This is a genomic window from Nonomuraea sp. NPDC005692 (assembly GCF_040631115.1).
In the GTDB taxonomy this organism is placed as follows: Bacteria; Actinomycetota; Actinomycetes; order Streptosporangiales; family Streptosporangiaceae; genus Nonomuraea.
Map to the genome: position 1 here is coordinate 54,541 of NZ_JBEXYU010000026.1, position 54,396 is coordinate 108,936.

Below are 54,396 nucleotides of genomic sequence, written 5' to 3' on the forward strand. Positions count from 1 at the left end.
GGCGCTGCTCGTCGCGGGCGTCGTGCTCGTCCCCGTGGCCGGGGTGGGGCTCGTGCTGGTGCCGCGGATGATGGCGGTGCTCCACCGGTGGACCGAGTGGCAGCGCGTCCAGGCCGGCGCGGTGCTGGAGGTCGACGTGCCGGCGCGCCCGGCGCCGCCCGCCCGGGCCGGGGTGCGCGACCAGTGGCGGCAGCTCCTCATGGGCACGCGGGCCAGGCGTGACCTGCGCTGGACGGCGCTGCACGTCGTCGTGGGCCTGCCCGCCGCGCTGGCCGCGCTCGGGGTGGCCGGGCTGCTGGTGAACCCCGTGCTGGAGGCCCCGCTGTGGTGGCTGTTCCCGGCGGACGACCCGCTGCGGCTGCTGGTGGCCATCCCGGTCACCGGGTGGGAGCAGGCGATCGGCATGGGCGTGGCGCAGATCGTCCTGGCCGCGCCGCTGGCCTGGTGGGCGCTGCCGAGGCTGGCCCGGCTGCACGCCCGCGCCTGCCTGGCCGCGCTCGCCCCCTCGGAGGCCGACCGGCTGGCCGAGCGGGTCGGCGAGCTGACCGAGAGCAGGTCGAACGTCCTCGACGCGCACGCCGCCGAGCTGCGCCGCATCGAGCGCGACCTGCACGACGGCACCCAGGCGCGGCTGGTCGCCATCGCGATGCGGCTGGCCATGGCCCGCGAGGCGCTCGACGACGACGGCGGGCCCGTCGGCCGGCTGCTGAAGGACGCGCACGAGGGCACCGAGGAGGCGATGACCGAGTTGCGGCAGGTGATCCGGACGATGTACCCGCCCGTCCTGGCCGACCGGGGGCTGGCCGGCGCGGTGGCCGCCGTGACGGCGAAGGCCGGCCTGCCCGTCGAGACGGACGTGAGCGGCCTCGGCGCCGTGCCCGCCGCGGTCGAGACGGCGGCCTACTTCATCGTGGCCGAGGCGGTCACGAACGCCACCAAGCACAGCGGCGCCGGCCACGTCACCGTACGGCTGGCGTCCGGACGCGTGCTGCGCATCGAGGTCTGCGACGACGGCAAGGGCGGCGTGGACGAGAGCCGCGGCACCGGCGTCACCGGCATCCGCAGGAGGGCCGCCGCGCTCGACGGTACCTTGTCCATCGACAGCCCTCCCGGAGGGCCCACCCGTCTCGTCGTGGAGCTGCCGTGCGCGTCGTGATCGCCGAGGACAACGTTCTGCTGTCCACGGGGCTGGAACTGCTCCTGACCAGCAAGGACATCGAGGTGGCCGCGGTCGTGCCGGACGCCGGCGGCCTGCTGGACGCCGTCACCGAGCACCGGCCCGACCTGGTGATCGCCGACGTGCGGCTGCCGCCGTCGTTCCGCGACGAGGGCATCAGGGCCGCCGTCGCCCTCCGGCGCGCCGACCCCGCCCTGCCCATCCTGGTCCTGTCCCAGTACGTCGAGCGCATCTACGCCCGCGAGCTGCTGGCGCACGGCTCCGGCGGCGTCGGTTACCTGCTGAAGGACCGGGTCAGCCGGGTGAGCCAGTTCGTCGAGGACGTCCGCCGGGTCGCCGCGGGCGGCACGGTCATGGACCCCGAGGTCATCGCCCAGCTCATGGTCGGGCGGGGCCACGGCCTGGACAGCCTCACCGGCCGGGAGCGGGAGGTGTTGTCCTGGATGGCCCAGGGCCTGAGCAACACCGAGATCGGCGAGCGGCTGACGATCACCGACAACGCGGTGCACAAGCACATCGGCAGCATCTTCGCCAAGCTCGGCCTGGCCGTCTCGGACGGCGGCCACCGCCGGGTGATGGCCGTGCTCACCTTCCTCGACGACCAGTGACCCGCGTCCCCTACGCCGGGCCCAGGCGGGCGCGGACGGCCGCCTCCACGTCCGGCGGCAGGGGGCCCTTGCGGGCGGCGGCGACGTTGGCCCGCAGGTGCTCCGGCCGGGCCGAGCCGACGATCACCGAGTGCAGCTCCGGATGGCCCAGGATGAACCGGAGCAGCAGTTCGGTCACCGGCGCGCCGTCCGCCAGCTCCTCCAGGCGGGCGGCGGCGAGCCGGGCGTGGCGCTCGGCCAGCGGCCGGCGCACCGGCTCGGGCACGGCCTCGGGCGGCGGCGCGAGGGAGCGGGCCACCGCCCCGCGGGCGACCGTGCCCGCCCCGCTCGCCGCGGCGGCCCCGACGAGCCGTTCGTGGGAGCGGTCGAGCGCCGAGTAGGGCAGCAGGAACACGTCGAACGCGCCCGTCGCGATGTGCTCCGGCAGGTGCGGCAGCTCCCCCGACATGCCGGTGAAGCGGATCAGGCCCTCGTCCCGCAGGGCCCGCATCCCGGCGATGGTGTCCTCGGCCTCCATCACCGAGACGCTCGGGCTGAGGTGCACCATCAGGACGTCGAGATGGCCGGTGCGCATCCGGCGCAGGCTCCGCTCGACGCCCGCGCGCACGTTCGCCCTCGTGTAGTCGTGCGCGGGGTCGCCGTCGGCGAGGGGGCAGCCGCACTTGCCGGCCAGGACGAACTCGTCGCGGCGGTGTGCGATCCAGCGGCCGATGTGCTCCTCGGCGTCGCCGTAGTCGGGTGCGGTGTCGATGAGGTTCACCCCGGCGTCGAGGGCCTCGTTCAGCACGGCGCGGGCCGCGTCGTCGGACACCGGCGGGCCCCAGGCGCGCGGGCCGCGCAGCTCCATGGCTCCGTAGCCGAGGCGGCTCACGCGCAGGCCGGTGCGGCCGAGGGTGGTGGTGGGGAGGGTCATGTCAGTGCTTCGCGTAGTGGCCGGCGACGGCGGCGAAGGCGGCCTTGGGGTCCCAGGGCAGGCCGGGGTAGGCGGTGCCGGAGCGGTCCTCGTGGACCTTGACGATGCCGTAGCTGGCCAGGTCCAGGTCGTCGCGGGGGTCTCCGTCGGGGCGGTACGGGTGGTCGCGCAGCGCGAAGGTGAACACGAAGGCGCCGTCCACGCCGGCCGAGTCGAAGATCTCCAGCAGCTCGCGCACGTACGCGGCCTGGCCGTCCTCGTCGCGGACGTGCTCGCCGGTCAGCCGGACGGGCTCGCGGGTGCCCGGGGCGTACTCGACGATCTCCAGGCCGAGCGCGCCCCGGTCGCCCGCGCCGCGGTAGGTCGCCGAGCCGAACTCGGTGATCGCGACCGGCCTGCCCTCCGCGACGAGGGCGCGCACGCCCTGCTCGAACACGCCCGCGATCTCGGCCGACCGGTAGAGGTCCACGGAGACCAGGTCGAACGGCGTCCAGTCGACGCCCTCGAGCGGCACGGAGGCGTAGGTCACCCGGCCGCCGAACCGCTCGCGCACGACGGCCACCGCCCGCCCGAGGAAGTCGTTGACCCGCGCGCGGACGCCGCCGACCAGCTCGCGCACCCGTTCCGGACGGCTCAGCAGGGCGACCCGCTCGTCGATGTCGTCCCCGGGCAGGAAGCCCTTGCTCATCAGGCACAGCTCGGCGCCGGTGACGAAGACCACCTCGGCGCCGCGCCGCCTGAGCCGTTCGGCGCGCTCGGCGCAGTCGGCGAACAGCGCCAGCATCTTCTCCTCGGTGAGCTCCAGCGGATAGGGCGAGAACCAGACCTCCAGCCCGAGGTCGGCGGCGAGACCGGCGGCGACCTCCAGGCGGTCGGGGTCGCCGCCCATGACGCGGACGGCCGTGCAGTGCAGGTCGTCCCGGATGACGCGCATCTCGCGCGCCACCACGTCGGGGTCGAACCCCGGGTGGCCGATCGTCCCGTTGACGACGAAACCGGTGTCGTAGCTGATGCCCTTGGCTCGCATGGGTGTTCCCTTCATCCTTACGGTACTGCCCGTACCTTAACCTATGTGAGGTACGGTCGGTACCCTCAGACCGAGGAGGGTGGCGATGGCCGAGGCAGGCGGGCGGACACGGCGGCGCGGGGCCGCGCTGGAGGAGGCGATCCTGAGCGCGGCGGCCGACGAGCTCACCGCGTCCGGGTACGCCGGGCTGACCATGGACAAGGTCGCCGCCCGCGCCGGCACCAACAAGAACGCCATCTACCGTCGCTGGCCGGGCCGCCTGGCCCTCGGCGTCGCCGCCTACAAGCGGCTGGCCACGACGGTCTCGCCGCCCGACACCGGCGAGCTGCGCGGCGACGCCCTGGAGCTGCTGCGCCGGGCCAACCGCTACTGGAGCTCGCCGCTCGGCGCGATCCTGCGCGACCTGATGGCCGCCGCCGGCGGCGCAGCCGAGCTCATGGACCAGCTCCAGGAGCAGTCGGACGACGCGGTGGCCGCCCCCTGGCTGGCCGTGCTCGAACGGGCGGTGGCCCGCGGCGAGGCCGCCCCCGAGTCGCTGCGCCCGAGGGTCGCCACGGTGGCCATCGTGCTGCTGCGCAACGAGTTCGTGGTGCGGGGGGCGCCCAGCGCGCCGGACGACGTCCTGGTGGAGATCGTGGACGAGGTCTTCCTGCCGCTGGTCCGGCGGGGTCAGGACGCCTGAGGAGGGCTCACCAGAGCCGGTCGATCTCCCCGGGGTGGAGCTCGACGCGCGCGTGGTGGAACGACAGCCGGTGCGCCCGGCCGTGAGCCGAGGGGAAGTCGCCCATCGTGACCTTGTCGAACCCGGGCCGGTCGCTGGGGAAGGGCGCCTGCGGGGTGCCGCCGACCAGCACCGCGCCGGGGATCGCCGACCAGCCGGCGCTCTCGTAGAAGCCCTGGAGCGGCCGGTCGCAGGTGAACAGGGCGACGTCGAAGCCCGCGTCGGCGATGGCCGCGCGCGCGGCGCCCACCAGGCGGCGGCCGTGCCCCCGGCCGCGGGCCGCCTTCCTGGTCACCACGGTGCTCAGGCCCGCGGCGCGGAACCGGTGGCCGGCGTGGGTGAGGGTCTTGGACAGGACGTCCAGGGCGGCCACGACCGTGCCCTCGTCGAGGAGGAGCATGGAGCGGGGGGCGAGGGCGGGGTCGTGCGCGGGGCCGCCGCCGTCGGGCGCGGGGAAGTCGTGGCCGGGCCAGGCTTCGCGTTGCAGGTCGCGCACCTGGGCCAGCAGGTCCGTGGGCACGTCCGGCTCGGGGAACGACCTGATGAGCATGGCTCCCGAGTGTGCCGCGCGCCGGCTCCTCAGGCAAACAGAAGAGCCGGCCGGACGGGTCAGGGCCGGGTGGCCGGCGAGGAGGGGCGGTTGTCGTCGTCCTGGCCGCCGGGCGTGGCCGCCAGGATGTCCGTCAGGACCGTCAGGATGCGTTCGGCGTCGGTGAGCAGGCTGCCGCTCAGGGCCCAGCCGGCCGGGTGGGCGACCTCGCCCTTCTGGATCTCCGTCGTCATCTGGTCGTGGATGCGGCTCGCCTGCGCCTCCGCCCGGCCGAGCAGGGTGCGGGCCCTTCCGTGGTCCGGGTCGCGCCGTACGGTGGCGGTCAGGGCGTCGCCCAGCAGGTCCAGGAGGTCGGCGTAGTCGCGGGCGTAGTCGGGGCTGACGTCGGTCGAGGGCCCGTCGTGGTGTTCCAGGTGGGCCAGGGCGTGCACGATGGTGTGCACGTGCGCGGCCAGCGTGGTCAGCCGGCGCAGGACCTGCTCGTGGTCCTGCGCGGCCGTGACCGGGTGGAGGCTCTGCCGCAGGTTATAGCGGCGGCTCTCGGCGCCGTCGGCCACGGCGGCGGCCGCGTCGGCCAGGTGCTCGTCCAGCCGGACGGCCTGGCGTTCCCAGTCGGGCAGCGCCGAGAGGTTCCACTCGTCCCGTAAGCCCTCGGCGACGGAGGTCAGCAGCGCGGCCGTCTCGCGGGCCAGGCGGCGGACGGCCGCGTCGGGCCGGTCGCGGTACAGCGGCGGCCACAGCACGCTGTTGACCACCGCCCCGCTCAGCGCGCCGATGGCCGTGGCCAGCACGTAAGCCAGCAGGTAACGCTCCTGGGAGCCGGCGGCGAAGGAGAGCAGCAGCACGGCGGTGGTGGCGACGTCGGAGCCGTGGTTGCCCATGCGGTGCCAGCGGGCGGCGACCAGCGCGGGCGGCACGACCAGCACCAGGCTGAGCACGCCCAGGCCGAGCAGGTGCCCGATGCTGCCGGCCAGGATGACCCCGGCGCCGACCGCGGCGACCCGGCGCAGGCCGTTGGTGAGCGTGCGGTACACGGTGGCGTGGACCATGATCACCGCGGTGGCGGGGGCGATCCAGGTGGCGCCGAGCGCCAGCAGCCGGCTGGCCGTCAGCCAGGCCAGCACCGCCGCCAGCGTCGCCTTGGCGATCTGCAGCGCCTGCAGCCGCTGGTACGACCCCGGCTTGGCCAGCCCGGCGGCCTGCCCGCGCACGTACGACAGCTCACGCTTGACGGCCGCGGTCAACCGGCCACTCCAGCCACGCCACATGACGTGACATTTACTCACATTTAGGGCAAGCCGCAAGCATCTCCCCGCCGAAGGCCCGGCCCGTGGCGGCGTGAGAGGATCACGGGCCATGGAGATCATCGACAGCGGCCGGTTCGAGCCCGCCCCGGACGGTTCCGCCAACTTCGCCGAGCACCTGAGCGTGCCCGCGCTCAGCTTCGGCACGTACTCCATCCCGGCCGGCGCCGTCGACGGCCAGTCGCCGCACGCCGAGGACGAGATCTACGTCGTGACCAGCGGGCGCGCCTCCTTCACCTCGGGCGGCGTCACCATCGAGGTCGGCCCCGGCACCACCCTGTTCGTCCCGGCCCGCGAGGAGCACCGCTTCCACGACGTCACCGAGGACCTGGTGACGCTGGTGTTCTTCGGGCCCGCCTACAGCGGCGTCCCCACGTCCTGACGCACCGCGGCCGACCTGCGCCAGGAGCGGGGGCGCGAACTCGTGGGCCGCGACCGCGCCACGAGCGCGCCGGGCTGACGAGACTGGAGGGCGGGAGCGGCCGGCCGGCCGTTCCCGCCGCGTGACCGTCGCACACCGTTGCCGCCCGGCCCTGACGAGATGAGAGCCCTCATGACTGTCACCCCCGCCCAGCTGCGCGACCTCGCGCGCCGTGCCCAGGACCTCGCCGCCGAGGTCCGCTCGCTGTGCGACACCGAGCCCGCCGGATCCCCCGAGGGCGACCAGCTCCGCGCCGCGCGGCACGCCGCCGACTGGCTGGACCGGGGCGGCGAGGACCTGCAACGGGCGGCCGGCGACCTGGCCAGGCTGCGGGCGCAGCGCGAGCAGGTCTGCGGCATGCCGTGGGGCGTCTGCCCCGAGCACGGCAACACCCTGTCCTACCGGGCGAACATCACCGAGTGCCGGGTCTGCCACCGCACCTGGCCGCAGGACCGGGCCGGCCGGCCCTGCGCGGAGCTGGTCCGGTGGAAGGTGACCGACCAGGCCGGGACGGTGACCAGGATGTGCGACGGGCACGTGCTCGGCGCCCGCGCCGTGCTGCGCGGAGCCACCTTCACCCGTCTTGATGCCGAGGGCGCCCAGGCCTGAACCTGCCCGACAGGACGGTCGCGCTGTTGATCACCGAGACGTGGCTGTAGGCCTGCGGGAAGTTGCCGACCTGCCGGTGGTGCACGGTGTCGTACTCCTCCGACAGCAGGCCGACGTCGTTGCGCAGGCCGAGCAGCCGTTCGAACAGCTCGGTGGCCCGGCGCCGGCGGCCGGTCGCGGCCAGGGCGTCGGCCAGCCAGAAGGAGCAGGCCAGGAAGGTGCCCTCGCCGCCGGGCAGGCCGTCGATGTTCTCGGCCTCGGACCGGTAGCGCAGGACCAGACCGTCGTGGACGAGGTCGCGGGCGACCGCGTCCACGGTGCCGACGACGCGCGGGTCGCCGGGCGGCAGGAAGCCGAGGCGCGGGATGAGCAGCAGGGCCGCGTCCAGGCCGGTCGAGCCGTAGTACTGGGTGAAGGTGTTGCGTTCGGCGTCGTAGCCGTGGGCGCAGACGTCCTGGTGGACGCGTTCGCGCAGGGCGCGCCAGCGGTCGACGGGGCCGTCGCGGCCGAACGCCTCGACGGCCTGGATCATGCGGTCGGCCGCGACCCAGGCCAGCACCTTGGAGTGCACGAACTGGCGGCGCGGCCCCCTGGTCTCCCACAGCCCGTTGTCGGGCTGGTCCCAGATGCCTTCGAGGTAGTTCATCAGGGCGTTCTGGAGGTCCCAGGCCTCGTCGTCGATGGCCAGGCCGGACCGGCGGGCCAGGTGCAGGCAGTCGAGGGTCTCGCCGTAGACGTCGAGCTGGAGCTGGCCGGAGGCGGCGTTGCCGACGCGCACCGGCTCGGACGCCTCGTAGCCCGACAACCAGTCGGCGGTCCACTCGGGGATGCGCCGGCTCCCCTCGACGGTGTACATGATCTGCAGGTCGGCGGGGTGCCCGGCGACGGCCCGCAGCAGCCATTCGCGCCAGGCGCGCGCCTCGGCCTCGTAGCCCGCGGTCATCATGGCCTGGAGGGTGAAGCTGGCGTCGCGCAGCCAGCAGTAGCGGTAGTCCCAGTTGCGCGCGCCGCCCAGCCGCTCGGGCAGCGAGGTGGTGGCGGCGGCGACGAGCCCGCCGGTGGGGGCGTAGGTGAGGGCCTTGAGGGTGAGCAGGCTCGTGCGGACGGCTTCGTCGTAGTCCCCCTGGTAGCCGCACCGGCGGGCCCACTCGCGCCACAGCCGTTCCGTGTCGGCCAGGGCCTCGGGCGGGTCGACCGGTTCTGGGCGCGGCAGCCACGACTGCTGCCAGGTCAGCGCGAACGGCACCCGCTGCCCCTCCCCCACCGTGAACGAGGCGGTGGTGCGGTGCCGGTCGGCGTCCGGGCACAGCTCGACGGGGGTGCGCAGCCAGGTGGCGTCGCCGCCGGCGACCGCGGCCAGCACGCCGGGCTCGTAGCGCAGCCAGGGGACGTCGCGGCCGTAGTCGAAGCGCAGCACCAGTTCCATGGTCATCTCGACCCGGCCGCGCACCCCTTCGACGATCCGCACGACGTCGGGGGCCTCGCCCCGGGGCGGCATGAAGTCCACCACCCGGACGCTGCCGCCGGGGCCGTCCCAGGTGGTCTCCAGGATGAGGGTGCCCTGGCGGTAGCCGCGGGAGGTGGCCCGGCCGCCGCCGGCGGGGGCCAGCAGCCAGCGTCCGGCGGACGGGCCGTCGAGCAGCGCGGCGAAGCAGGCGGGCGAGTCGAAGCGGGGCAGGCACAGCCAGTCGATCGAGCCGTCGCGGCCGACGAGCGCGGCGGTGTGCATGTCGCCGATCAGGGCGTAGTCCTCGATCCGCATCGGCGCCCGCTCCTTCCGTCAGGACACGCGGTGGGGTTCGGCGGCGGCGGCGCGCAGCTCCAGCCCGTGGCCGGGGGCGTCGGGGCGGGGGCGGGCCAGGCCGCCGGAGGGGTCGGCGGCGCCGTCGAACAGCTCGGCCTCGATGCGCTGGTGGTCGTGGAACCATTCGACGTGGCGCAGGTTGGCGGTGCTCGCGGCGGCCGGGAGGTGCAGGTTGGGCGCGCAGTGGGCGGACACCTGGAGGTTGTGGCCCGCGGCGATCGTGGCGGCGGCGAACCAGCCGGTGTAGCCGCCGCAGCGGGTGGCGTCGACCTGGAGGCAGTCGACGGCCTGGGCCTGGCACATGCGGGTGAAGTAGGCGGGGTCGCAGCCGTACTCGCCGGCGGTGACGTCGGGGGCGGCCCGCTCGCGTACGAGTCGCAGGCCCGGCAGATCGTCGGAGGAGACGGGCTCCTCGAACCAGGTCACGTCGTGCTCGCGCAGGCGTGCGGCCAGGCGGACGGCCTGTTTGGCGGTGTAGCCGCCGTTGGCGTCGACGTACAGCTCGGCCCGGTCGCCGATGACGCGGCGGGCCAGGGCCACGCGGTGCAGGTCGCGGTCGGGGCGGGTGCCGAACGACTCGCCGATCTTGATCTTGACGCGGCCGATGCCCTGCTCGTGGACCCAGCGGGCGAGCTGGGCCGTGGTGGCCTCGTCGTCGTAGGTGGTGAAGCCGCCCGAGCCGTACAGGGGGACCTCGGGCCGGGCGGCGCCGAACAGGCGGGTCAGCGGCAGGCCGAGCAGGCGCGCCTTGAGGTCCCACAGCGCCACGTCGGCGGCCGAGACGGCGTAGCCGGCGACGCCGGGACGGCCCGCGTTGCGCACCTGCCGGACCATCGCGGCGTGCGCGGCGGGGATGTCGGCGGCGTCCGCGCCGGTCAGGACGCCGGCCAGCAGCTCGGTGACGACCGAGGCGGCGGCGGCCGGGGCGTAGGTCCAGCCGGTGCCGGTGACGCCCGCGGCGGTCAGGGTGACCACGACCATGGTGGTGGACCGCCAGGCCAGCGTGCCGTCGCCTTCCGGCTGGTCGGTGGGAATGCGGTAGGCGGCGGCCCCGGCGTTCTCGATCGTGCTCATGACATCCCTGGCCCTACCCGGTGGCTCCCGGTATGACGCATCGGCCCCCGTTTAAGCAACCTGAATTGCCTGTTCCGGGGGCGGACGCCTAGGGTGGCTGGAATGTCAGTCAAGGAGCCCGCGGACGCGCTCGCGTCCGTGGTCGCGCTGCGCCGCCTGGCCGACCAGCTGGAGGACGCCGCCGTGGAGCAGGCGATGCGGGCGGGCTGGAGCTGGCCGCAGGTGGCCGAGGCGCTCGGCGTCACCCGCCAGGCGGTCCACAAGAAGCACGCCAGGCGGCTCATCGCGGCCGGGGTCGAGCTGAGGAGGCGGGCATGAGCGGCGCGTTCGACCTCTACCTGCACGACGTGCTGCTCCGGAGCCAGGCCGAGGCGCGCGCGGAGAGCTCCCCCACGATCGAGGCCCACCACGTGCTGCTGGCCATGGCGGCGCCGGAGGACACCGCGGCGCGGGCGGTCCTGGCCGAGGCCGGGCTCGACCAGGCGGGGGTGCGGGCGGCGTTGCGGCGGGAGTTCGAGCACAGCCTCGCCGCGGCCGGGGTGTCGGCGGCCGCCTTCGACCTGCGTTCGACGCCCGACCCCGAGCGGCGCCCGCAGCTCGGGGCGTCGGTCAAGCTGGCGATCGAGCGGCTGGCCGCCACCCATCGCAAGAAGGACCTGCGGCCGGTCCACGTGCTGCTCGGCGTCCTCCAGGCCGAGGTGGGCACGGTCCCGCGGGCGCTGGCCCTGGCCGGGGTCGACCGCGCCGCGCTGGCCGAGCGCGCCCGCGCCGCCCTGTAGATCCGGCGCGGTTCTCTTCCCGGCGGTGTCGATGTGGGTCTCCGCCCTTCGTGTAGAGGGCAGAAGGAGGCATGACGACATGACCGAGACGAAGACATTGGTGACCGGACTGTGCGTGGGCGAGTCGCCGCGCTGGCACGAGGGCAGGCTGTGGTTCTCCCACTGGGGGGCGCAGGAGATCGTCGCCGTCACCCCGGACGGCGGGTGCGAGGTGGTCGCCCGCGGCCCGAAACCCGCCGGGTTCTGCCTCGGCTGGCTGCCCGACGGCCGCCTGCTGGTGACCGGCGAGCGCGAGCTGCTGCGCGTGGAGCCGGACGGGACGACGTCCGTCCGCGCCGACCTGGGCAAGCTGCCGGCCGGGCCGAACGAGGTCGTCGTGGACGGCCGCGGCCGGGTCTACGTGAACTGCGTCGGCTTCGACTTCGGCCGGGCCGACTTCGCGCCCGGCATGATCGCCCTGGTCGGCCCTGGCGGCGAGGCCCGGGTGGTCGCCGAGGACCTGCACTTCCCCAACGGGATGGCGGTGACCCCGGACGGCTCCACGCTGGTCGTCGCCGAGTCCTGGACACGGCGGCTGACGGCGTTCGACATCGGCGCGGACGGCGGGCTGTCCGGCCGGCGGGTGTGGGCGCCCATCGGCGGCGACGGCATCTGTATGGACGCCGAGGGCGCGATCTGGACCCAGGTGGACGACGAACAGGGCGCCGCCTGCGTACGGGTGCGCGAGGGCGGCGAGGTGACCGACCGGATCGAGCTCGACCGGGCCTGTTTCGCCGCCGCGCTCGGCGGCCCGGACGGCCGGACGTTGTTCATGACGGTCGCGGTGTTCCCGGGCGTCGAGCGGATGGCGGAGATGTTCGCCGGCCGGACGGGCGAGGTCAGGACGGCCGCGGTGGCCGTCCCTGGGCTCGGCTGAGCCGGTGGGGCCGGCGCCGTCAGCCGAAGTCGGCCCGGAACAGGTCGGCGCAGGTCGCCAGGAAGTCGCCCCAGTCGCCGTTCACGTTGGCGACCAGGGTGTGGCTGCCCTGCCGGTCGCCCATCGCGTACGTCATCGACCCCTGGATGTAGCCGCCCCCGCCCCAGAGTGTGACCCCGGACGGGAAACGCTGGGAGTAGACGCCGAGCCCGTACCGGGCGCCGGGCACCCAGCCGGCGCCTTCGGTGGACACGGTGGTGAACATCTCCTCCTGCTGCGCGGGCGGGAGCAGGCGCCCGCCCAGCAGGGCGGCCAGGAAACGGTGGAGATCGGCCGTGGTCGAGACCATGCCGCCGGCGGCCCAGGCCCATGACAGGTCGGCGTCGGTCACGTCGTGGCGGCCGGTGTCCTGGCCGGTCTCGTCCTGGCCTGAGTAGTGGCGGGCGTGCGGGTCACGCGGCCCTTCGCCGGCCGCGGGCAGGTACGTCCCGGTCAGCCCCAGCGGGCCCGCGACGCGGCGGTCGATCTGCTCGGCGAGCGTCGAGCCGGACACCGCCTCGACGATCATCCCGGCGAGGTTGTAGTTGACCTTGGAATAGACGAACCGCCTCCCCGGCTCCCCGGCGGGCGGGGTCTCCTGGCCGGGGATCGCGTCCGGCAGGCCGCTGGTGTGGTTGAGCAGCAGCCGCGGGGTGATGCGGGCGGCGTCGGCGCCGGGGAAGTACTCCTCGACGACGCCGGGCAGCCAGGTGGTCACCGGGGCGTCCAGGGCCAGGTCGCCGTCGGCCGCCAGGCCCAGCACGACGGTCCCGACGAACGCCTTGGTGAAGCTGCCGATGCGGAAGTGCTCCCCGGGCCCGCGGGGGCGGCCGGTCTCCAGGTCGGCCACGCCCGCGGCGCCGAACCACGGCGGGTCGTCGCCGTCCCGGACCTCGGCCACGATGCCGGGCCCGCGGTCGTCGGCCACCAGCCGGTCGAGCATCTGCCGCAATCTCGGACGACCGGCCTGAACCATGGACATGCTGCCTCCAGCGACACGAAAAGGACTCGCGAACGCAAGCAACCGTAGTTGACTATTTGCGACATAGTCAACCACGGTTGCTTATCGGCGCCCGGTGCCGAGCGGGATCAGGCGTCGCGGCGGGCCGAGGCGATCAGCCGCATCAGCGCGGCGTGCAGGTCCTGGAGCTCGTCGAGGTCCATGCCGAGCCGGGCGACGATGGCCGGCGGGATCTTCTCCGCCTCGGCCCTGAGCTGCCGGCCGGCCGGCGTCAGGGTGACGGCCAGAGCCCGCTCGTCCTTGCTGTTGCGCTCTCGGTGGACGTAGCCCAGCGCCTCCAGCCGCTTCAGCAGCGGGGACAACGTGCCGGGGTCGAGCTGGAGGAGCTCACCCAGCTCCTTGACCGACAGCGGCTCGTGCTGCCAGAGGGCCAGCATCACCAGATATTGGGGGTGGGTCAGCCCGAAGGGTTGCAGGAGCGGCCGGTAGAGGCCGATCACGCTGCGCGAGGCGATGCTGAGGGCGAAGCACACCTGCCGGTCGAGCGCCAGCAGGTCTGTCGCCTCTGTCACAGGCTCCATGCGTGTACGCCTCCGATGCCGTCTGGTAACTTACTTTGTGTACAAACTAATAGCCTGCAAATCGATGCCACACAAATCGTACCCGTGGCCGGGCCGCCGAAAGAGGGACACCTCATGTTTCACCGCAAGCCGCTGGAGGAGCGCATCGCCGAGCGCCAGGCCAAGCTGCCTCCGCTGAAGGAGGGCAAGCACTTCGAGCACGGCCCGGCCAAGTTCGTGTTCGTCACGCTGCTGGTCGTGGTGGTGGTCACGCACATCGTCGGCCTGGCCATCGTCATGCACTTCGCCTGATCTGCCGGGAACATCCCGGAGGCGGCCGCCGTTACATCCCTCGTGGCCGGTGTGCCCAGTGTCCCCGGGCCTCACCTATCGCCTTCGCGGACTACCGTTCGGCTGGAGCCGCGTTGTGCACCTCGCCGAGAGGCGACACGCACACCGGTACGCACGCGTTGAGGGCCCCCCGCCCGTCCCGGCGGGGGCCCTCGCGCGCGTCCAGGGCTGTTCGGCCCGGCTCAGGTACGCGGCCAGGGGCGGCCGGCCAGGCGTTCGATGTCGGTGTTGAAGCGCCTGAGGTAGGCGGCGAAGGCGGCGACGTCCTCCGGCGACCAGTTGGCCATCACCTTCTCCAGGCCGCGCACGTTCCTCTCGCGCTCCTCGGCGAGGTTGCGCTCGCCCTCCGGGGTGAGGCGGAACTTGCGGGCGATGCCGCCCTCGGGGTCGGGGATGCGTTCGACCAGGCCGGCGCGCAGCAGTGCCGAGGTGTGCCGGTTGAGGGTGGAGACGTCCAGGCCGAAGGCGTCGCTGAGCTGCCCGATGGACATCGGGCCCGAGCCGTGCAGCCGCCGCAGCAGGAGGTGGGCACTGCGGTCGTAGTGCCGGTGCCGGCCGAGCAGCATCGTCTCGAACTCGATGAGATGTGTGGGCTTTTCCATCCCAATCCCCCCTTTCGCGAGATATGTGCACCTTACATGAATTGTGTACGTAACACATGATGTGTAGCGTGCACATCCTTCGACGACGGGAGAACAACGTGGGGGGCTCCGCATCCACCGCCCGCCCCGGCGGCATCGTCAGCGTGATGGCGGTGGCCGGCATCGTCGCCTCGCTCATGCAGACCCTGGTCGTGCCGCTGATCGGCGAGCTGCCGCGACTGCTGCGCAGCACCGCCTCCGACGCCTCCTGGGTGATCACCGCCACCCTGCTGGCCGGCGCGGTCGCCACGCCGGTCACCGGACGCCTCGGCGACCTGTACGGCAAGCGCCGCATGATGCTCGTCTGCACCGTGCCGCTGATCGCGGGGTCGGTGATCTGCTCGCTGGCCGGGTCGCTCGCGCCCATGATCGTCGGGCGCGGGTTACAGGGCATGGGCATGGGCCTGATCCCGCTGGGCATCAGCGCCCTGCGCGACCTGCTGCCGCCCGACCGGCTCGGCCCCTCGATCGCGCTGATGAGCTCGTCCATGGGCATCGGCGGGGCCCTCGGCCTGCCGGTCTCGGCCGCGGTCGCCGAGTACGCGAGCTGGCGGGTGCTGTTCTGGGGCTCGGCCGTGCTGAGCGTGCTGATCGCGGTGCTGATCCGGGTGCTGGTGCCGCCCACTCCCCCGCTGCCCCGCGAGGGCGCGGCCGGGCGGCTGGACGTGCCGGGCGCGCTCGGCCTCGGCGCGGGGCTGGTGTGCCTGCTGCTGGGGGTCTCCAAGGGCGCCGACTGGGGCTGGGCGAGCGGCACCACGCTCGGGCTGCTCGGCGCGGCCGCGCTGATCCTGCCGGCATGGGCCTTGTGGGAGCTGCGGGCCGCGGAGCCGCTGGTGGACCTGCGGGTGACCGCCCGGCGGCAGGTGCTGCTGACCAACCTCGCCTCCATCATGGTCGGCTTCTCGATGTACGCCCAGGCGCTGATCGTCATGCAGGTCCTCCAGCTGCCCGCGGCCACCGGCTACGGGCTGGGCCAGTCGATGCTGGCCGCCGGCCTGTGGATGGCCCCCTCGGGCCTGATGATGATGGTGGTCTCGCCGCTCGGCGCCCGGCTGTCGGCCGCCCGCGGCCCGAAGGTCACCCTGATCGCCGGGAGCCTGGTCATGGCGCTCGGCTACGGCTCCTCGACGGGCCTGCTGGGCTCGGCCTGGGGCATGCTGGTCGTCACCTGCGTGTGCAGCCTGGGCGTCGGTCTGGCCTACGGGGCGATGCCCGCCCTCATCATGGGCGCGGTGCCCCGGTCGGAGACGGCCGCGGCCAACAGCTTCAACACGCTGATGCGCTCGATCGGGACGACGGTCTCGGCGGCGGTCGTCGGCGTGATCCTGTCACAGCTGACGATCCGGCTGGGCGCGCACACGCTGCCGTCGGAGGCCGGCTTCCGTACCGGGATGCTGGTGGGCTGCGGGGCGGCGCTGGCCGCGGCGGCCGTCACCATGGCGCTGCCCGACCGTCCCGGCGGCCGGACAGCCGGGGACGAGGCCGCCGCGTCCGTCTCGCCCGCCCGCCGGTGACGTCGCGGAAGCCACTTGGCTTCCTACACTTTTGGTAGGAAAATCAGGCAATATCGATTCTCGTCACTGGGAGGACGACGGTGCCCTTGCCTGATTTCCTGATCGCGGGAGTGCCCAAAGCGGGGACGACGGCGCTGCACACCGCGCTGCACCCGCACCCCGACCTGTTCCTGTCGCCCATCAAGGAGCCGAAGTTCTTCCTCACCGACGGGCCACCGCCCGGACGAGGCGGACCGGGCGACGCCGAGACCTACCGGGAACACGTCTGGCGGCGCACGGACTACGAGGCGCTGTTCGCCGCCGCTCCCCCCGGCACCCTCGCCGGCGAGTCCACCCCCTTCTACCTGTACGACCTGGACGCCCAGCGCCGCATCCGGGAGGCGATCCCGCACGTCCGGATCATCGTGAGCCTGCGTGACCCGGTCGAGCGCGCCCACTCCAACTGGACCCACCTGTGGTCGGCCGGCCTGGAGCCGATCGGCGACCTCGTCCGCGCCTGCGAGGCCGAGCCGGAGCGCGTCGCGGCCGGATGGGCGCACTTCTGGCACTACACCGGTCTCGGCCGGTACGGCGGGCAGCTGGCCCACCTGTTCACCCTGTTCCCCCGCGACCAGGTGCTGATCTTCCGCTACCGGGACATCGTGGACCGCCCGGCCGAGACCCTGGACCGCATCTGCGGCTTCCTCGGCGTGCGGCAGGGCCTGCTCACCGGCGTCCCGAGGGAGAACGTGACCGCGCACCCGGACCCCGGCGCGCGGCACGCGTTGCTGTCCACCCTGCGCCGCACCCTTCCCGCATCCCTGTCCGGGCCGCTGGAGCGGCTGCTCCAGCGGCGCGGCCGGGCCCGCCGGCCGCTGGAGTGGGAGCAGCGGCAGCGGCTGATCCCCTACTTCGCGGCGGACGTCGAGCTGCTCCAGCAGGTCACCGGCGAGGATTTCAGCGACTGGCTGCGGCCGCGGGAACGTTCGGGCGGGCTGGTCGGCAGCCGGCCGCCCGGCCAGCGCCAGGCCAGGAACGGCCGCGCCCCCTGACCGGGACGGCGATCCGGCAGCGCCCCGGTCAGCGGGCGGGTCAGGGGGCCGGGCGGAGTTCCGTGCGCAGGTCGTGGGCGCCGTCGGCGCGCGTGTACTCGTAGTAGAGCCGCAGGCCGCCGTCCGGCAGGTCGACGAAGGTGAGGTAGCGCAGGCCGCCGCCGTGGTGCGGCGACACCGCGGCGGGCCGGTCGCCCAGGGCGGTCAGCGCGTCGGGGTCGGCGCCCACGGCCACGCCGGTGCGCTCCTCGTAGTTCTCCTCCGCGCTGCCGCGGCCGTCGTAGAAGGCCACGACCCGGTCGCCGTCGAAGCGCACGGCGCTGATCCGGACGCCGCGGGCGTCCCACAGGCCGGGGCGGCCGGTCAGGGCGGTGCCGTGCCAGGTCCAGTCCAGGCCGTCGGCGCTGGTGGCGTAGTCGGTCACCATCCGGTCGGCCTCGTCGGGGTCGGTCAGCGGGTGGCAGGAGGCCCACAGGTGCCACACGTCGCCGCGCCGGACGATCACGGTGTCCTTGACCCCGGTCTTGGGGTCGCCGGGCAGCACAGTGGTACGGGTGCGCGGGTCGAACGCGGCGGGGTCGGCGGCCTCGACGACCTCCACCCGCCAGTGCTTGGTGCCGGGCGTGGCGCAGCTCAGGTACAGCCGCCAGCGTCCCTGCGGGGTGCGGACCAGGGCGGGCCGCTCCAGCGACTCGGCGTCCATCTCCTCGCGGGTGATCGTGGTCAGCGGCTCGAAACGCTCGCCGTCGGACGAGCGGGCGACCACGACCGCGTACCCGCGGCCCTCGCCGACCGGGCGGCGCAGGCGGTAGGCGAGATAGATCAGCCCGTCCGCGGCGACGGCGCTCGGCGCCCCGGCCCAATGGCCGTGCGCCGGGACCGGCGGCTCGACCGCCACGACGGCGCGGCCGGGATCGGGGAGCAGGGCGTTCTCGTCGATCGACATGGAACCGAGGCTAGGCCAGGACGTGGAACCGGACATGGCTGCTTACCTCTCCTTGGGATTATCCTTATTACCTATAGACTTTATGGGGTTATGGCCGTCCGCCGCATGCCCGGCACGCCGGAGACGCGGGCGCGTCCCGCGGTCCCCGGCGCACAGCGGCCCTCCGACGGCCGGCGTCCGGTGCATATGCTGGGCGGATGCCAACCCCTGAGTTCGTCCTCGCGCTGCGCGAGAAGATCGGCACCGAGCCGCTGTGGTTGTCCGGGGTGACCGCGGTCGTGCTGCGCGAGGACCAGGTGCTGCTGGTCCGCCGGAGCGACACCGGCGCCTGGACGCCCGTGACCGGCATCATCGACCCGGGCGAGCAGCCCGCCGACGCCGCGTTGCGCGAGGTGGCCGAGGAGACCGGCGTACGCGCCGTCGCGGAACGGCTGGCCCTCGTGCACGTGACGCGTGAGGTCACCTACCCCAACGGCGACCGGGCCCGCTATCTCGACCTGGTGTTCCGCTGCCACTGGCGGTCCGGCGACCCCTACCCGGCCGACGGCGAGAACAGCGAGGCCCGCTGGTTCCCCCTGGGTGCGCTGCCGGACCTGAGCCCCGACATGCGTGCCCGCCTCGACGCCGCCCTCGGCGACGACCCGGCCGCCCGCTTCCTCACCACCGGCACCTGACCCCGCGACCACGGGCCGCCCCCGGCGTGGCGGGTACGCCGCCCCGCGATCTATGGTGGTGGCCGGATGCGGAAGGAGCGGGCCCATGGCGGGAAAGACCATCGTCCTGACCGGCGCCAGCGACGGCATCGGCCGCGCCGCGGCACGCGCCCTGCGGCAGCGGGGCGACGAGGTCGTCCTCGTCGGCCGGTCGGCCGGCAAGACCGCGGCGCTGGCCGAGGAGCTGGCGGCCGACCACCACGTGGCCGACTTCGCGCGCCTGTCGGAGGTACGCGACCTGGCCGCCACCCTGCTCGACCGCCACCCGGCCATCGACGTGCTGGTCAACAACGCCGGGGCCATCATGGGCTCGCGCACCACCACGCCCGACGGCCACGAGGCGACCTTCCAGGTCAACCATCTGGCGCCGTTCCTGCTGACCACGCTGCTGCTGCCCCGGCTGCTGGCCTGCGGCGGCACGGTCGTCACGACCTCCAGCCTGCTCAACACCCGTGCCCGGCTCGACCTCGACGACCTCGACGCGGTGCGCCGCTACTCGGGCAGCCGGGCGTACGCCAACTCCAAGCTGGCCAACATCCTGTTCACCCGCGAGCTCCAGCGCCGCCACGGCGCGGACGGCCTGGCCGCGGCCTCCTTCCATCCCGGCGTGGTGGCCACCAACTTCTCCGGCGGCGGCGACAGCGCGGCACGGCTGCTCTACCACACGCCGCTGAAGCGGTTCCTGCTCACGCCCGAGCAGGGCGCCGACACCCTGGTCTGGCTGGCCACCTCGCGGCCGGGCGCCGACTGGGCTCCCGGCGGCCACTTCGAGAAGCGCCGCCCCTCGGCCGTCCACCGCATGGCGGACGACCCCGTCCTGGCCCGCCGCCTGTGGGACCGCAGCCAGGCCCTGGTCGAACCCGCCTGACCCGTGGGACGCGGTCAGGCGTTCGCTGAGCCCGACTGACCGGTCCCGCGGTCCCCGGCGGGAGCGGCGGCGCGCTGACCCCGTCATGCCGGTGTTAGGTCGGTGGCGGCATCCTGGAGTTCCCGAAAGGAGACAGATGCCGTCACGTCCCAGGCTGCCCGCACGCACGGTCCGGCTGCGCTTCACCCTCCTGTACGGCGGGCTGTTCCTGGCCTCAGGGGCGGCCCTGCTGGTCCTGGTCAACCTCGCCGGCATGCCGCTGTCGCGGAGCGAGCCGGTGCCGGGACGGCCCGGCGGCCGGCCGACCCTGGCCGCCGCCGAGGAGCACATCGCCCTGCTCCAGGCGCAGCTCGCCGACGTGCACGCCACGCAGTCGCGCCAGCTCCTGGCCGGGTCGGTGCTCGCGCTGGCCGTCATGGCCGTGGTGTCGATCGTGCTCGGCCGGGTGGTCGCGGGCCGGGTGCTGCGCCCGCTGCGCACGATCACCGCCGCCACCCGCCGCATCTCCGCCGACAACCTGCACGAACGCCTGGCCGTGCCAGGCCCGGCCGACGAGGTCAAGGACCTGGCCGACACCGTCGACGGCCTGCTCGCCCGCCTGGAGGGCGCCTTCGCCGCGCAACGCCGGTTCGTCGCCGACGCCTCGCACGAGTTGCGCACCCCGCTGGCCACCATGCGGGCCCGGCTGGACGTGGCCGTGGCCAAGCCGGAGCCCGTACCGGCGCAGACGCTGGCGCTGGCCGACCGAATGCGTACCGACCTCGACCAGGTCGACCGGCTCCTGGAGGGCCTGCTCGCGCTGGCCCGCGCCCAGCACGGCAGCCTGCCCGACGCCGCCGCGATCACGCTCGGCGACCTGGTGCGGCACACCCTGGACGCCCGCGCCGCCGACCTCGCGGCCCGGCGCCTCACCCTGGACGACGAGGGCGTCGCGGAGGGGGTGCGGACGCGGGGCAGCGTCGCGCTGGTCACCCGTATGGTGCACAACCTCGTCGACAACGCGATCGTCCACAACCAGGACGGCGGCTGGATCAAGGTCGAGGCCGCGGCCGACGGCCGGTGGGCGCTGCTGGTCGTGGAGTCCGGCGGGAACCGGCTCGACCCCGAACAGGTGGCGGGGCTGGGGCGGCCGTTCCAGCGGCTCGGCGCGGACCGCACCGGGTCGGGGGACGGCTCGGGGCTCGGCCTGTCGATCGTCGCGGCCGTCGCGCAGGCGCACGGCGGCGGCCTCGACCTCGCAGCCCGCCCCGAGGGCGGGCTGCGCGCCACCGTCCGGCTGCCGGCATGAGGGTGCTGGTGGTGGAGGACGCACGGCCGCTGGCCGCCGTGCTCGCCGAGGGCCTGCGCGACCAGGGCATGGCGGTGGACGTCGCCCACGACGGGCTGGAGGCGGCGGCCAAGCTCGACCTCACCCCCTACGACGTGGTGCTGCTCGACCGCGACCTGCCGGGCATCCACGGCGACACCCTCTGCCAGATGCTCACCGACCAGGACGAACGTCCCATGGTCCTGATGCTGACCGCGGCCGGCTCGCCCGGCGACCGGGTGAGCGGGCTGACTCTGGGCGCCGACGACTACCTGGCCAAGCCCTTCCACTTCCCGGAGCTGGTGCTGCGGGTGAGGGCGCTGGCGCGCCGCCGTCCCGGCGCCCGGCCGCGTACGTTGCGCGGTGGCGGGATCGAGCTCGACCCGCTGCGGCACGCCGTCACCCGGGACGGCCGTCCGGTGGAGCTGTCGGTCAAGGAGTTCGCCGTGCTGGAGGCGCTGCTGCGCGCGTCGCCCGGCTTCCTGAGCGCCGAGGCCCTGCTCGAACAGGTCTGGGACGAGCACGCCGACCCGTTCACCAACACCGTGACCGTCACCGTCGGCCGCCTGCGCCGCAAGCTGGGCGAACCGCCGGTGATCAGCACCCGGCCGGGCGTCGGGTACCGGATCGGGTAGCGGGGTCGTCCGGCGCTCGCCGGAGTCGTTCACCGGCGGCGTTTCGACGGGTGGTGCGGCGGCTGCCCGATGAGGGGTGTGAGGTCAGACCAGGGGCTGATGCGCGGCGGGGTCTCGTCTGCGATCGTGAGGGCGTGAGGCCGGCCGGGGGCGCGCCCCGGCCGGGATCGTCCGCGAGACGGGGCCGGTCCGCCCCTGGTGAGCAGGCAGGAGGAGACGCCGTGATCAGATTCGGCTATGCCGACACCCCGTTCGGCCAGATCCACCACGCCTCGTGCGGCACGGGCGAACCGGTGCTCCTGCTGCACCAGACCCCCCGCTCATGGGACGAATACCGCGAGGTGCTCCCCCTGCTCGGCCGCACCCGGCAGGCCATCGCCATGGACACGCTCGGCTTCGGCAACTCCGCTCCCCCACCCGAGCACTCGATCGAGATCTACGCCGCCGGCGTGCTGGCCCTGATGGACGCCCTCGGCCTGCCGCGAGCCGCCGTGGCCGGGCACCACACGGGCGGCGTCATCGCGGTCGAGGTGGCGGCGCGCGCGCCCGAACGCGTCACCGCCCTGGTGCTGTCGTCCACGCCGATGGTCGACCCCGAAGGGCGGCGTCGTCGTGCGGGCCATCCCTCCATCGACGCCGTGCGCGAGCAGTCCGACGGCTCCCATCTGGGCGAGTTGTGGAGCCGGCGGGCCCCTTACTACCCGTGGGCGCTGCTGACCCGTTTCGTCCGCGACGCGCTGACGGTCCTGCCGGAGGTGGAGCGCGGGCACGAGGCGGTGGCCGCGTACCGGATGGAGGAGCGGGTCGGGCTGGTCCGCTGCCCGGTGCTGGTCGTCGGCGCCACCGACGACCCCTTCGCCTTCCCCGAGCTGGAACGCCTGGCCGCCGCCCTTCCCCACAGCACCCGGGCCGTGGTCAAGGGCGGCGTGATCCCGCTGGAGCACCAGGCGGCGGAGTTCGCGGCGCTCGTGGCGGACTTCCTCGACGGCCAGGCCCGCGAGACCGGCTGAGACGGCCCCGGTCAGGCGGGAGCCACCCACTCGACGAACTGGATGACGACCCCGTTGGGGTCCGTCACCTGGAACAGGCGCTCGCCCCAGGGCTCCTCGCGCAGCGGCATGGTGATCTCGACGCCTGCGTCACGCAGCAGCTTCTCCTGCCCGTCCAGGCCGCCGTCCAGGGTGAAGGCCAGGATGAGGCCGGAGGCGTGCTGGTCGCGCTGCTCCGGCGGCAGGACCTCGAGGCCGCGGGCGAGCAGCACGATGTCCATCGCGTCGGCGCGGGTGAGCGAGGCGAAGCCGTCCGCGGCGACCCGGACGGTGTAGCCCAGGTGTTCGGTGAGGAACGCCTGGGAGGCGGCGACGTCGGCAACGGTGAGCGAGACGGTGGACGTGGTGATCTGCAAGAAGGTCTCCGTAAGGGATGAGAACGGCTGAGCGAAACACGAGCGGCCGGTTCGGACGGCCTGCCCGACGTCGACCACGAGGGCCGACGCCCCCGGCGGACGTGGGCCGCTGTGGACGTGGGCCGCTGCGGATCTGGACCGCCGTGGAGGTGGGCGCAGCGGGCGTGGTCGGCAGCGGGCGTCGTCAGCGGTCGACGTGGTCGGTGGGGCGAGGGGCGATCGTCGCGGGGAGGGCGGGGATCAGTGGGCGCGGCGGCGGGGGAGGTTGCGGGCCACTTGGGGGTCCCGCCATCCCCGTGCGCCATGGTCGGCGGACGGTCTGCGGAGTCCGCCGCCCGGGAGGGAGGCGCCCTGCGACTTGCGGTCGCGGCCGTCCGACCCCCCGAGGTCGATCTTGAAAGCTACAGCCGGGAAGAGGTTGAGTTCCAAGCAGGTTCTCCTTTTCGTTCGTCGGTCGCAAACTTACGACGGACGTAAATATAGCCCGAGGGTTTGCGGGGTGTCAACGTAAAAATACAACGAGGGTAAGATTTCCTCATGGCTCACGAGACCTCGCCCGCACCCGGCCTCCGCGAATCCAAGAAGCAGGAGACCCGGCAGCTCATCTCCGACCACGCCACCAGGCTGTTCATCGCCCAAGGGTTCGAGCAGACCACCATCGCCGAGATCGCCACCGCCGCCCGCATCGCCAAGAAGACGGTCACCAACTACTTCCCGCGCAAGGAGGACCTGGCCCTCGACCATCAGGAGGCGTTCACGTCCGCCCTGGCCGACGCCGTCGCCGCCCGCGGCCCCGGTGAGTCGGCCCTGTCCGCTCTACGACGTGCTTTCCTGGCCTCCGTCGCGGCCCAGGATCCGGTGGCCGGGTTCTCCGGACCGGAGTTCGCCCGCATGATCGCCGACAGCCCCACCCTGACGTCCTGCCTGCGCGGCCTGCACGACCAGCGCGAACAGCGTCTCGCCCAGGCCCTCGCCGACGCCACGGGCGCGACGGCCGGCGACATCACCGTCCAGACCGCCGCCGGGCTGCTGGGAACCGTGCACCGGGTGCTGTTCCAGCGCATCCAAGAGCTCACCCTGGCGGGCCTCCCCAACGACCGCATCGCCGACACGACCGCCACCGACGCCACCCGCGCCTTCGACCTCCTCGAACCCGCACTCTCCGACTACGCATCCGCATGAAGAGCCACCCGAGTCCCAGGCCCCTGGCCTCAGAAGGCCGCCCCTAGTTTCAGAAGCCGTTAAGTCTCAGGAGCCCTCCAAGGCTCAAGAGCGGCCGAGGCTCAAGAGCCGCCTCCGTCTCAGGAACCGTCCGGGTTGGGGCCACCGGCGGGCCGGACGGGGGCTGCCAGATCGCCAGAATCCCAGGCACCTCCGCCCGAGTCCGGGGCACCCAAGCTCAGGGACAACGCCGGGCTCTGGGCCGCCTGAGTTCCAGAGGCCGCCGCCCGAGGCCAAGCTGGCCCAGCCCAGGAACCGTCCGGGTCGAGGGCCGGGCGGGCCGCCCGGGGCTGCCAGGCCACCAGAATCCCAGGCCGCCCGATTCCCGGCCGCCCACCGGCGCCGGCGTAAGGACGCCGGGTTCAGGGGGCCGCGAGCGACACCGAGTCTCGGGCCGCCCGAGTTCCGAAGGCTTCTGGAACTCGGGCAGCCCGGAGCCGTCCCAGCTTCAGGAGCCGTCCCGGTCTCAGGAGTCGAGTGGATCGGGGGCGGCGGCAGGTCCCGGCAGAGGGCGCCAGGTCGCTGTGGTCCCGGGCCGCCCCGCCGGGCCGGAGCCCGACCACGCCTCAGGCCCCCGCCCAGGGGCCGCCACCCGCTCGGGAGCCGCTGCCCGCTCAAGAGTCGAGTGGATCGGGGGCGGCGGCGGGCACGGCAGGGGGTGCCAGGTCGTTGGAGACCCAGGCAGCGCCGTCGGGTCGGAGCCCGACCACGTCTCAGGGGCCGCCCCCCACTCAAGGGCCGCCACCCGCTCAGGGGCGGCCACCTGCTCAGGAGCCGCTGCCCGCTCAGGGGCCGTTGCCTGCTCAGGGGTCGGCTCAGTGTCGGGAGTCGGCTGGGTCCGGGGCCAGGGGTGGGGTGGGTGGGGGCTGCCAGGTTGACAGGAAGTCTTCGGCCAGGGTGCAGGCGCCGGCGTACGGGCCTTCGGCATGGTGCAGGGCGGCGGCGGTGATCTCCGCGACGCGGTTCTCGACCAGGTGGCCGACCTCGTCCGCGGTGGTGACCGTTCCCGCCCGTTCGGCGAGGTAGCCGATCGTGGCGCCCGCGCCGCAGACGAAGTCCGCCAGCGTCACCACGCCCCGCTCCCCCAGCGTCCGCAGCCCCTGGGCGGTGTAGGGCACGTTCGCGGCCGGCGCGACCAGGCCGGCCCGCACCGTCGCCGCCCGCCGTGCCGACAGGGTGCCGGTCCGCGCCCCGGGGACCAGCACGTCGGCGGCGACCTCGTACAGCGCCTCCGGCGGCAGCACGGGCAGGCCGAGCCGGGTCACGCACGCGTCACCATGCTCGGCGCGCAGTTCCTCCAGGGCCGCGACGTCCAGCCCGGCGGGGTCGCTGACGCACCCGTGCAGGGTGGACAGGGCGACCAGGCGCGCGCCGCGCCGGGCCGCCTCGCGCGCGACGGCGCTGCCGACCTTGCCGAAGCCCTCCACCGCCAGCGTCCGCCCGGCCAGCCCGCCGAGCGCCGTCCCGGCGGCCACGACCACGCCCAGCCCGGTCACGACGGTGTCCACCAGCTCGCCGCCGGCCTCTCCGTGCATGATCGAGTCGGCCCGGTACCCGGGCAGCGGCGCGAAGTCCTGCGTCCGCGTGCCCAGGTCCGAGGAGGTGAGGAAGGTGCCCTTCTCGACCAGCGGCGCGACCTCCCGGCAGAAGCGCGCCACCGTGCCCGCCCGGTCGGCCGGCGAGGCCCGCAGCACCGCCTTGGCCCCGCCGATCCGCTCGCCGAGCACGGCCAGCTTGTACGTCATCGCCCGCGCCAGCAGCCCCGCCTCCGCGCGGGTGACGTCCGGCGCCAGCCGGGTGCCGCCCGCGCTGACCGGGCAGTCCAGGTCGAAGGCGATGCAGCCGTCCACCGAGACGAGTTCCATGATCCTCATCCGCGCTCCCCGCGTCCGTGCGAACCGTGCCTGCCGCCCAATCTCGGCGCCGCCCGGCCGCCTGTCCATGGGTCAGGGAGCGTTGTATCCCAAGGTGTACGAACCGGTCCCGGAGTAGGAGTGCACCCGGTAGCGGTAGTACCCGGCCGCGCCGGTGTAGTTGAGCGTCTCGTCGGCTCCCGACCCGGCGCTCTGGGCGACCGTCGCCCACGTGGACCCGTTCCAGCGCTGCAGGTACAGGTCGAAGTCGGCGCCGGACGGGCCGTCCAGGCACGCCTGGTGCGGGCCGGTGACGGTGGTCTGCAGATACCCGCCGTCGGGCTGGTACTGCTCCGCCCCGGAGGCCAGCGTCCCGGACTTGGTGGTCTCGTAGCCGGAGCAGCCGCCCGCGACGGCCACGGACAGGACGAAGGCGGCCGTGTGGGTGACGGCCGGGCCGGTGGCGGTGACCGTGATCGTGTACACGCCGCCGGGCGTCTGCGCGGAGGTGGAGACCGTCATGACGGACGTCCCGCCCGACTGGACGGTGGGCGGCGCGAACGTCGCGGTAGCCCCCGCCGGCAGCCCGGCGGCGGAGAACTGCATCTGCTGGGGCCCGCCGCGCGTGACGGAGGTGGAGATGGTGCTCGTGGCCGACCCGCCCGGCGTGACGCCGCCGCTCGTGGGCGAGAGCGACATCGCGAAGTCGTCGCCGCCGCCGTTCGGCGGGGTGTTGTCGATCATTCCGGAGATCTCGTTGTACACCTCGGTGATCCGGGTCCCCCAGTTGGGGCAGCCGCCGAGGTGGTGCAGCGCGATCACCTTGTGGCTGGAGGCGGCGATCACCGGGGAGCCGGAGTTCCCGCCGGAGGTGTCGCAGCGGTAGCCGGTGTTGACGCCCGACGACACCACGTCGATCTTGCAGGCCGCGCCGCCCTGCGTGTCCTCGTACAGGGACAGGCGCTTGGGCAGGGTGTCGCCGTGGCCGGGGATGTAGATGCGCTCGCCCGCCACCGGGGGGCGCGGATCGAGGTACAGGGTGCCGAACTGCTGGATCGCGGCGAAGTCGGCGACGCTGAAGAGCGTGTAGTCGAGCGCTTCGAGTGCGCTGGTCTTCAGGAACTGGCCGCCGCCGACCTTCGTCCCGGCGCCCGGGTTGTTGCCGCCGCAGGTGGCGCAGTCGTAGTCGAACTGGAACTCACTGGCGCTCAGGTCGGCGGCGCTCTCCATGCAGTGGTGGTTGGTCAGCATGCGGTTGGTGTTGCCGACCCGCCAGGCCGTGCAGTAGCCGAGGCCGTTGAGCAACTGGCGGGCCACGGCGCGGCTGCGGGCGTACTCGGTGGGGTTGCTGTCCTTGTAGCAGACCACGTCCCGCCGCGCGTCGGTGCCGCAGACGCTGAACGTCCTCGGCGTCAGGGCCGCGGCCTCCTGGGTGGTGTAGCCGCGGAAGTACCGGTCGATGCGCACGCCGAAGCCCTGCCGGGCCAGCCGGACGGCGTTGCGCGGCCCGGACGCGTGCAGGGTGACCACCGCCGTGTCCCCGTCCACGGAGAGCGCGGCGAAGCCGGGGACGCCGTGCAGCGTGTACCCCGAGCCGGCCGGGTAGCGGCCGCGGGTGGGGTCGCCGTAGTAGGTGTGGATCTCGCGGCCGTCCGGCGAGGCGACGGTGACGTAGTCGCCGGGCACGAGGGTGAGCGCGGCGAAGTGCACCTTGACGTAGCGGGAGCCGGGTCGGGTGACGCGTGTGCTCCAGCTCCGTCCGGCCGCGCCGTAGGGCAGGGACAGGTCGGCGAGCACCTCCTCGCCGGCCGGGGAGACCCGGCTGTCGAGCTGCGCCCGCAGGGGTGCGGCGGCGGGGACCTGCGCGAGGGCGGGGGCCGGGGTCGCCGGCGCGACGACGGCCAGCGCGGCGATCAACGCCGTGGCCGCCGCTCTCCATCGGGAAGGATTCATGCGGGGGACACCTCCACGTGAGGGGTGACCGAAGCAGGCCGCCGGTCGCCGGGAGCCAGGGCCCGGTCCGGGCACGTAGGCCGCGCCGGCCAGAGGCCGGCGGAGCCGGCGAACAGGCGGCCCGCCGTGGTGGGGGGTGGGCAGAGGGTAACTCCGCCTCCCATCCGTACCGTTATCGGTAGCGATACCGATATTTCGGGTTATCGGGCCGAAAATCCCAGCGCGTCACTCCGGGCAGCCCTCCGAGGCAGGGCGATGTACAAAATCATTGACATGATGTCCGCCTTCTTTTACGTTCATCATGTCTACTTTCTTTGACATGGAGACTCGCCTTGAAGGCCATCACCCGGCACGTCTACGGCCCCCCGGCCCTCACCGACCTCGACCGCCCCGCCCCCGGCCCCGGCGAAGCGCTCCTGCGCGTGCACGCCGCCTGCCTCGACCATGGCGTCTGGCACCTCGGCGCCGGGCTGCCCTACCCCGTCCGCCTCGCCACCGGGCTGCGCCGCCCCCGCTCGCCCCTCCTCGGCCGCGACGTCGCCGGGACCGTGGCGGCCGTCGGCCCGGGAGTCACCGGCCTCGCCCTCGGCGACGAGGTCTTCGGGGTCTGCGACGGCGCGCTCGCCGAGCACGCCGTCGCCCGCGCGGACCGTCTCGTCCCCACACCGGACGGCCTGTCGTCCGAGGCCGCCGCCGCCGTCCCGACCAGCGGCCTGACCGCCCTCCAGGCGCTGCGCGACCACGCCCGCCTCCGCCCGGGGCAGCGCGTGCTGGTCATCGGCGCGGGCGGCGGGGTGGGGACGTTCGCCGTCCAGCTCGCCAAGGCACACGGCGCGCACGTCACCGCCGTCTGCGGCCCCGGCAAGGGCGACCTCGTCCGCTCACTCGGCGCGGACGAGGTCGTCGACCACACCCGCGAGGAGCCGGCCGCCGGCCGCCACGACGTCGTCCTCGACACCGCGGGCAACCGTCCCCTGCGGGACCTGCGGCGGATGCTCACCCGCCGGGGCACGCTCGTGATCGTCGGCGGCGAGAACGCCTCCGGCCGCTGGCTGCACGGCACCGGCCGCCAGCTCCGGGCGACGGCGCTGTCGCCGTTCGTCCGGCACACCCTGCGCGCCCCGATCACCCGGACCGATCCGGCGGACCTGCGCCACCTGGCCGGCCTCGCCGCGACCGGCGAGCTCACCCCCGTGGTCGGCAGGACCTTCCCGCTCGCCGGCTTCTCCGACGCGATGGATCACCTGCGGTCGGGCCACGTGACCGGCAAGGTCGTCATCGTCATGCCCGGCCCGAGGTAGGTCACCAGTCGCCCACGGCGACGCGGGTGTTGCGCAGCGGTTCACCCGCGCCCTCGGCGGGCGCCGCCCACACCACCGCGTTGGCCAGGATCCGCCGCACGCCCGGCTGGTGGAAGACCGGGTAGTTCTGGTCGCCGGGGCTGAAGTAGAAGACGCGCCCCTTGCCGCGCCGGTAGCAGCAGCCGCTGCGGAACACCTCGCCCCCGCAGAAGGAGCTGACGAACACCAGCTCGTCGGGCGCCGGGACGCCGAACGGCTCGCCGTAGGTCTCCTGCTCGGGGATGACCAGCGGCTGGGGCACGCCCGCGGCGATCGGGTGGGCCGGCTCCACCGTCCAGACCAGCTCGCGGTCCGCGGTGTCGCGCCAGTTGACCGTGCAGGTGGTGCCCATGAGGGCGCGGAAGACCTTGGAGTAGTGGCCCGAGTGCAGCACCAGCAGGCCCATCCCGGCCCAGACGCGCTCGCACACCCGCGCCACGACCTCGTCGTCCACCTCCTCGTGCGCCGCGTGCCCCCACCAGGTGAGCACGTCGGTGCCGGCCAGCGTCGCGGCGTCGAGGCCGTGCTCGGGGTCCTGCAACGTCGCGGTGCGCACGCGCACCCGCTCCCCCAGGTGCTCGCGCAGGCCGCCGGCGACCGCGCCGTGCATGCCCTCGGGGTAGCGGCGGCGCACCTCCTCCTCCCGCTGCTCGTGTACGTTCTCGCCCCAGACGGTCACGTTGATGCTCACGCGCGCTGTTCTCCCTCCGGACCTGCCGCACCTACCGTCCGGTCCTTACCCGTCCGCCCGCCGGTTCCGCCTCCGGTGGGCGGGCGGAAAATGTCTCGCGGGAGGAAGGACGGTTTGGGTAGGTTCGCCAGTGACCATGGAAGTCATGCAGAGCCGCGCGCAGGCAGGCCTCCCGCCGGACGGCCACCCTGTCGAGATCGCCTGCGACGAGTCCGGCGCGGAGGGCGAGAAGCTCGTCGGCGGCAACACCGACGTGTTCGCCCACGCCGGCGTCTCCCTCGACGTGACCGCCGCGGCCGACTGCGTACGCGAGCTGCGCCTCAGGGCGCCCTCCCCGGTCACCGAGTACAAGGCCGGGCACGTGCTGCGCGAGAAGAACCGGGCCACCCTGGTCTGGCTGCTCGGCCCGTCGGGCCCCATCCTCGGCCGGGCCCGCGTGCACCTGACCGACAAGGCGTACTTCGCCGTGAGCAAGGTGACCGACCTGCTCACCGGCCACCACTCCAGCCTCGGCCTCGACCAGGACGAACGCTCGGCCGCCATGGCGGCCACCCTCTACCAGGAGGGCCGCCACGCCTTCGGCCCCGCACGCTGGACGGCCTTCCTCGACGCCTTCAACCACCTGCTGCGGGCCAGGAACGGCCGCGGCCCCGACATCTCCGCCGAGTCGGCCTTCGAGCTGGTCGCCGACCTGCGCACCACCCCCGGCCCGGCCGGCGAGATCATGGACGAGCTGTGGGCCGCCCGGCCGCTCGTGGACGCCTTCACCGCGCGCCTGCTCGACGACCCGCACGTCTTCCCCGCGCTCGACCCGCTGATCCCGGCCATCGCGCACGCGGTCGCCCACTGGGGCGCGGGCGGCCGGCCCGTCTCCGTCGTGCACGACCGGCAGACGACGCTGACCGAGGAGCGCATCGAGCGGCTGCGGCTGCTGCTGGCCCGCCCGGACGGCCCCGCGGGCCCGCTGGTGCTGACCGGCCTGACGCTGGTCGCCTCGCACCTGGACCCCCGCGTCCAGGTGGCCGACATCGTCGCCGGAGTGGCGCGCAAGATCGCCTCCGAGGAGCTCAACGGCCGCGGCGACCCCGAGCTGACCGGCCTGCTCCGCCCGTACGTGGACCTCGCGTCGGTCTGGCCGGACGAGCGCAGCCGGGCCGCGCTGATCGCGGGTCAGCCGAGCCAGGCGCGCGCCTCGGCGGCGGCCTCCGGGCCGAGCACCGGCTGGGAGTAGACCTCGATCAGCGTGCGCATCAGCAGGCGCTCGCCCTCCGGCGTGGACAGGTCGGCGCCCATGCCGCGGCAGACGTGCGGGTACAGGACCGTGACCGACAGCGCCATCGCGGCCATCACCGCCGCCCGCGCCCGCGCCGGCACGTCCGGCGGATCTGACCGGTCCTGGTCGGCGGCGGCCAGCCAGCGCTCGCCGAGCCGGGTCATCTCGTCGAACAGCGGCGCGGCCCAGCCCTCGGTCAGCGCCCGCGCCAGGTAGGCGCGGTAGGGGCCGAGCGCGGCCACCGGGTTGAAGCCGGCCGGCGGGCTGCCGGCGGCCTCGGCGTTGAGCCGGCGCACCATCCTCATCAGGTGCTCGTCGCACGCCTCGCGCAGCGCCTGCTTGGCGCCGAAGTGGTGGCGGACCAGGCCGAGCGAGACCCCCGCCGACTCGGCGATGTCGCGGATCGTGGCCCGCTCGAACCCGTGCTCGCCGATGTGCCGGATCGCCGCGTCGCGGATGCGGGCCCGCGCGGTGAGGTCCTCCGGGTCCTGGACGGTTGTCATCGCACCACCGATTCGTACAGCGGACTGTTCACCGGACAAGCATCCTATACCGGCGTGCAGCCCCGTCCGGCCCCGGCCGCGCGGGAGGGGCCGCCGGCGACTACGCTCCTGCCCTGTGCCGACGTTCGAACTGCCCCTGCGCCTGGACACCACGATCCGGCCCTACGACTGGGGTTCCGTCACCGCCATGCCCGAGCTGTTCGGCACCGAGCCGACCGGCCGCCCGCAGGCCGAGCTCTGGATGGGCGCCCATCCCGCCGCCCCGTCGATCGCCGGCGGCGTGCCCCTCGACCGGCTCATCGCCGGCGACCCCGTCGCCGCACTCGGCGCGCCGGCGGTCGCCAGGTTCGGGCCCGCGCTGCCGTACCTGCTGAAGGTGCTCGCGGTCGCCCGGCCGCTGTCGCTCCAGGTCCACCCCACGATCGCGCAGGCCGAGGCCGGGTTCGCCGCCGAGGAGGCGCGCGGCGTGCCGATCGGCGACCCGGCCCGCACCTACAAGGACCGCTCGCACAAGCCCGAGATGGTCTGCGCGATCACGCCCTTCCACGGGCTGTGCGGCTTCCGCTCCCCCGTCGTCACCGCCGGGCTGCTCGCCCGGCTCGGCGTGCCGGGCCTGCAGCCCTGGATCGACGCGCTCGCCGTCCGGCCCGCCGGTCAGGCCCTGCGCGCGGTCTTCGCGCAGATGCTGGACGACGCCTCCGCGCCGCTGCGCGCCCAGGTCGAGGACGCGCTCGCCGGCAGCTCCGACCCGGACCTGGCTCCGTACGCCGACATCGCCGCGGCCTGCCCCGGCGACCCCGGAGTCGTGGCCGCGCTGCTGCTCAACCACGTCGATCTGCGGCCCGGCCAGGCCCTCTACCTCGGTGCCGGCGTGCCGCACGCCTACCTGGGCGGCGTCGGCGTGGAGATCATGGCCAGCTCCGACAACGTCCTGCGCTGCGGGCTGACCACCAAGCACGTCGACGCGCCCGAGCTGATGCGGGTGGTCGACTTCACGCCCGCCGAGCCGCACCTGGTCGAGCCCGAGTGCCCGGCCGACGGGGAGCGGCGTTACGTCCCGCCGGCTCCCGAGTTCGCCCTCACGCGTTACGACCTGGCCGAGGCCGCCTCCTTCGAGCTGCCCGGCGGGCTGCCCCGGATCGTGTTGTGCCTGGAGGGCGAGGCCCGCCTCGTTCCGGATCGGGGCGAGCTGACGCTGCGGCCGGGCGAGTCGGCGTTCGTCCCGGCCGTCGCGGGCGCAGGCCTGTCCGGCAAGGGCGTGGCATACGTGGCCCAGCCGGGCGCCTTTACGATGTAGATCAGCACGACGGGGACATTTCGGCCGGCGGTTGAACGTCGTGTTCCTAGGCTCCTGCCATGAACACGGCAACCCTCGGCCACCTCGCCATCGAGCCCAGCATCCTCTACTTCGGCACCCCGGTCGTGCTGCTGAGCACGGAGAACCCCGACGGGTCGGCCAACCTGGCCCCGATGTCGTCGGCCTGGGCGCTCGGCCGGACCGTCGTGCTCGGCCTCGGCGCCGACGGGCAGACCGCGCGCAACCTGGCCGACCGGCCCGAACTGGTCGTCAACCTGCCGGCCCCGCACCTGTGGCCGCAGGTGGAACGGCTCGCGCCGCTCACCGGCCGCGACCCGGTGCCCGACACCAAGGCGGCCGGCTGCCGCTTCGAGCCCGACAAGTTCGGCGCGGCGGGCCTGCGCCCCGAGCCCTCCGAGACCGTCCGGCCGCCGCGCGTGGCCGAGTGCCCCCTCCAGCTGGAGGCGGCCGCCGCGCGGATCCTGCCGGACGTGTCCGAGGACTTCGTCATCGTCGAGGCCGTCGTGCGCAGGGTGCACGCCGACCCGCGGATCGTCGTCCCCGGCACCCACCACGTGGACCCGTCCGCGTGGAGCCCGCTGCTGTACAACTTCCGTCACTACTTCGGCCTCGGCCCGGAGCTCGGCCACTCCTACCGGTCGCAGACGCCGGGCCCGGCCTGAGCGCCGCGGCGGGTCAGCCGGCCCGCGAGGCGCACCCGGCGTACGACTCGGCCGGCGACGGGACAACGGGCTGACCCGACCCCAGCACCGACGCCGAGGCCAGCGCTGACGGCTCCTCCAGCCCGCGCGGCGGCGGCGTGGGACGGTCGGCCGCCACGGTCAGCACGAGCGGCCCGAACCGGCGCCACCACCCGTGCGCCACCCCGCGCCCGCCCGCGCGCACGGTCAGCCCGCTCCACCCGTCGGAGGGCCGGCCGCAGCCCAGCGACACCTCCAGCGCCCGGCTCTCGGCGCGGCGCAGCACCTGCGCCGCGCTCTCCTTGGCCGACCACAGCAGGCTGCCCAGCAGCGGGTCGTCGCCGGCGATGCGCTGCTCCTGGCGGGTGAACCGGTCGGCGACGAACCCCGGGCCGCGCGGCTCGACCAGTTGCAGGTCGCAGCCGACGGCCCCCGGCTCCAGGCCGAGCAGGCACACCGCCCATCCGGCGCGGCTGGTGATCGAGATGCCCACCGGCAGCGGGCGGCCGTCCCGCCACGCCTGCGCCGCGCCGTCGGGACGCCGCCGCACGTCGGGGTCACCGGCGGGGCCGGGACAGACCAGGTGCAGGGCCTGACCGACGGTCCAGCGGGCGAGCGGGTGCTCGGCCGGCCGCCCGTCGCCCGTCCGGTCCTCCCCCGCCGGGAGTTGCCCCTCCCCGCGAGCCAGCCACCTCATCGAGCCTCCATTCCGCGCTCCCGCGCTACGGATGACCTCCGGCCGCGGCACGGCGGCCGGGATCGCGTGATCGACCGACCCGGCCGCCACGCCCGGACGGCCGTCTCGCGCAGCTTCTCCGCCCGCACCTCCTCGAACGCCTCGTACGGCGGCGGACGCGCCGAGCGCCGCCCCGCGTGCGTGCATACCCGTACGTGCCCGCGCTCCGCCGCCGGACACCCGCGGAACCTCTCGACTAGTGTGATCTTGTGACCGGAATTTTCACAGTGTTCCCGGCCTCGCCGGGCGACGGTGAGACGCTGGGAGAGATCCACGCCGAATCCTGGAAGGCCGCCTACGCCGGCTTCTTCTCCCCCGCCTTCTTCGACCAGGCCGTGCGCCACCGGCGCGGCAAATGGCACGACGTGCTCGCCGAGACCCGGGTGGGCCTGGTGCTGGCCGCGCTCGACGGGCGCCGACTGGCCTTCTCCTACTTCGGGCCCTCGCCGTCCAGGGCGGGCGCGGCGGAGATCTTCGGCTTCTACGGCCATCCCGACGGCTGGGGCACGGGCGTGGCCGCCGCGCTGATGACCGACACCCTGCGCCGCATCCGCGACGAGGGCTTCACCCGGGTGCACCTGTGGACGCTGCGCGACACGCCGCAGGCGCGCCGGTTCTACGCCAAGAGCGGCTTCACCGAGTCCGGCGCCGCCCGCACCCACGACTACGGCGACGGCAACCCCGTCGAGCAGGTCGAGTACGAGCTGTCCTTCCCCTGACCGCAGGTCCCTTCCCACGCGTGCCGACTTGACAGAGTTCCCCGGCGTATTTCGCGGTGAATACCCCGGCGCGGGCTCTCTCGTTGACCGTCTCCATGGCCCATGGCAACCATTCTTGAGTATGGCCAAGCGGGCACGAGAAACGGTCGAGTGATCGCGTGAGAGGAATGGCATGAGCGCGAATGCTTTGTACGCCGGTCGAGACTGGAAACTCGACCACGACAAGCGAGTCAAGGTCAGCAACGCGGAACTTCGTTACACGGTCGTGGGGCGTGGCGAGCCCGTCCTGTGCATCCACTGCACCTCCATTTCGGACGGTCTCATCACGCCGCTCCTGAAGTACAACCCGGAGCTGCTGGACAAGTACCAGTTCATCAGCTATTACCGCGCCGGTTACAACGGCAGCACGCTGGAGAAGGACAGCCTCAGCATCGAGGAGGGCGCCGAGCACGCCAAGCAGCTCCTCGACCACCTCGGCATCGACAAGGCGCACGTCATGTCGTACTCCTTCGGCGGGGTGATCGGCTTCCAGTTCATGCTCTCCTACCCCGAGCGCACGCACTCGGCGGTGCTGCTGGAGCCGTACCTGCCGCGTGAGGGCGCCGAGGCCGAGAAGGCCAACAACGACGCCGTGATGACGGCCATCGAGCTGGTGCAGAAGGGCGACAAGCTCACCGCCGCCTGCGACTTCATGGCCGCCGTCTGCGGCCCGAGCTACCTCGGCTCCGTGGACATGACCTGCCCCCTCGACGTGTGGGAGCGGGTCGAGGAGTGCGCGGACGTCACGTTCAAGGTCGACTTCCCGGCGCTGGGCGGCTGGGGCTTCCGCATGTCCAAGGCCGACCAGCTCGTGCCGGACAAGCCGCAGATGCCGGTGCTGGCCGTGATGGGCCTGGACAGCGAGGCGGCCATGCCCGGCTTCCGCGAGGCGCAGCACTTCCTCATGAACTGGCTGCCCCAGGCCGAGCGCTGCGGCATCGTCGGCGCCACCCACGGCCTGCAGATCATGAACCCGAGAGCGGTCGGCGAAGGCGTCTCGGCCTTCCTCGCCAAGCACCCGATGCAGTAGCACCCGATGCAGTGAGAGGAGAGCGATGTCGGATCTGACGGCTGAGCGACTGGCGGCGGCACACCAGGCGCTGCGGTCCGGCGACCGCGAGCGCGCGCTGGAGTACTGGCACCCCGACGTGCGGTTCCAGTCCCCCGGCAACCACCCGTACGCCGGATGGCACGACGGCCTGGACGCGTTCATGGGCTTCATCAAGACCTGGCAGCGGCTGGCCGGCGGCACCCTGCGCATGGAGCAGATCGCCTGCCTGGTCAACCCGGTGGACGGCTACACCATCGACGTCAACCGGTGCACCGCCGTGCGCAAGCGCACCGGCTCGGACGGCACCTCCTTCTACGAGCACCTGCAGATGGAGGGGGTGGACCTGATGCGGTGGGAGAACGGCCGCGTCGTGGAGGGCCGCGGCGGCATCTTCGGCGACGGGACCGCCAACTTCAGCTCGTTCTTCGGCCCGATCGGCCCCGACGGGCGCAGATCCGACGACTGAGCGGGCAATCCCGGGCGGGCCGGTCGGTACCGGCCCGCTTTCTCGTGCCCGCGGCCCGTCCCGGCCCTTCTTCGTGACCCCTTTTTCCGCAGGAACGCGCCCACAGGAGAAGACATGACCCGTTTGCGTGGCGTCCTCCGCGCCTCCGCCGCCGCCCTGGCCGTCACCGCCGCGCTGGCGGCGGCGACGCCGGCCCAGGCGCTCCTGGCCCCGTCCTTCCGGGCCGTGGACCCGCCCGGCGACCCCACCACCCTCTGGAACGTCGACGTGCTGGACGCCTCCCATGCCTACGCCGTCGGCTGGCGCGGCTACGACGGCTCGCCGGACACCTCCGTGCTGCGCTGGGACGGCTCGTCCTGGAGCAGGCTGCCGCTCACCGCCGGGTACGACGTGCCGAGCCCGTGCTGCGTCGCGGCCGTCGCGCCGGACCAGATCTACGTGACCGGCAGCAAGAGCATCGCCGACGTCTCCTGGCCGCGCTCGGCGTACTGGAACGGCTCGGCCTGGTCGGAGATCCCGCCACCGCCCGGCTGGACGCCCCCGCTGCCCGGCGACGAGTGGACCGGCCCGATCGCCGCCACCAAGGACGGCTCGCTCTGGTCGATCAGGTACAAGAACACCGGCGGCACCGACATCCTGCGCCTGCGCCAGGGCTCCTGGACCGTCTACCCGCGCACCGAGAACCTGGGCCTGCTGCGCGCCGTCGACGGCGGCGACCAGATCGTCTTCGCCGCCGAGAACGGCGTCGTCCTGTGGGACGGCACGGCCCTGCGCTCGCTGGGCAGGCCCGGCGTCAGCCCCCGGGGCGTGTACGTCGAGGGCCCCGGCAGGATCTGGGTCAGCGGCTACCAGCCCCGTCCCAACCGGCCCGCCACCCCGGCGATCGCCCGCTACGACGGCGCCCGCTGGACCGTCTCGGCGCTGCCCGGCGACCCGGGCAACGGCTCGGCCAGCATCAGCGGCGACGGCGCGGGCCACCTGGTCATCCCGACGGGCGGCGGCACCACCTCACCCGCCTACCTCTACTTCGACGGCACCTCGTGGACCCGGGTCAGCGGCCCGGCCCGCCCGTCGGCCGGGTACGCGGGCGCGTACGCGGTGGACCGCGTGCCCGGCACGTCCACGATCCTGTCGGTGGGCGGCGCCAACGTGACCAACCTGACCGGGTTCGCGATCAGTGAGCTGATCAGCCCCCGCTGAGCGGGCGGCGCGGACCCGTGAGCGGGGAGGGGCGGCAGGCCCCTCCCCGCTCACGCGCGCCCGCCGCCGGCGCGATCCGGGCGATCCGCGCGGGCCGCGCCGCCCGCGCGGATCGCCGTGACGAGCGTGCCGGCCAGCAGCAGCGCCGAGGTGACCGTCAGGACCACGCCCAGCCGGTGCAGCCCCTCGTCGGTGGCGCGCTCGCCGTAGGTCACGCTGATGAGCAACGCCGAGCAGATGGCCCCGGCGTACTGCGAGGTGCGCAGCAGGCCGGCGGCCATGCCGATCTGGCCGGGCGGCGCCTGGGCGTACATGGCGGCCTGGTTGCCCACGATGTTCAGCCCGTTCTGCACTCCGAAGACCATGCTGAGCAGGCACAACGACAGGATGGACGCGCCGCCGTCGAGCGCCGGCAGCCAGGCGCAGCCCGCCAGCAGGGCCGCGGCGCCGGCCGGCAACATCCAGCGTGCCCTGCCCGACGTGCCGTCGGCCCGCGCGGCCAGCCCCGACACCACCGCCCCCACGGCCGAGGTGGGCATCAGCAGCAGCCCGGCGATCGCCGCCGTCAGCCCCCTGCCCTGCTCCAGCCACTGCGTCCAGCCGTACAGGAAGCCGTAGGTGGCCATGAAGGTCACCGCGTTGCGCAGGTAGGTGACCAGCAGCGGCCGGTTGCCGGCCAGGTCGCGCAGGCTGCCGCCGCCGCCTGCGCCGGAGCGCTCGTACGGCTCGTCGCGCGGCAGCCACAGCAGCGCCGAGACCACCCCGGCCACGGCCATCGGCAGGTTGACCAGGAAGATCCAGCGCCAGCCGCCGAGCGCGTCGAGCAGCCCGCCGAGCGGCGGCCCGAGCACCATGCTGACCTGCCCGGCCATGGCCAGCGCGCCCATCACCGAGGCGGGCGCGGCGCCGCCGGACCGCTGCGACCTGCGGCGGACCATGCTCATGGCGGCCGGGTAGGCGGCCGAGGTGCCGAGGCCGATCACCACGCGGGCGGCCACGAGCAGGCCGAGGGTCGGCGCCCAGTAGCCGAGCAGCCCGCCGGCCGCGACCGTGACCAGCCCGGCCAGGTAGACGCGGCGCGGGCCGAGCCGGTCGGCCAGCCGGCCCAGCACCGGCTGGCCGATCGCGGTGGCCAGGTACAGGGCCGACACCAGCCAGGAGGTGGCGTCGGCGCCCACGCCGAAGTGGTGGGCGATGGGCACGAGCGCGATGGCGATGATCGAGGAGTTGATCGGGTTGAGCAGCGAGCCGACGGAGACCGCCGTGACGAAGCGTGGGCCGAAGGCGGCCTGGCCGGGCTCGCTGTCCGGCCGCGGCGGCGCGGTCACAGCTGGTACTTCTCCTCGAGCTTCTCGTAGATGTCGATCTTGTAGTCGATGGCGGCCAGGTCGTCCTTGAGCTGGTCGATGCGCTTGGCCACCTCCTCGCGGTGGGTGAGCAGGATCTGCTTGCGCTCGGCGGCCGTGCTCTCGCCGGCGCGGACCAGCTCGGCGTAGCGGCGGACGTCGGCGATGGACATCCCAGTGCCGCGCAGCCTGGTCAGGAAGCGGATCCAGGCCAGATCACGTTCGGTGTAGCGGCGGTGCCCGTTCCCCCCGCGCGGCGGCGTCTCCCGCATCAGGCCGGCTTTCTCGTAATAGCGCAGCGCGTGGGCGCTGAGGCCGGTCTCGGCTGCGACTTCCGCGATCGTCAGGCTCTGACTCATACCGATCATTGTCGCCCTTCGAGCGCGATCCAAGTCAAGTGCATTCGCCGGAATTCCGGTGAATGCGGGTTCGGACTTGACGGAATGGGACCGGCTACCTCCATACCGCCCGGTCACCGCCGGGCGGCGCGTTGACGCGTTTTCCGGCGGCTGAACATGATTCATCCGTAGCGCCGGACGAAATGGTGGTGCCAATGGCGAAGAGCGAATTCGTGAGATTCCTCGGCGACCTCCGGGAGAATCCGCAAAGACGCGCTGAGTATAGCGCGAGAAATCTCAGTCAATTGTTGTTCCACGCCTCCGACGAGGGCTTCCGGTTCACCGCCGAGGAGCTGGTGTCGGTGGTCGGTGCCCTGGAGATCGAGGTCATCGTCGCCAAGGACGGCGAGTCCGTCGACGGCGGCAGCACGCTCTGGCGGCACATGTGGGGCAGGCGTTACCTGGACTACCTGCTCGATCACGTGGTGGCCAGGTTCGGCGAGCAGGAGCTGCGCGGGTTCGCGGCCGACGAGAGGCGGCCGGTCGCATGAGCGGGACGAACCTGATCGCGTTCCTGCGCCTGGCGGGCTCGCGTGCCGACGTGCTGGAGTCGCTGAAGGCCAAGAGCAAGGCGGAGGTCATCGCCGCCGCGGCCGAGCACGGGCTGCCGTTCTCCGAGGCCGACTTCAACGGCGTGGTGTGGGAGCTGGAGGAGCGTCTGGCCGACCTGCGCGGCGACGCCTTCGACGCCACCTTCCCGCTCTGGCGGACGATGTGGGGCCAGCACTACCTGGAGTTCCTGGTCGGCGACCTGCTGCCCGCGCTGGAGCGGGCCCGGCTGCTGGAGCCGTCGTGAGCGCCTACGACTACATCGTGGTGGGCGCGGGCAGCGCCGGGTGCGTCCTGGCCAGGCGGCTGCTGGACGCGCTGGGCTGCCGGGTGCTGCTGCTGGAGGCCGGCGGCCCGGACGACGCCGAGTGCGTGCACCGGACCGACGTCCCGTCGATGACGTCGATGTGGGGCTCGCCGGAGTTCGTCTGGGACTACGCGAGCACCCCGCAGCGGGAGCTGGGCGGCCGGGTCGTGCCCATCCCGCAGGGCCGCGTGACGGGCGGCGGCAGCTCGGTCAACGCCATGATGTACGTGCGGGGCAACCGCCGCGACTTCGACGGCTGGGCCGCGCTGGGCAACGACGGCTGGTCCTACGACGAGGTGCTGCCCTACTTCAGGCGCTCGGAGGACTACCCGGGCGGCTCGCCGGAGTACCGGGGCGGCGGCGGCCCGCTGAAGGTCGTCGACTACGGCTCGCCGTCGGACGCCTCGCGCGCCTTCGTCCGGGCGGCGATCGCCCGCGGCCGCGCCGACGGCACGGGCGACTACAACGGCCCCCGGCAGGAGGGCCTGGCCTTCTTCTACCAGTCCACCCGCGACAAGGACGGCCGCCGCTCCAGCACGTCGGAGGCGTTCCTGACGCCGGTGCTCGGCGAGCCCGGCCTCACGCTGGAGACCGGCGCCGTGGCCACCCGCCTCACCGTCGAGGGCGGCCGGGCCACCGGCGTGGAGTACGTCAAGGACGGGCGCGCGCACCGGGCCACGGCGGCGCAGGAGGTCATCGTGGCCTGCGGCGCGCTGGGCTCGCCGGCGCTGCTGCTGCGCTCGGGCCTCGGCCCGGCCGCGCACCTGCGCGAGCACGGCGTCGAGGTGGTCGCCGACCTGACGGGCGTGGGCCGCAACCTGCAGGACCACGTGCTGTTCGGCATCGGCTACGAGAGCCTGCGCGAGCTGCCCTTCCCCGAGCTGCTGGCCGAGGCGGGGCTGTTCACCAACGTCCTGGGCGGCGACGGGCCGGACCTGCAGTTCTTCTTCGGTCCGGTGCAGTTCATCGACGACCGGTACAAGACGGACGGCCCGGGGTTCACCTTCGCGCCGATCCTGCTGCAGCCGGAGAGCAGGGGCGAGGTGCGGCTGCGTCCCGGCGACCCGCTGCGTCCCGTCGTCGACCCGAACTACCTGGCGGCCGCCGCCGATCTGCGGCTGCTGACCGAGGCCATCGTCCTGGCCAGGGAGCTGGTCTCGGACGCGGCCTTCGACTCCCTGCGCGGCCGGGAGCTGGCCCCCGGGCCCGGCGTGACCAGCCCGGCCGCCCTGGCCGAGTACGTGCGGGCCAGCGCCTCGACCGTCTGGCACCCGGCCGGCACCTGCCGGATGGGCCGCGACGGCGAGGCGGTCGTCGAGCCCGACCTGCGGGTGCGCGGTGTGGACGGGCTGCGCGTGGCCGACGCCTCGGTCATGCCGGTCATCACCCGGGGCAACACCAACGCGGCCACGATCATGATCGCCGAGAAGGCCGCCGACCTGGTCGCCGCATCGGCACGGAGGTGAGCTGAGATGACACAGAGCTTCGACTTCGTCGTCGTCGGCGGCGGCACGGCCGGGTCGGTCATCGCCGCCCGGCTGAGCGAGCTGCCCGGGGCCAGCGTGCTGGTCCTGGAGGCGGGCGACACGAAGATCACGGACGCGGTCGAGGACCCGAGCCGGTGGAACGAGGTGCTGCTGACCGAGCTGGACTGGGCGTACATGAGCGAGCCGCAGCCGGGGCTCGGCGGGCGCCAGGTCTACTCGGCGGCGGGCCGCGGCCTGGGCGGGACCTCGAACGTCTACCACATGATCCACACGCGCGGCCGTCCGGCGGACTTCGACGCCTGGGCCTACGACGGCTGCCCCGGCTGGTCCTTCGCCGACGTCCTGCCCTACTTCCAGCGACTGGAGGGCCAGCGGGACGCGACCAACCCCACGGCGGGCCACGACGGCCCCATCAAGATCGTCAACGCCCGGGACATGGGCAACCCGGTCTCCCAGACGTTCGTCGACGCCTGCGTGGAGCTGGGTTACCCGCAGGTCGAGGACTTCAACGCCGACAGCTTCGGCGTGAGCTGGCACCACGTCGACATCGACGTCGACAAGGGCACCCGCTGCGGGGTGCGCGCCTCCTACCTGGAGCCGGCGCTGGAGCGGCTGAGCGTCGAGGTGGGCGCGCTGGCCACCCGGCTGCTGTTCGAGGGCGAGCGCTGCGTGGGCGTGGAGTACCTCAAGGACGGCGAGCTGCGGACCGTCAGGGCCGCGCACGAGGTGATCGTCAGCGCGGGCGCGATCCAGTCGCCCAAGCTGCTGCAGCTGTCCGGCATCGGCGAGGCCGGGGCGCTGGCCGCGCTCGGCATCCCGGTGGTCGCCGACCTGCCCGGCGTGGGCGCCAACTTCCACGACCACCCGCTGGTCATCGGCCCGATCGGGTACATGGAGGAGGCCGCGCCCGACCCGCGCGGGCAGGTGACCGAGGTCGGCCTGTTCTGGGGGTCGGAGCCGGGGCTGCCGGTGCCCGACATGGAGATCTGCCTGGTGCACCGGGCGCCGTTCGGCGACCAGTTCTTCGCCAACGTCATCAAGCGGGTGGAGACCGGGCAGCCGCTCACGCCGGTGCGCGAGCTGGTCGACCCGAAGATCGTGCTCACCCTGCCGGGGCTGGTCCGCCCGCTGTCACGGGGCAGCGTACGGCTGGCCGGCACCGACCCGACGGCCTACCCGCGGGTCAGCGCGAACTACTTCGCCGAGCGCTCGGACCTGGAGCGCACGGTGACGATGGTGCAGATCGCCCGCGACATCTACGCCAGCTCGGCCTTCCGGCGCGACTGGGGGCTGACGGAGGTCGCCCCCGGCCCGGACGTGCGGACCCGGGAGCAGCTCAGCGCCTGGGTGATGGAGAACGTCGGCTCGTACTACCACTTCGCCGGCTCCTGCAAGATGGGCTCCGACAGCCTCGCCGTGGTGGACACCCGGCTGCGGGTGCGCGGCGTCGAGGGGCTGCGCGTCGCCGACGCCTCGATCATGCCGACGATCGTCTCGGCCAACCCCCACACCACCACCGTGATGATCGGCGAGCGCGCGGCCGAGTTCGTCGCGGCGGACTTCCTCCCGGCCCGACAGGAGGCCACGCGATGATCCACCAGTTCATCTTCGGCGCCCCCAAGCCCGGCTTCACCGCCCAGCAGTTCCAGGACTACTGGGTCAACGTGCACGCGGTGAAGTTCGCCAGCAAGATCAAGCAGATCAGGCAGTACCTGGTCGACACCCGCATCCCCTTCGACGGCGACGTGGGCCGGCCGGCGCTGCCGCACCAGGGCATCGCCGAGATCTGGCTGGCCAACGCCGAGGAGCAGCTCGCCTCGCTGCAGAGCGAGGAGTTCCTCCAGGGCGCCCGGCTGGACGAGCCCAACTGGGCGGCGTTCTGGTCGACGATCGTGGTCGACACCGTCGCCCACGAGCTGGTGCCCGGCCCCAAGCCGCGGCCGGAGAGCTGGGTGAAGGTCACCACGCTGATCAAGCGGCGGCCCGGCATGCCGCTGGACACCTACCGCAAGCAGTCCCTGGAGTCCTACGCCGCCGCGGTGGCCGGGCTGCCGGGCCTGCGCAGGCACCTGCACTGCCACACCGTGGACGGCGCGTACACCTTCGGCGAGGCCGGCTTCGACGCCGTGGACCAGCTCTGGTTCGACGACGTGGACGCGCTGCGCGCCGCGCTGGCCTCGGCCCACCACGCCCGCCGGGTCAAGCCGGAGCTGGAGGCGATCGCCGACCCGGCCCACGTGTTCTCCATGACCTGCAAGGAAAACTGGATCATCCCTGGGGAGTCGGCATGACCAAGCGTGTACTCGTGATCCTCTCGGAGTTCGGCTACTGGGGGGAGGAGCTCGTCGGCCCGCTGTCGGCCTTCGACGAGCGCGGCTACGACGTCGTGTTCGCCACGCCGACCGGCAAGCAGCCGCACGCCCTGCCGCCCAGCATGGACCCCGACTACGTCGACCCGCCGCTCGGCCGCTCGGTCACCACGCCCGAGGTGGCCAAGCTGACCCGCGACCTGGACGAGTCGGGCCGCCTGGCCAACCCGCTCAACCTGTCGGCCTGGGCCCCCGAGCGCCCCTACACCAGCAGCCCCGACTACCTGCGCCGGCTGGAGTCCTACCACCGGGCGGTGGCCAAGCTGGAGGCCGAGCTGGTGCCCTACGACGCGGTGCTGATCGTGGGCGGCAGCGGGCCGATCGTGGACCTGGCCAACAACGAGCGGGTGCACGAGATCGTGCTCGCGTTCGTGCGGGCGGGCAAGCCGGTGGCGGCCGAGTGCTACGGCGTGGCCTGCCTGGCCTTCGCCCGCGACTGGGAGGACCGCAAGAGCATCATCTGGGGCAAGCGCGTCACCGGCCACTGCAAGGAGTACGACTACAAGGACGGCACCGGGTTCCTCGGCGTGCCCGACTTCAACATGGGGCCGCCGCCGTACCCGCTGGAGTACATCCTGCGGGACGCCACCGGGCCGGAGGGTCGCTACATCGGCAACTTCGGCAGGGAGACCTCGGTCATCGTGGACTTCCCGTTCGTCACCGGACGGTCCACGCCCGACTCGTTCCTGACCGGGCAGAAGATCGTCGAAGTGCTCGAGGGCGGCCTGCGCCGCTTCGGCTGGTGATGGCGGGCCATGGCCAGGGACGGCAACACCGCGATCATCGAGCAGTTCCTCAGCGACGGCATCACGTACATGTTCGGCAACCCGGGGACGGTCGAGCAGGGCTTCCTCGACGCGCTGGAGGGCTTCGAGGACTTCCACTACATCCTCACCCTGCAGGAGACGGTGGCGGCCGGCATCGCCGACGGCTACGCCCGCGCCACGGGCGGTCCCGCGCTCCTGCAGCTCCACAGCGGTGTGGGGCTGGGCAACGCGATCGGCATGCTGTACCAGGCCAAGCGGGGGCACTCCCCGCTGGTGGTCGTCGCCGGTGAGGCCGGGGTCGGCTACGACGCGATGGACGCCCAGATGGCCGCCGATCTCGTGGCCATGGCCCGGCCCGTCACCAAGCACGCCATGCGCGTGATCGACCCGGGCTCGGTGCTGCGGGTGCTGCGCCGGGCGGTGAAGCTGGCGATGACGCCGCCGCGCGGCCCGGTGTTCGTGGCGCTCCCGCTCGACGTGCTGGACCAGCCCAACCACGAGCCGGTCCAGCCGTCGGTGGTGCCGCACTCGGCCGCGCTGCCCGCCCCCGAGCTGGTCCGCCGGGCCGCCGAGCTGCTGTCCGGCGCCCGGTCCCCGATCATCCTGGCCGGCGACGGCGTGTCGGTCTCCGGCGCGCAGGCGGAGCTGACCCGGGTGGCCGAGCAGCTCGGCGCGGACGTGTGGGGCGTGGAGTTCTCCGAGGCGAACATGGACGGCCGGCACCCGCTCTTCCGCGGCCAGCTCGGCCACATGTTCGGCCAGGTAAGCGCGGACGCCGTCAAGGACGCCGACGCCGTGCTGGTGGTGGGCACGTACCTGTTCCCCGAGGTGTTCCCCTCGCTGAGCAGCCCGTTCGGCAAGGACGCGCGGATCGTGCACATCGACCTGGACTCGTACGAGATCGCCAAGAACCACCCGGTCACGCTGGGCCTGGTGGCCGACCCCCGGCTCACGCTGGCGGCGCTGTCGGCGGAGCTGGAGGGCACGCTGAGCCGGGCCGACCAGCAGGCGGCGGCGGCGCGGCTGGCCCGGCGGACGGCCGCGCCGCGCCCGGCGCCAGCCGAGGACTCGATACTCAACACGTTCATGCGCGAGCTGGCGGCGCGGGCCCCCGAGGACGTGATCGTCTTCGACGAGGGGCTGACCGCCTCCGGCGTGATCGGCTCCTACTTCCCGCCGCGCGGGCCGGGGAGCTGGTTCCTGACCCGCGGCGGCTCGCTCGGCGTGGGCATCCCGGGGGCTATCGGCGCCAAGCTCGCCCATCCGGACCGCACGGTGATCGGCTTCACCGGCGACGGCGGCAGCATGTACACCTTCCAGGCGCTGGCCACCGCCGTCCGGTACGACATCGCCGCCAAGTTCGTGATCTGCAACAACCACAGCTACCGGCTGCTGGACAACAACATCGAGGAGTACTGGCGCGGCCGGGGCATCCCCGGTCACCGCTTTCCTCGCTCCTTCGACCTCTCCTATCCCGATCTCCAGTTCACCGACCTGGCCAGGGGCTGCGGCGTGGACGGGCTGCGGGTGGAGAAGGCCGACCAGATCGAGGAGGCCGTCGAGCGGCTGCTCGGCCACGACGGCCCCTTCCTCATCGACCTCGTCACCGAACCGGGGAGGCCATTGTGAGCGGCATCGAGCCACGGGCCGGCGCGGCGCTGAACGGCCGCAAGATCGCCGTCCTGATGGAGAGCGACTACGTCGAGCCGGAGATCTTCTACTACGAGCGGCGCTTCGCCGAGGCCGGCGCCGAGGTGCACTTCATGACCCGCCTGTGGGGGCAGTCGTCGATCACCTTCACCGGCCACGAGTGGCGGGTGCCGTTCACCGTGGACCGCGGGTTCGAGGGCATCAGCGACCGTGAGCTGCGCTCCTACGCCGCGGTGATCGTGCCCTCGGGGATCGTCTCGGACCGGCTGCGCTACACCGACGACGTCAACCGGCTGGCGCCGGCCACCGCGTTCGTGCGGCGCGCGCTGGAGGAGCCGTCGATCATCACGGGCGTGATCTGCCACGGCCTGTGGCTGATGGCCGCCGCCCCCGAGACGATGCGCGGGCGCAAGGTCGTCGCGCACAACAACCTCGTGGGCGACGTGCGCAACATGGGCGCCGAGTACGTGGACCAGGACGTGGTCATCGACGGCAACCTGATCACCGGGCGCAGCGTGTACCACTGCCATCTGTTCGCCCACACCATCATCGGCCAGCTCGCCGAGACGCTGTAGGAGCAACGATGAACTTCACCTTCATGGACACCGTGGCCGGGCGGGTCGAACGGTTCGACGCCGGCTCCGGCTCCTTCCGGCTGGCGACCATCGACGGCCGTACGGTCGAGGTGCGCCTGGACGGCGAGGTCTCGGCCGAGCTGCTGCGCAACCTGGGCGAGCCGTACGTGGACGCGGGCGACCACGTGCGCGACATGCTGACGCCGGGCCGCCACCTGTTCGTCTACGGGATCTTCTACCCCGAGGGCGAGGAGCCGGTCTTCTCGGCCAAGCGGCTGATCTTCCTGGGCCGCGGGGCCGGCGAGTACCGGTTCGAGCAGCCCGACTGGTGGATCAACCAGCTCGACGAGATCGCCGCGTTCTACCGCCGCGCCCAGTTCGGGCAGGGGCCGGTCGACTTCCGCGACTACCGGACGATCCTGCGCCTGGGCGGCGACAAGACCGCCAGCCACGTGCAGGAGACCGACACGATCTCGCGGCTGGTGTACGGCATGGCCTCGGCGTACATGCTGACCGGCGACGACGCCTACCTGGAGGTCGCCGAGCGCGGCACCCGCTACCTGCGCGAGCACATGCGCTTCGTGGACCCCGAGAACGACGTCGTGTACTGGTACCACGGCATCAAGGTGGACGGCGAGCACGAGAAGAAGCTGTTCACCTCGGAGTTCGGCGACGACTACGACGCCATCCCGATGTACGAGCAGATCTACGCCCTGGCCGGCCCGACGCAGACGTACCGGGTCACCGGCGACAAGCGCATCGCCTCCGACGTCGACGCCACGCTGCGGCTGTTCGAGAAGTTCTTCCGCGACCACCGGCGCGGCGGCTACTACTCGCACGTCGACCCGATCCTGCTCAGCCCGCACCACGAGTCGCTCGGGCCGAACCAGTCGCGCAAGAACTGGAACTCCATCGGCGACCACGCCCCGGCCTACCTGATCAACTACTACCTGGCCACCGGCGACGAGCGCCACCTGGAGATGCTGGAGCGCACCTTCGACACGATCGTCGAGCACTTCCCCGAGCCGTCGAGCCCGTTCGTCAACGAGCGTTTCCACGACGACTGGAGTCACGACCTGACGCACGGCTGGCAGCAGGACCGCGCGGTCGTCGGGCACAACCTGAAGATCGCCTGGAACCTCATGCGCATGCACGGCGCCCGCCCCAAGGACGCCTACCGGGACCTGGCCGAGCACCTGGCCCGCACCATGCCGGCGGTCGGCAGCGACCAGCAGCGCGGCGGCTGGTACGACGTCGTCGAGCGGCACCGGGCCGAGGGCCAGCAGTGGCACCGCTTCGCCTGGCACGACCGCAAGGCGTGGTGGCAGCAGGAGCAGGCGATCCTGGCGTACCTGATCGTCGCCGGCGAGCTGGGCGGTGACGACCACCTGGAGCAGGCGCGCCAGGCGGCGGGCTTCTACAACGCCTTCTTCCTCGACCACGACGAGGGCGCGGTCTACTTCAACGTGCTGGCCAACGGCCTGCCGTACCTGCTCGGGACCGAGCGGTTCAAGGGCAGCCACTCGATGAGCATGTACCACTCCTCCGAGCTGTGCTTCCTGGCGACCGTCTACACGCGGCTGCTGGTCACGCGGCAGCCGCTCACCCTGCACTTCAAGCCGGGCCCGGACGCCGAGCGCATCCTGCGCGTCGCGCCCGACCTGCTGCCGGCCGGGCGGGTGCTGCTCACCGAGGCCGAGGTGGACGGCAAGCCGTACGAGGTGCTGGACCCGGTGGCGATGACCGTGGAGCTGCCGGTCTCGGCCGAGGCGCTGCGCGTCAAGGTGACCCTGACCCCGGTGCAGGAGTGAGCGTGCCGGCCATGGAGATCACGACGGACACGATCGGCCCGGTCACCGTGATCGGGCTCACCGGCCAGCTCGACAGCAGGTCGGCCCCGGCCGCGCAGGAGCGCATCCTGTCGCTGCTGCCGGACAGCCGCCCGGTGCTGCTCGACCTGACCGGCGTCAGCTACCTGTCCAGCGCGGGCCTGCGCACGATGCTGCTGGTCTACCGGCAGGCGCGGACCGTGGACAGCTTCATCGCCCTGGTGGGCCTGTCGGCCGAGCTGCGCGGGGTGATGGCGGCGACCGGGTTCCTGCGCTTCTTCGTCGTCGCCGACTGCGTGGCGGACGCGCTGGAGATCGTCCGGGCCGCCGAGCCGCGGGAGGAGGCCACATGAGCGTCGAGACGCAGGGCGTGCCGGGCCGGATCGACTCCTTCCCGACGGCCGAGCTGGCCGGGTTCGGGGTGCGGGCGGGCCATCCGATGCCGTTCGGCGCCACGCTGGTGCCCGGCGGGGTGAACTTCTCGGTCTACTCCAGCGGCGCGAGCGCGGTGTCGCTGGTGCTGTTCCGGCGCGGCGAGCGGGAACCGTTCGCCGAGCTGCCCTTCCCCGGCGAGTACCGGATCGGCGGCGTGTGGGCCATGACCGTGTTCGGCCTCGACCACGAGGGCGTCGAGTACGGCTACCGCGTCACCGGCCCGGAGACGCCGGCCCCCGGCGACCGGTTCGACCCGGCCAGGATCCTGGCCGACCCGTACGCCAGGGTCATGTCGGGCCGGGACGTGTGGGGCGCCGAGGTGGACTGGGACGACCCCTACCCCTACCGGTCGGTGCTGGTCTCCGACGACTTCGACTGGGAGGAGGACCGGCCGCTGCGCGTCGCGCCGGAGGACCTGGTCGTCTACGAGCTGCACGTGCGCGGCTTCACGGCGGACCCGTCCTCGGGGGTGTCGGCGCCGGGCACGTACGCGGGGCTGATCGAGAAGATCCCCTACCTGAAGGCGCTCGGCGTGAACTGCGTGGAGCTGATGCCGGTCTTCGAGTTCGACGAGTTCGACATGAGCCGGGTCAACCCGGTCACCGGCGAGCGCCTGTACAACTACTGGGGCTACTCGACGCTGGGCTTCTTCGCGCCCAAGGCCGGCTACGCGGCCACCGGCCGGTACGGCATGCAGTCCGACGAGTTCAAGAACCTGGTCAAGGAGCTGCACCGGGCCGGGATCGCGGTGGTGCTGGACGTGGTCTTCAACCACACGGCCGAGGGCAACGAGAACGGCCCGACGATCCACTTCCGCGGCCTGGACAACGGCACCTACTACATGCTCACGCCGGAGGGTTACTACTACAACTTCAGCGGCACCGGGAACACCTTCAACTGCAACCACCCGGTGGTGCGCGACTACGTGCTCGACTGCCTGCGCTACTGGGCCGGCGAGTACCACATCGACGGCTTCCGCTTCGACCTGGCCGCGATCCTGGACCGCGGCCAGGACGGCGCGCCGCTGGCGAACCCGCCGCTGATCGAGACGCTGGCCCACGACCCGCTGCTGCGCGACTGCCTGCTGATCGCCGAGGCGTGGGACGCGGGCGGCCTGTACCAGGTGGGCTCCTTCCCCGGGTACCAGCGCTGGTCGGAGTGGAACGGCCGCTACCGCGACGCGCTGCGCCGCTTCCTCAAGGCCGACCCCGGCTCGGCCGGCGAGCTGGCCACCCGGCTGGTCGGCTCGCCCGACCTGTACGCCTCCCGCGGCACGCTCGCCTCGGTCAACTTCGTCACCTGCCACGACGGGTTCACGCTGGCGGACCTGTTCGCCTACAACGGCAAGCACAACGAGGCCAACGGCGAGGACAACCGCGACGGCAACGACGACAACCAGAGCTGGAACTGCGGCGCCGAGGGCCCGACGCAGGACGCCGAGGTGCTGGCGCTGCGCGGGCGGCAGGCCAGGAACGCGATGCTGCTGCTCCTGCTCAGCCAGGGCATCCCGATGATCCTGGCCGGCGACGAGGTCGGCCGCAGCCAGCAGGGCAACAACAACGCCTACTGCCACGACGGCCCGCTGTCGTGGTTCGACTGGGGCCTGACCGAGCGCAACGGCGACCTGCTGCGGTTCGTGCGCGAGTGCGTCGCCTTCCGCGCCGCGCACCCGATGGTGCGCGACCGCCGCCACCCGTGCGGCGACGAGGGCGCCGGCGGGCTGCCGCAGGTGTCCTGGCACGGCGAGCGGGCCGGCGAGCCCGACTGGTCGCCGGACAGCACGCTGGTGGCGATGCTGCGCAGCGGCCCGGCGGCCGGCGGTGGCGAGGAGCACCTGTACCTGGCCGCCAACACCCACTGGCAGGCGCGGGAGCTGGAGCTGCCCGCCCTGCCGGGCGGCGCGGTGTGGCACCTGTTCGCCGACACCGCGGCCGCCGCCCCCGGCGACGTCCACCCGCCGGGCCAGGAGCCGCCGCTGGCCGACCAGCGGCGGATCGTCGTCGGCCCGCGGGCCGCGGTCGCGCTGGTCGGCCGCGCCCATCCCTGAAATTCCGTGAAGGAGATCCCATGTCGTTCAACGCGATCCTGACCCACGACGGCAGCACCGCCCTGATCACCCTGGAGGGCGAGCTGGACGCCCTGACCGCCGAGACCTTCAGGAGGGAGGTGGAGCGCGCGGCCGAGGCCGCGGCCGAGCTGCTGGTGCTGGAGATGTCGCAGCTCAGCTACATGTCCTCGGCGGGGCTGCGCGGGCTGGTGTTCGCCCGGCAGAAGCTGGCCGACGACGTGCGCATCGTGCTGGTCGGCGCCAACGACGCCATCGAGCAGACCATCCGGCTGGTCGGCTTCCACCACAGCGTGGACTTCAGCGATGCGATCCCCGAGTAGGCAGTCGATGGAGCGGCTCAGGCTCCCCGCCGAGCCCGAGTCGCTGGACGAGCTGATGGCCTACGTGCAGACGCTGAGCGCGCTCGGCGGGCTGACCCGCACGCGCGCCCACTGGCTGCGGCTGGCCGCCGAGGAGCTCATCGTCAACATCATCACCCACGGCCACCGCGACCGGCCGGGCGAGCTGGAGCTGACCGGCGGGGTGGAGCCGGGCCGGGTCTGGCTGCGCCTGACCGACTCGGCGCCGCCGTTCGACCCGACCGCCTACGAGGCCGTTCCCGACCTGGAACGGCCGCTGGGCGAGCGCCGGCCGGGCGGGCTGGGCGTCTACCTGGCCCGTACGGTCGCCGACCAGGTCCGCTACGAGTACAGCTCGGGTCGTAACCAGACGACCATCATCATGAACCGCGTCTAGGAGGTACCGATGGATGCGGAGGTGACCCTCGTCGTCAGTGGCCCATCACCAGCAGCGGAAGAGCTGTGCCTGCTGCTGGCCGCCGACGGCGCTCCCGTGGCCAGGCGCACCCCCGAGCAACTGCTGGCCGAGGCGCCTCCGCCCACCGGTCTGCTGCTGGTGAACGCGAGCCTCGACGTGGAGGTCGTGCGTGAGGTGACGCAGGTCGTCCAGGCCGGCGCGCGGCCGCCCGTCGTGGTCGCGTTCACCGACGGCGACCTGCGCCAGCTCGAACCGCACGTGCTGGCCGGGCTGGACTACATCGTCCCGCCCTTCGTGCCGGAGCTGCTGCACCGCAGGTTGCGGGCGGGCCAGGTGTTCGGCCGCTTCCCGGGCGCCGAGGAGGAGGCGCTGCTGAAGTACGAGCGCGAGCTGCAGATCGGGCGGGAGATCCAGGCGGGCTTCCTGCCCGACGCGCTGCCGGCCCGCGCGGGCTGGCAGCTCACCGTCCGGTTCCAGCCGGCCAGGGAGGTCGCGGGGGACTTCTACGACGCCCTGGAGCTGCTGGGCGGTTCGCGGATCGGGCTGGTGGTGGCCGACGTGTGCGACAAGGGCGTCGGCGCCGCCCTGTTCATGGCCCTGATCAGGACCCTGCTGCGGCACACGGCCGCGCACGTGGGGACCGGCGAGGCCGACCTCGACCAGGACGACACCACGCCGCTGCTGCGCGCGGTGATCGCGACCAACGACTACCTGACCGCCAACCACCTGCGCCAGGGCTACTTCGCCACGCTGTTCTTCGGCGTGCTCGACCCGGTCACCGGCGCGCTGGTCTACATCAACTGCGGGCACAACCCGCCCATCATCCGCCACGCGGGCGGCGGCCACACCCTGCTGCGTCCCACCGGGCCGGCGCTGGGGCTGGTGCCCGACTCCGTCTTCGAGGTCGGCAGGGCCCACCTGGACCAGGGGGACCTGCTGTTCGCCTACACCGACGGCGTGCCCGAGGCCAGGGACGAGTCCGGCCGCTTCTTCAGCGAGGAGCTCATGCTGACCCTCGTCTCGCAGCCCGCCACGGGGGCGGACGACCTGCTGGACAGGCTCGAACGGGAGATCAGCGCGCACATCGGGTCCGCCGAGCAGTTCGACGACATCACCATGATCGCTCTACGTAGGACACCCACGGGGAAGTACGGACAATGAATGAGATCGCCGGAATCGCATTGGCGGGCGGACAGGGTCTCAGGGCCCGGCCGCTCACCCTGGAGGCCCCCGGCCACCTGCGGAGCAAGGCCACGGTCTGCTTCGCCGGACGGCCGGTCATCGAATGGCAGATCATGGCCCTGCGCGACCAGGGGGTCAGCGACTTCTACCTGATCGCCAACGGCCGGGAGAACCGTTACCAGGCCAAGGACGTGCTCGGGCACGGCGAGGGGCTGGGCGTGCACGTGCGCTACTCGCGGCCCCGGATGGACTGGACCAACACCGGTTCCGGCGAGGCGACGCTGAGCAGCCTGGACTACTGGGAGCTCGACGGGCTGGCGCTGGTCTTCCCGACCGACTCGCTGTTCGAGTTCGACCTGGAGGAGCTGGTCCGCCGCCACCGCGACAGCGACGCGGTGGTCACCGTGGCCGTGGTCGAGCGGCCGGCCGAGGAGGTGGCGGGCAAGTACGGAACGATGGTCACGGACGCCTCCGGGCAGATCCGGCGTTTCGTGGAGAAACCACCGCTGGCCGAGGTGCACGCCCTGGCCGCCGACCCGGCCCGGGTGCCCGTCAACGCCGGGCTCTACCTGGTCGACTGCGGGCGGCTGCGGAAGCTGGCCGGGGAGCCGGCGCTGGCCGAGCTGGCCCGCCACCGGCTCGACTGGGGGCACGACCTGCTCCCGTGGCTGGTGGAGGCCGGGCACCGGGTCGGCATCGCGCCCATCGCCAAGCTGGGCGACCTGGGCAACCTGCGCGACTATCTCGACACGCTGACCGACG

At 73.2% G+C, this 54,396-nt stretch carries 58 protein-coding genes (2 of these 58 cut by a window edge); 40 read left to right on the forward strand and 18 right to left on the reverse strand.

What is annotated here, in order from left to right:
- Both ABZ459_RS37840 and ABZ459_RS37845 read left to right on the forward strand, forming a co-directional pair.
- On the forward strand, positions 1 to 1,156 hold the 3' portion of the coding sequence (locus ABZ459_RS37840) for a histidine kinase (protein WP_357981022.1). The gene continues 35 nt to the left of window position 1, outside the view; 1,156 of the gene's 1,191 nt are visible here — the last part of the coding sequence; the start codon falls outside the window, past its left edge; its stop codon occupies positions 1,154 to 1,156.
- Complete coding sequence (locus ABZ459_RS37845; protein WP_357981025.1) at positions 1,144 to 1,785, forward strand: response regulator transcription factor; 642 nt, start codon at positions 1,144 to 1,146, stop codon at positions 1,783 to 1,785. Before ABZ459_RS37840 ends, ABZ459_RS37845 begins: the two co-directional genes overlap by 13 nt.
- 10 nt (positions 1,786 to 1,795) lie before the next feature.
- Here ABZ459_RS37845 and ABZ459_RS37850 read toward each other — a convergent pair whose 3' ends face one another.
- Together ABZ459_RS37850 and ABZ459_RS37855 are read right to left on the reverse strand one after the other, a co-directional pair.
- A complete protein-coding gene (locus ABZ459_RS37850) occupies positions 1,796 to 2,698 on the reverse strand; it encodes an aldo/keto reductase (protein ID WP_357981028.1) in 903 nt (300 codons plus the stop codon).
- 1 nt (position 2,699) lies between these two features.
- A complete protein-coding gene (locus ABZ459_RS37855; protein ID WP_357981031.1) occupies positions 2,700 to 3,725 on the reverse strand; it encodes a hypothetical protein in 1,026 nt (341 codons plus the stop codon).
- 85 nt (positions 3,726 to 3,810) lie between these two features.
- Here ABZ459_RS37855 and ABZ459_RS37860 point away from each other — a divergent pair, with 85 nt between their 5' ends.
- Positions 3,811 to 4,407, forward strand: coding sequence for a TetR/AcrR family transcriptional regulator (locus ABZ459_RS37860; protein WP_357981034.1), 597 nt, complete (start codon positions 3,811 to 3,813; stop codon positions 4,405 to 4,407).
- 7 nt (positions 4,408 to 4,414) lie between these two features.
- Here the strand turns inward: ABZ459_RS37860 and ABZ459_RS37865 are convergent, their stop codons facing one another.
- Entirely contained in the window at positions 4,415 to 4,996 is a 582-nt protein-coding gene (locus ABZ459_RS37865) for a GNAT family N-acetyltransferase (protein ID WP_357981036.1), read from the reverse strand.
- A gap of 59 nt (positions 4,997 to 5,055) precedes the next feature.
- Positions 5,056 to 6,240 carry an aromatic acid exporter family protein gene (locus ABZ459_RS37870; RefSeq protein WP_357981038.1) on the reverse strand — a complete coding sequence of 395 codons (1,185 nt, stop codon included), beginning with the start codon at positions 6,238 to 6,240 and terminating at the stop codon, positions 5,056 to 5,058.
- A gap of 112 nt (positions 6,241 to 6,352) precedes the next feature.
- Here ABZ459_RS37870 and ABZ459_RS37875 point away from each other — a divergent pair, with 112 nt between their 5' ends.
- Positions 6,353 to 6,682, forward strand: a complete 330-nt coding sequence (locus ABZ459_RS37875; RefSeq protein ID WP_357981041.1) for a cupin domain-containing protein — start codon at positions 6,353 to 6,355, stop codon at positions 6,680 to 6,682.
- 171 nt (positions 6,683 to 6,853) lie between these two features.
- Entirely contained in the window at positions 6,854 to 7,330 is a 477-nt protein-coding gene (locus ABZ459_RS37880) for a hypothetical protein (RefSeq protein ID WP_357981043.1), read from the forward strand.
- Here ABZ459_RS37880 and ABZ459_RS37885 read toward each other — a convergent pair.
- A complete protein-coding gene (locus ABZ459_RS37885) occupies positions 7,296 to 9,092 on the reverse strand; it encodes a glycoside hydrolase family 15 protein (protein WP_357981046.1) in 1,797 nt (598 codons plus the stop codon). The two genes, ABZ459_RS37880 and ABZ459_RS37885, sit on opposite strands and share 35 nt — an antisense overlap.
- An 18-nt stretch (positions 9,093 to 9,110) precedes the next feature.
- Positions 9,111 to 10,208 (reverse strand): enolase C-terminal domain-like protein, encoded by a 1,098-nt coding sequence (locus tag ABZ459_RS37890; RefSeq protein ID WP_357981049.1) that lies wholly within the window; start codon positions 10,206 to 10,208, stop codon positions 9,111 to 9,113.
- A 102-nt stretch (positions 10,209 to 10,310) separates the two neighbouring features.
- Here ABZ459_RS37890 and ABZ459_RS37895 point away from each other — a divergent pair, with 102 nt between their 5' ends.
- From ABZ459_RS37895 to ABZ459_RS37905, 3 genes are all read left to right on the forward strand, one after another.
- Positions 10,311 to 10,526 (forward strand): hypothetical protein, encoded by a 216-nt coding sequence (locus ABZ459_RS37895; RefSeq protein ID WP_357981053.1) that lies wholly within the window; start codon positions 10,311 to 10,313, stop codon positions 10,524 to 10,526.
- Positions 10,523 to 10,987 carry a Clp protease N-terminal domain-containing protein gene (locus tag ABZ459_RS37900; protein ID WP_357981056.1) on the forward strand — a complete coding sequence of 155 codons (465 nt, stop codon included), beginning with the start codon at positions 10,523 to 10,525 and terminating at the stop codon, positions 10,985 to 10,987. Before ABZ459_RS37895 ends, ABZ459_RS37900 begins: the two co-directional genes overlap by 4 nt.
- Positions 10,988 to 11,066: 79 nt before the next feature.
- The gene (locus ABZ459_RS37905) at positions 11,067 to 11,903 is read left to right on the forward strand and encodes an SMP-30/gluconolactonase/LRE family protein (RefSeq protein WP_357981059.1); all 837 of its coding nucleotides are present in this window, start codon (positions 11,067 to 11,069) and stop codon (positions 11,901 to 11,903) included.
- Between the two features lie 19 nt (positions 11,904 to 11,922).
- Here ABZ459_RS37905 and ABZ459_RS37910 read toward each other — a convergent pair whose 3' ends face one another.
- Positions 11,923 to 12,924 (reverse strand): serine hydrolase domain-containing protein, encoded by a 1,002-nt coding sequence (locus tag ABZ459_RS37910; protein ID WP_357981061.1) that lies wholly within the window; start codon positions 12,922 to 12,924, stop codon positions 11,923 to 11,925.
- A gap of 107 nt (positions 12,925 to 13,031) precedes the next feature.
- Positions 13,032 to 13,475 (reverse strand): MarR family transcriptional regulator, encoded by a 444-nt coding sequence (locus ABZ459_RS37915; protein ID WP_357697133.1) that lies wholly within the window; start codon positions 13,473 to 13,475, stop codon positions 13,032 to 13,034.
- Between the two features lie 123 nt (positions 13,476 to 13,598).
- Between ABZ459_RS37915 and ABZ459_RS37920 the strand changes: the two genes are divergently transcribed.
- The gene (locus tag ABZ459_RS37920; protein WP_357981063.1) at positions 13,599 to 13,775 is read left to right on the forward strand and encodes a hypothetical protein; all 177 of its coding nucleotides are present in this window, start codon (positions 13,599 to 13,601) and stop codon (positions 13,773 to 13,775) included.
- Between the two features lie 221 nt (positions 13,776 to 13,996).
- Here ABZ459_RS37920 and ABZ459_RS37925 read toward each other — a convergent pair whose 3' ends face one another.
- Entirely contained in the window at positions 13,997 to 14,416 is a 420-nt protein-coding gene (locus ABZ459_RS37925) for a MarR family transcriptional regulator (RefSeq protein WP_357981065.1), read from the reverse strand.
- A 98-nt stretch (positions 14,417 to 14,514) separates the two neighbouring features.
- On the opposite strand from ABZ459_RS37925, the gene ABZ459_RS37930 reads away from it, so the two are divergent.
- The gene (locus tag ABZ459_RS37930) at positions 14,515 to 15,969 is read left to right on the forward strand and encodes an MFS transporter (protein WP_357981068.1); all 1,455 of its coding nucleotides are present in this window, start codon (positions 14,515 to 14,517) and stop codon (positions 15,967 to 15,969) included.
- A gap of 80 nt (positions 15,970 to 16,049) precedes the next feature.
- On the forward strand, positions 16,050 to 17,000 hold the full coding sequence (locus ABZ459_RS37935) for a sulfotransferase (RefSeq protein WP_357981071.1): 951 nt from the start codon (positions 16,050 to 16,052) through the stop codon (positions 16,998 to 17,000).
- Between the two features lie 40 nt (positions 17,001 to 17,040).
- Here the strand turns inward: ABZ459_RS37935 and ABZ459_RS37940 are convergent, their stop codons facing one another.
- Complete coding sequence (locus tag ABZ459_RS37940) at positions 17,041 to 17,946, reverse strand: hypothetical protein (RefSeq protein ID WP_357981074.1); 906 nt, start codon at positions 17,944 to 17,946, stop codon at positions 17,041 to 17,043.
- Positions 17,947 to 18,143: 197 nt separating this feature from the next.
- Here ABZ459_RS37940 and ABZ459_RS37945 point away from each other — a divergent pair, with 197 nt between their 5' ends.
- The 5 genes from ABZ459_RS37945 (at position 18,144) to ABZ459_RS37965 (ending at position 22,478) form a co-directional block, all read left to right on the forward strand.
- Positions 18,144 to 18,620, forward strand: a complete 477-nt coding sequence (locus ABZ459_RS37945) for an NUDIX domain-containing protein (protein ID WP_357981077.1) — start codon at positions 18,144 to 18,146, stop codon at positions 18,618 to 18,620.
- A gap of 85 nt (positions 18,621 to 18,705) precedes the next feature.
- Positions 18,706 to 19,527 carry an SDR family NAD(P)-dependent oxidoreductase gene (locus ABZ459_RS37950; protein WP_357981080.1) on the forward strand — a complete coding sequence of 274 codons (822 nt, stop codon included), beginning with the start codon at positions 18,706 to 18,708 and terminating at the stop codon, positions 19,525 to 19,527.
- A 136-nt stretch (positions 19,528 to 19,663) separates the two neighbouring features.
- Entirely contained in the window at positions 19,664 to 20,815 is a 1,152-nt protein-coding gene (locus ABZ459_RS37955; RefSeq protein ID WP_357981083.1) for a HAMP domain-containing sensor histidine kinase, read from the forward strand.
- Positions 20,812 to 21,468, forward strand: a complete 657-nt coding sequence (locus ABZ459_RS37960; RefSeq protein WP_357981085.1) for a response regulator transcription factor — start codon at positions 20,812 to 20,814, stop codon at positions 21,466 to 21,468. The genes ABZ459_RS37955 and ABZ459_RS37960 overlap by 4 nt, the downstream gene beginning before the upstream one ends.
- A gap of 221 nt (positions 21,469 to 21,689) precedes the next feature.
- Positions 21,690 to 22,478 (forward strand): alpha/beta hydrolase, encoded by a 789-nt coding sequence (locus tag ABZ459_RS37965; protein ID WP_357981088.1) that lies wholly within the window; start codon positions 21,690 to 21,692, stop codon positions 22,476 to 22,478.
- A gap of 11 nt (positions 22,479 to 22,489) precedes the next feature.
- Here the strand turns inward: ABZ459_RS37965 and ABZ459_RS37970 are convergent, their stop codons facing one another.
- Positions 22,490 to 22,873: a VOC family protein gene (locus ABZ459_RS37970; protein WP_357981091.1), complete on the reverse strand. Its 384-nt coding sequence runs from the start codon at positions 22,871 to 22,873 to the stop codon at positions 22,490 to 22,492.
- Positions 22,874 to 23,410: 537 nt separating this feature from the next.
- On the opposite strand from ABZ459_RS37970, the gene ABZ459_RS37975 reads away from it, so the two are divergent.
- Positions 23,411 to 24,055, forward strand: a complete 645-nt coding sequence (locus ABZ459_RS37975; RefSeq protein WP_357981094.1) for a TetR/AcrR family transcriptional regulator — start codon at positions 23,411 to 23,413, stop codon at positions 24,053 to 24,055.
- An 854-nt stretch (positions 24,056 to 24,909) separates the two neighbouring features.
- On the opposite strand, the gene ABZ459_RS37980 is transcribed toward ABZ459_RS37975, so the two are convergent.
- Both ABZ459_RS37980 and ABZ459_RS37985 read right to left on the reverse strand, forming a co-directional pair.
- The gene (locus ABZ459_RS37980; RefSeq protein WP_357981097.1) at positions 24,910 to 25,968 is read right to left on the reverse strand and encodes a Glu/Leu/Phe/Val dehydrogenase dimerization domain-containing protein; all 1,059 of its coding nucleotides are present in this window, start codon (positions 25,966 to 25,968) and stop codon (positions 24,910 to 24,912) included.
- Positions 25,969 to 26,040: 72 nt separating this feature from the next.
- Entirely contained in the window at positions 26,041 to 27,900 is a 1,860-nt protein-coding gene (locus tag ABZ459_RS37985) for a trypsin-like peptidase domain-containing protein (protein WP_357981100.1), read from the reverse strand.
- Positions 27,901 to 28,232: 332 nt separating this feature from the next.
- Between ABZ459_RS37985 and ABZ459_RS37990 the strand changes: the two genes are divergently transcribed.
- Positions 28,233 to 29,201, forward strand: a complete 969-nt coding sequence (locus ABZ459_RS37990) for an NAD(P)-dependent alcohol dehydrogenase (protein ID WP_357981103.1) — start codon at positions 28,233 to 28,235, stop codon at positions 29,199 to 29,201.
- A gap of 1 nt (position 29,202) precedes the next feature.
- Here the strand turns inward: ABZ459_RS37990 and ABZ459_RS37995 are convergent, their stop codons facing one another.
- Positions 29,203 to 29,931 (reverse strand): ThuA domain-containing protein, encoded by a 729-nt coding sequence (locus ABZ459_RS37995; RefSeq protein WP_357981106.1) that lies wholly within the window; start codon positions 29,929 to 29,931, stop codon positions 29,203 to 29,205.
- 145 nt (positions 29,932 to 30,076) lie between these two features.
- Between ABZ459_RS37995 and ABZ459_RS38000 the strand changes: the two genes are divergently transcribed.
- A complete protein-coding gene (locus tag ABZ459_RS38000) occupies positions 30,077 to 31,162 on the forward strand; it encodes a hypothetical protein (protein ID WP_357981109.1) in 1,086 nt (361 codons plus the stop codon).
- Here ABZ459_RS38000 and ABZ459_RS38005 read toward each other — a convergent pair.
- Positions 31,102 to 31,707: a TetR family transcriptional regulator gene (locus ABZ459_RS38005; protein ID WP_357981112.1), complete on the reverse strand. Its 606-nt coding sequence runs from the start codon at positions 31,705 to 31,707 to the stop codon at positions 31,102 to 31,104. The genes ABZ459_RS38000 and ABZ459_RS38005 overlap by 61 nt on opposite strands.
- Positions 31,708 to 31,822: 115 nt before the next feature.
- Here ABZ459_RS38005 and manA point away from each other — a divergent pair, with 115 nt between their 5' ends.
- The gene (manA, locus tag ABZ459_RS38010) at positions 31,823 to 33,004 is read left to right on the forward strand and encodes a mannose-6-phosphate isomerase, class I (RefSeq protein WP_357981115.1); all 1,182 of its coding nucleotides are present in this window, start codon (positions 31,823 to 31,825) and stop codon (positions 33,002 to 33,004) included.
- 59 nt (positions 33,005 to 33,063) lie between these two features.
- On the forward strand, positions 33,064 to 33,687 hold the full coding sequence (locus tag ABZ459_RS38015; RefSeq protein ID WP_357981118.1) for a flavin reductase family protein: 624 nt from the start codon (positions 33,064 to 33,066) through the stop codon (positions 33,685 to 33,687).
- 13 nt (positions 33,688 to 33,700) lie between these two features.
- Here the strand turns inward: ABZ459_RS38015 and ABZ459_RS38020 are convergent, their stop codons facing one another.
- On the reverse strand, positions 33,701 to 34,402 hold the full coding sequence (locus ABZ459_RS38020) for a hypothetical protein (protein WP_357981121.1): 702 nt from the start codon (positions 34,400 to 34,402) through the stop codon (positions 33,701 to 33,703).
- A 248-nt stretch (positions 34,403 to 34,650) separates the two neighbouring features.
- Here ABZ459_RS38020 and ABZ459_RS38025 point away from each other — a divergent pair, with 248 nt between their 5' ends.
- The 4 genes from ABZ459_RS38025 (at position 34,651) to ABZ459_RS38040 (ending at position 37,916) form a co-directional block, all read left to right on the forward strand.
- Positions 34,651 to 35,160, forward strand: coding sequence for a GNAT family N-acetyltransferase (locus tag ABZ459_RS38025; protein ID WP_357981124.1), 510 nt, complete (start codon positions 34,651 to 34,653; stop codon positions 35,158 to 35,160).
- A 172-nt stretch (positions 35,161 to 35,332) separates the two neighbouring features.
- On the forward strand, positions 35,333 to 36,229 hold the full coding sequence (locus ABZ459_RS38030; RefSeq protein WP_357981127.1) for an alpha/beta hydrolase: 897 nt from the start codon (positions 35,333 to 35,335) through the stop codon (positions 36,227 to 36,229).
- A 25-nt stretch (positions 36,230 to 36,254) separates the two neighbouring features.
- Positions 36,255 to 36,716: a nuclear transport factor 2 family protein gene (locus ABZ459_RS38035; RefSeq protein ID WP_357697088.1), complete on the forward strand. Its 462-nt coding sequence runs from the start codon at positions 36,255 to 36,257 to the stop codon at positions 36,714 to 36,716.
- A 114-nt stretch (positions 36,717 to 36,830) separates the two neighbouring features.
- Positions 36,831 to 37,916: a hypothetical protein gene (locus ABZ459_RS38040; RefSeq protein ID WP_357981129.1), complete on the forward strand. Its 1,086-nt coding sequence runs from the start codon at positions 36,831 to 36,833 to the stop codon at positions 37,914 to 37,916.
- A 50-nt stretch (positions 37,917 to 37,966) separates the two neighbouring features.
- Here ABZ459_RS38040 and ABZ459_RS38045 read toward each other — a convergent pair whose 3' ends face one another.
- Both ABZ459_RS38045 and ABZ459_RS38050 read right to left on the reverse strand, forming a co-directional pair.
- Positions 37,967 to 39,244 carry an MFS transporter gene (locus ABZ459_RS38045; protein ID WP_357981132.1) on the reverse strand — a complete coding sequence of 426 codons (1,278 nt, stop codon included), beginning with the start codon at positions 39,242 to 39,244 and terminating at the stop codon, positions 37,967 to 37,969.
- Positions 39,241 to 39,621, reverse strand: a complete 381-nt coding sequence (locus ABZ459_RS38050; protein WP_357981135.1) for a MerR family transcriptional regulator — start codon at positions 39,619 to 39,621, stop codon at positions 39,241 to 39,243. Before ABZ459_RS38050 ends, ABZ459_RS38045 begins: the two co-directional genes overlap by 4 nt.
- Positions 39,622 to 39,905: 284 nt before the next feature.
- Between ABZ459_RS38050 and ABZ459_RS38055 the strand changes: the two genes are divergently transcribed.
- The 15 genes in view from ABZ459_RS38055 to ABZ459_RS38125 are tightly spaced (at most 20 nt apart) and all read left to right on the forward strand, a layout consistent with a single transcriptional unit that may run on beyond the window.
- Positions 39,906 to 40,151 carry a hypothetical protein gene (locus ABZ459_RS38055; protein ID WP_352363715.1) on the forward strand — a complete coding sequence of 82 codons (246 nt, stop codon included), beginning with the start codon at positions 39,906 to 39,908 and terminating at the stop codon, positions 40,149 to 40,151.
- Positions 40,148 to 40,456, forward strand: a complete 309-nt coding sequence (locus ABZ459_RS38060) for a Nif11-like leader peptide family natural product precursor (protein ID WP_357981138.1) — start codon at positions 40,148 to 40,150, stop codon at positions 40,454 to 40,456. The genes ABZ459_RS38055 and ABZ459_RS38060 overlap by 4 nt, the downstream gene beginning before the upstream one ends.
- Positions 40,453 to 41,982 carry a GMC family oxidoreductase N-terminal domain-containing protein gene (locus tag ABZ459_RS38065; protein ID WP_357981141.1) on the forward strand — a complete coding sequence of 510 codons (1,530 nt, stop codon included), beginning with the start codon at positions 40,453 to 40,455 and terminating at the stop codon, positions 41,980 to 41,982. Before ABZ459_RS38060 ends, ABZ459_RS38065 begins: the two co-directional genes overlap by 4 nt.
- A 6-nt stretch (positions 41,983 to 41,988) precedes the next feature.
- Complete coding sequence (locus ABZ459_RS38070; protein WP_357981144.1) at positions 41,989 to 43,596, forward strand: GMC family oxidoreductase N-terminal domain-containing protein; 1,608 nt, start codon at positions 41,989 to 41,991, stop codon at positions 43,594 to 43,596.
- Positions 43,593 to 44,294 carry an EthD domain-containing protein gene (locus ABZ459_RS38075; RefSeq protein ID WP_357981146.1) on the forward strand — a complete coding sequence of 234 codons (702 nt, stop codon included), beginning with the start codon at positions 43,593 to 43,595 and terminating at the stop codon, positions 44,292 to 44,294. The genes ABZ459_RS38070 and ABZ459_RS38075 overlap by 4 nt, the downstream gene beginning before the upstream one ends.
- A complete protein-coding gene (locus tag ABZ459_RS38080) occupies positions 44,291 to 45,118 on the forward strand; it encodes a type 1 glutamine amidotransferase domain-containing protein (protein ID WP_357981149.1) in 828 nt (275 codons plus the stop codon). The genes ABZ459_RS38075 and ABZ459_RS38080 overlap by 4 nt, the downstream gene beginning before the upstream one ends.
- Positions 45,119 to 45,127: 9 nt before the next feature.
- Positions 45,128 to 46,768, forward strand: a complete 1,641-nt coding sequence (locus ABZ459_RS38085) for a thiamine pyrophosphate-binding protein (RefSeq protein ID WP_357981152.1) — start codon at positions 45,128 to 45,130, stop codon at positions 46,766 to 46,768.
- On the forward strand, positions 46,765 to 47,364 hold the full coding sequence (locus ABZ459_RS38090) for a DJ-1/PfpI family protein (RefSeq protein ID WP_357981155.1): 600 nt from the start codon (positions 46,765 to 46,767) through the stop codon (positions 47,362 to 47,364). The genes ABZ459_RS38085 and ABZ459_RS38090 overlap by 4 nt, the downstream gene beginning before the upstream one ends.
- An 8-nt stretch (positions 47,365 to 47,372) precedes the next feature.
- Positions 47,373 to 49,175, forward strand: a complete 1,803-nt coding sequence (locus ABZ459_RS38095; RefSeq protein WP_357981158.1) for an AGE family epimerase/isomerase — start codon at positions 47,373 to 47,375, stop codon at positions 49,173 to 49,175.
- An 11-nt stretch (positions 49,176 to 49,186) separates the two neighbouring features.
- Positions 49,187 to 49,546: an anti-sigma factor antagonist gene (locus tag ABZ459_RS38100; RefSeq protein WP_357981161.1), complete on the forward strand. Its 360-nt coding sequence runs from the start codon at positions 49,187 to 49,189 to the stop codon at positions 49,544 to 49,546.
- Entirely contained in the window at positions 49,543 to 51,675 is a 2,133-nt protein-coding gene (glgX, locus tag ABZ459_RS38105) for a glycogen debranching protein GlgX (protein WP_357981164.1), read from the forward strand. Before ABZ459_RS38100 ends, glgX begins: the two co-directional genes overlap by 4 nt.
- A gap of 20 nt (positions 51,676 to 51,695) precedes the next feature.
- Complete coding sequence (locus ABZ459_RS38110) at positions 51,696 to 52,016, forward strand: anti-sigma factor antagonist (RefSeq protein WP_352329001.1); 321 nt, start codon at positions 51,696 to 51,698, stop codon at positions 52,014 to 52,016.
- Complete coding sequence (locus ABZ459_RS38115) at positions 52,000 to 52,431, forward strand: ATP-binding protein (protein ID WP_357981167.1); 432 nt, start codon at positions 52,000 to 52,002, stop codon at positions 52,429 to 52,431. Before ABZ459_RS38110 ends, ABZ459_RS38115 begins: the two co-directional genes overlap by 17 nt.
- Positions 52,432 to 52,440: 9 nt before the next feature.
- Positions 52,441 to 53,613, forward strand: coding sequence for a PP2C family protein-serine/threonine phosphatase (locus tag ABZ459_RS38120; protein WP_357981170.1), 1,173 nt, complete (start codon positions 52,441 to 52,443; stop codon positions 53,611 to 53,613).
- On the forward strand, positions 53,610 to 54,396 hold the 5' portion of the coding sequence (locus ABZ459_RS38125; RefSeq protein ID WP_357981173.1) for an NDP-sugar synthase. The gene runs 521 nt beyond the window's last position; only the first 787 of its 1,308 coding nucleotides appear in the window; it begins with the start codon at positions 53,610 to 53,612; the stop codon falls past the right edge of the window. The genes ABZ459_RS38120 and ABZ459_RS38125 overlap by 4 nt, the downstream gene beginning before the upstream one ends.

Coding starts and splice junctions, on each gene's coding strand:
- ABZ459_RS37850 (WP_357981028.1), bottom strand. CDS start 2,698: ATGACCCTCCCCACCACCACCCTCGGCCGCACCGGCCTGCGCGTGAGC.
- ABZ459_RS37855 (WP_357981031.1), bottom strand. CDS start 3,725: ATGCGAGCCAAGGGCATCAGCTACGACACCGGTTTCGTCGTCAACGGG.
- ABZ459_RS37860 (WP_357981034.1), top strand. CDS start 3,811: ATGGCCGAGGCAGGCGGGCGGACACGGCGGCGCGGGGCCGCGCTGGAG.
- ABZ459_RS37865 (WP_357981036.1), bottom strand. CDS start 4,996: ATGCTCATCAGGTCGTTCCCCGAGCCGGACGTGCCCACGGACCTGCTG.
- ABZ459_RS37875 (WP_357981041.1), top strand. CDS start 6,353: ATGGAGATCATCGACAGCGGCCGGTTCGAGCCCGCCCCGGACGGTTCC.
- ABZ459_RS37880 (WP_357981043.1), top strand. CDS start 6,854: ATGACTGTCACCCCCGCCCAGCTGCGCGACCTCGCGCGCCGTGCCCAG.
- ABZ459_RS37885 (WP_357981046.1), bottom strand. CDS start 9,092: ATGCGGATCGAGGACTACGCCCTGATCGGCGACATGCACACCGCCGCG.
- ABZ459_RS37890 (WP_357981049.1), bottom strand. CDS start 10,208: ATGAGCACGATCGAGAACGCCGGGGCCGCCGCCTACCGCATTCCCACC.
- ABZ459_RS37895 (WP_357981053.1), top strand. CDS start 10,311: ATGTCAGTCAAGGAGCCCGCGGACGCGCTCGCGTCCGTGGTCGCGCTG.
- ABZ459_RS37900 (WP_357981056.1), top strand. CDS start 10,523: ATGAGCGGCGCGTTCGACCTCTACCTGCACGACGTGCTGCTCCGGAGC.
- ABZ459_RS37905 (WP_357981059.1), top strand. CDS start 11,067: ATGACCGAGACGAAGACATTGGTGACCGGACTGTGCGTGGGCGAGTCG.
- ABZ459_RS37910 (WP_357981061.1), bottom strand. CDS start 12,924: ATGTCCATGGTTCAGGCCGGTCGTCCGAGATTGCGGCAGATGCTCGAC.
- ABZ459_RS37920 (WP_357981063.1), top strand. CDS start 13,599: ATGTTTCACCGCAAGCCGCTGGAGGAGCGCATCGCCGAGCGCCAGGCC.
- ABZ459_RS37925 (WP_357981065.1), bottom strand. CDS start 14,416: ATGGAAAAGCCCACACATCTCATCGAGTTCGAGACGATGCTGCTCGGC.
- ABZ459_RS37940 (WP_357981074.1), bottom strand. CDS start 17,946: ATGTCGATCGACGAGAACGCCCTGCTCCCCGATCCCGGCCGCGCCGTC.
- ABZ459_RS37945 (WP_357981077.1), top strand. CDS start 18,144: ATGCCAACCCCTGAGTTCGTCCTCGCGCTGCGCGAGAAGATCGGCACC.
- ABZ459_RS37950 (WP_357981080.1), top strand. CDS start 18,706: ATGGCGGGAAAGACCATCGTCCTGACCGGCGCCAGCGACGGCATCGGC.
- ABZ459_RS37955 (WP_357981083.1), top strand. CDS start 19,664: ATGCCGTCACGTCCCAGGCTGCCCGCACGCACGGTCCGGCTGCGCTTC.
- ABZ459_RS37960 (WP_357981085.1), top strand. CDS start 20,812: ATGAGGGTGCTGGTGGTGGAGGACGCACGGCCGCTGGCCGCCGTGCTC.
- ABZ459_RS37975 (WP_357981094.1), top strand. CDS start 23,411: ATGGCTCACGAGACCTCGCCCGCACCCGGCCTCCGCGAATCCAAGAAG.
- ABZ459_RS37980 (WP_357981097.1), bottom strand. CDS start 25,968: ATGAGGATCATGGAACTCGTCTCGGTGGACGGCTGCATCGCCTTCGAC.
- ABZ459_RS37985 (WP_357981100.1), bottom strand. CDS start 27,900: ATGAATCCTTCCCGATGGAGAGCGGCGGCCACGGCGTTGATCGCCGCG.
- ABZ459_RS38000 (WP_357981109.1), top strand. CDS start 30,077: ATGCAGAGCCGCGCGCAGGCAGGCCTCCCGCCGGACGGCCACCCTGTC.
- ABZ459_RS38005 (WP_357981112.1), bottom strand. CDS start 31,707: ATGACAACCGTCCAGGACCCGGAGGACCTCACCGCGCGGGCCCGCATC.
- ABZ459_RS38015 (WP_357981118.1), top strand. CDS start 33,064: ATGAACACGGCAACCCTCGGCCACCTCGCCATCGAGCCCAGCATCCTC.
- ABZ459_RS38020 (WP_357981121.1), bottom strand. CDS start 34,402: ATGAGGTGGCTGGCTCGCGGGGAGGGGCAACTCCCGGCGGGGGAGGAC.
- ABZ459_RS38030 (WP_357981127.1), top strand. CDS start 35,333: ATGAGCGCGAATGCTTTGTACGCCGGTCGAGACTGGAAACTCGACCAC.
- ABZ459_RS38035 (WP_357697088.1), top strand. CDS start 36,255: ATGTCGGATCTGACGGCTGAGCGACTGGCGGCGGCACACCAGGCGCTG.
- ABZ459_RS38040 (WP_357981129.1), top strand. CDS start 36,831: ATGACCCGTTTGCGTGGCGTCCTCCGCGCCTCCGCCGCCGCCCTGGCC.
- ABZ459_RS38050 (WP_357981135.1), bottom strand. CDS start 39,621: ATGAGTCAGAGCCTGACGATCGCGGAAGTCGCAGCCGAGACCGGCCTC.
- ABZ459_RS38060 (WP_357981138.1), top strand. CDS start 40,148: ATGAGCGGGACGAACCTGATCGCGTTCCTGCGCCTGGCGGGCTCGCGT.
- ABZ459_RS38070 (WP_357981144.1), top strand. CDS start 41,989: ATGACACAGAGCTTCGACTTCGTCGTCGTCGGCGGCGGCACGGCCGGG.
- ABZ459_RS38075 (WP_357981146.1), top strand. CDS start 43,593: ATGATCCACCAGTTCATCTTCGGCGCCCCCAAGCCCGGCTTCACCGCC.
- ABZ459_RS38080 (WP_357981149.1), top strand. CDS start 44,291: ATGACCAAGCGTGTACTCGTGATCCTCTCGGAGTTCGGCTACTGGGGG.
- ABZ459_RS38085 (WP_357981152.1), top strand. CDS start 45,128: ATGGCCAGGGACGGCAACACCGCGATCATCGAGCAGTTCCTCAGCGAC.
- ABZ459_RS38095 (WP_357981158.1), top strand. CDS start 47,373: ATGAACTTCACCTTCATGGACACCGTGGCCGGGCGGGTCGAACGGTTC.
- ABZ459_RS38100 (WP_357981161.1), top strand. CDS start 49,187: ATGGAGATCACGACGGACACGATCGGCCCGGTCACCGTGATCGGGCTC.
- glgX (WP_357981164.1), top strand. CDS start 49,543: ATGAGCGTCGAGACGCAGGGCGTGCCGGGCCGGATCGACTCCTTCCCG.
- ABZ459_RS38110 (WP_352329001.1), top strand. CDS start 51,696: ATGTCGTTCAACGCGATCCTGACCCACGACGGCAGCACCGCCCTGATC.
- ABZ459_RS38115 (WP_357981167.1), top strand. CDS start 52,000: ATGCGATCCCCGAGTAGGCAGTCGATGGAGCGGCTCAGGCTCCCCGCC.
- ABZ459_RS38120 (WP_357981170.1), top strand. CDS start 52,441: ATGGATGCGGAGGTGACCCTCGTCGTCAGTGGCCCATCACCAGCAGCG.